This window comes from Mesorhizobium sp. M7A.F.Ca.US.005.03.1.1 (assembly GCF_003997975.1).
Classification (GTDB): Bacteria; Pseudomonadota; Alphaproteobacteria; order Rhizobiales; family Rhizobiaceae; genus Mesorhizobium; species Mesorhizobium ciceri.
Genome location: NZ_RZRO01000007.1, coordinates 55207 through 110363, shown reverse-complemented (window position 1 = coordinate 110363; position 55157 = coordinate 55207). Strand labels below are relative to the sequence as shown.

61 protein-coding genes and 2 tRNA genes (2 of these 63 only partly in view) are annotated in these 55157 nt (G+C 62.1%); 30 read left to right on the top strand and 33 right to left on the bottom strand.

Annotation, left to right across the window (positions count from 1 at the left end; translation table 11 throughout):
* The 4 genes from thrS to EN990_RS05735 all read right to left on the bottom strand — a co-directional run.
* Positions 1–746, bottom strand: partial view of a threonine--tRNA ligase gene (gene thrS, locus EN990_RS05750; protein WP_063172025.1) — the beginning only. Its footprint begins 1231 nt before the window's first position; the window shows 746 of its 1977 coding nt (coding positions 1–746); its start codon is at positions 744–746; its stop codon lies beyond the left edge, outside the window.
* A 176-nt stretch (positions 747–922) separates the two neighbouring features.
* On the bottom strand, positions 923–1750 hold the full coding sequence (blaOXA, locus tag EN990_RS05745) for a class D beta-lactamase (RefSeq protein WP_013531977.1): 828 nt from the start codon (positions 1748–1750) through the stop codon (positions 923–925).
* 134 nt (positions 1751–1884) lie between these two features.
* Positions 1885–2259 carry a membrane protein insertion efficiency factor YidD gene (gene yidD / locus EN990_RS05740; protein WP_127369531.1) on the bottom strand — a complete coding sequence of 125 codons (375 nt, stop codon included), beginning with the start codon at positions 2257–2259 and terminating at the stop codon, positions 1885–1887.
* An 84-nt stretch (positions 2260–2343) separates the two neighbouring features.
* Positions 2344–2502: a hypothetical protein gene (locus EN990_RS05735; RefSeq protein WP_127369532.1), complete on the bottom strand. Its 159-nt coding sequence runs from the start codon at positions 2500–2502 to the stop codon at positions 2344–2346.
* A 92-nt stretch (positions 2503–2594) separates the two neighbouring features.
* Between EN990_RS05735 and EN990_RS05730 the strand changes: the two genes are divergently transcribed.
* Positions 2595–3512, top strand: coding sequence for a LysR substrate-binding domain-containing protein (locus EN990_RS05730; protein ID WP_013531980.1), 918 nt, complete (start codon positions 2595–2597; stop codon positions 3510–3512).
* A gap of 104 nt (positions 3513–3616) precedes the next feature.
* Here the strand turns inward: EN990_RS05730 and EN990_RS05725 are convergent, their stop codons facing one another.
* The gene (locus tag EN990_RS05725; protein WP_013531981.1) at positions 3617–4063 is read right to left on the bottom strand and encodes an iron-sulfur cluster assembly scaffold protein; all 447 of its coding nucleotides are present in this window, start codon (positions 4061–4063) and stop codon (positions 3617–3619) included.
* A 240-nt stretch (positions 4064–4303) separates the two neighbouring features.
* Here EN990_RS05725 and folE point away from each other — a divergent pair, with 240 nt between their 5' ends.
* The 3 genes from folE to EN990_RS05710 all read left to right on the top strand — a co-directional run bounded on the left by folE (position 4304) and on the right by EN990_RS05710 (position 6492).
* The gene (folE, locus tag EN990_RS05720) at positions 4304–4939 is read left to right on the top strand and encodes a GTP cyclohydrolase I FolE (protein WP_013531982.1); all 636 of its coding nucleotides are present in this window, start codon (positions 4304–4306) and stop codon (positions 4937–4939) included.
* Between the two features lie 35 nt (positions 4940–4974).
* On the top strand, positions 4975–5436 hold the full coding sequence (hisI, locus tag EN990_RS05715; RefSeq protein WP_013531983.1) for a phosphoribosyl-AMP cyclohydrolase: 462 nt from the start codon (positions 4975–4977) through the stop codon (positions 5434–5436).
* Between the two features lie 81 nt (positions 5437–5517).
* Positions 5518–6492 (top strand): patatin family protein, encoded by a 975-nt coding sequence (locus EN990_RS05710; RefSeq protein ID WP_206526337.1) that lies wholly within the window; start codon positions 5518–5520, stop codon positions 6490–6492.
* Between the two features lie 7 nt (positions 6493–6499).
* Here the strand turns inward: EN990_RS05710 and recJ are convergent, their stop codons facing one another.
* From recJ to EN990_RS05670, 8 genes are all read right to left on the bottom strand, one after another.
* Positions 6500–8284, bottom strand: coding sequence for a single-stranded-DNA-specific exonuclease RecJ (gene recJ / locus EN990_RS05705; protein ID WP_063167873.1), 1785 nt, complete (start codon positions 8282–8284; stop codon positions 6500–6502).
* A 178-nt stretch (positions 8285–8462) separates the two neighbouring features.
* A complete protein-coding gene (locus tag EN990_RS05700; RefSeq protein WP_063167872.1) occupies positions 8463–8696 on the bottom strand; it encodes a DUF6434 domain-containing protein in 234 nt (77 codons plus the stop codon).
* A gap of 73 nt (positions 8697–8769) precedes the next feature.
* Entirely contained in the window at positions 8770–9753 is a 984-nt protein-coding gene (glpX, locus tag EN990_RS05695) for a class II fructose-bisphosphatase (RefSeq protein ID WP_013531987.1), read from the bottom strand.
* A 204-nt stretch (positions 9754–9957) separates the two neighbouring features.
* Positions 9958–10125 carry a Thivi_2564 family membrane protein gene (locus EN990_RS05690; protein WP_013531988.1) on the bottom strand — a complete coding sequence of 56 codons (168 nt, stop codon included), beginning with the start codon at positions 10123–10125 and terminating at the stop codon, positions 9958–9960.
* Positions 10126–10196: 71 nt separating this feature from the next.
* Positions 10197–10553 (bottom strand): hypothetical protein, encoded by a 357-nt coding sequence (locus EN990_RS05685; RefSeq protein ID WP_024505708.1) that lies wholly within the window; start codon positions 10551–10553, stop codon positions 10197–10199.
* 133 nt (positions 10554–10686) lie between these two features.
* On the bottom strand, positions 10687–12000 hold the full coding sequence (locus tag EN990_RS05680; RefSeq protein WP_013531990.1) for a homoserine dehydrogenase: 1314 nt from the start codon (positions 11998–12000) through the stop codon (positions 10687–10689).
* Between the two features lie 47 nt (positions 12001–12047).
* The gene (locus tag EN990_RS05675) at positions 12048–13265 is read right to left on the bottom strand and encodes an LL-diaminopimelate aminotransferase (RefSeq protein ID WP_013531991.1); all 1218 of its coding nucleotides are present in this window, start codon (positions 13263–13265) and stop codon (positions 12048–12050) included.
* Between the two features lie 44 nt (positions 13266–13309).
* Positions 13310–13702 (bottom strand): hypothetical protein, encoded by a 393-nt coding sequence (locus EN990_RS05670; protein ID WP_063167871.1) that lies wholly within the window; start codon positions 13700–13702, stop codon positions 13310–13312.
* Between the two features lie 97 nt (positions 13703–13799).
* Between EN990_RS05670 and phaC the strand changes: the two genes are divergently transcribed.
* The 4 genes from phaC (at position 13800) to EN990_RS05645 (ending at position 18461) form a co-directional block, all read left to right on the top strand.
* Positions 13800–15635, top strand: a complete 1836-nt coding sequence (phaC, locus tag EN990_RS05665) for a class I poly(R)-hydroxyalkanoic acid synthase (RefSeq protein WP_127366348.1) — start codon at positions 13800–13802, stop codon at positions 15633–15635.
* Positions 15636–15850: 215 nt separating this feature from the next.
* Positions 15851–17101, top strand: a complete 1251-nt coding sequence (locus tag EN990_RS05660) for a YcbK family protein (RefSeq protein ID WP_127385443.1) — start codon at positions 15851–15853, stop codon at positions 17099–17101.
* A gap of 302 nt (positions 17102–17403) precedes the next feature.
* Positions 17404–17478: transfer RNA gene (locus EN990_RS05655), tRNA-Glu, on the top strand.
* An 821-nt stretch (positions 17479–18299) separates the two neighbouring features.
* Positions 18300–18461 carry a hypothetical protein gene (locus EN990_RS05645; RefSeq protein WP_013531996.1) on the top strand — a complete coding sequence of 54 codons (162 nt, stop codon included), beginning with the start codon at positions 18300–18302 and terminating at the stop codon, positions 18459–18461.
* A 36-nt stretch (positions 18462–18497) separates the two neighbouring features.
* On the opposite strand, the gene EN990_RS05640 is transcribed toward EN990_RS05645, so the two are convergent.
* The 5 genes from EN990_RS05640 to EN990_RS05620 all read right to left on the bottom strand — a co-directional run bounded on the left by EN990_RS05640 (position 18498) and on the right by EN990_RS05620 (position 21639).
* Entirely contained in the window at positions 18498–18905 is a 408-nt protein-coding gene (locus EN990_RS05640; RefSeq protein ID WP_013531997.1) for a TadE/TadG family type IV pilus assembly protein, read from the bottom strand.
* Positions 18895–19320, bottom strand: a complete 426-nt coding sequence (locus EN990_RS05635) for a TadE/TadG family type IV pilus assembly protein (RefSeq protein WP_064995340.1) — start codon at positions 19318–19320, stop codon at positions 18895–18897. The genes EN990_RS05640 and EN990_RS05635 overlap by 11 nt, the downstream gene beginning before the upstream one ends.
* 19 nt (positions 19321–19339) lie before the next feature.
* Entirely contained in the window at positions 19340–20566 is a 1227-nt protein-coding gene (locus tag EN990_RS05630; RefSeq protein WP_063167868.1) for a pilus assembly protein TadG-related protein, read from the bottom strand.
* A 321-nt stretch (positions 20567–20887) separates the two neighbouring features.
* The gene (locus EN990_RS05625) at positions 20888–21151 is read right to left on the bottom strand and encodes a DUF6074 family protein (RefSeq protein WP_024505702.1); all 264 of its coding nucleotides are present in this window, start codon (positions 21149–21151) and stop codon (positions 20888–20890) included.
* A 191-nt stretch (positions 21152–21342) separates the two neighbouring features.
* Positions 21343–21639, bottom strand: a complete 297-nt coding sequence (locus tag EN990_RS05620; protein WP_013532001.1) for a DUF982 domain-containing protein — start codon at positions 21637–21639, stop codon at positions 21343–21345.
* A gap of 243 nt (positions 21640–21882) precedes the next feature.
* On the opposite strand from EN990_RS05620, the gene map reads away from it, so the two are divergent.
* Positions 21883–22710, top strand: coding sequence for a type I methionyl aminopeptidase (map, locus tag EN990_RS05615; protein ID WP_013532002.1), 828 nt, complete (start codon positions 21883–21885; stop codon positions 22708–22710).
* Positions 22711–22737: 27 nt separating this feature from the next.
* Here map and EN990_RS05610 read toward each other — a convergent pair whose 3' ends face one another.
* Genes EN990_RS05610 through EN990_RS05600 form a run of 3 tightly spaced genes read right to left on the bottom strand, consistent with a single transcriptional unit; the run spans position 22738 to position 25721 of the window.
* Positions 22738–24063 (bottom strand): HAMP domain-containing sensor histidine kinase, encoded by a 1326-nt coding sequence (locus EN990_RS05610; RefSeq protein WP_127368364.1) that lies wholly within the window; start codon positions 24061–24063, stop codon positions 22738–22740.
* The gene (locus EN990_RS05605; protein WP_063167867.1) at positions 24060–24821 is read right to left on the bottom strand and encodes a response regulator transcription factor; all 762 of its coding nucleotides are present in this window, start codon (positions 24819–24821) and stop codon (positions 24060–24062) included. Before EN990_RS05605 ends, EN990_RS05610 begins: the two co-directional genes overlap by 4 nt.
* Before the next feature lie 42 nt (positions 24822–24863).
* Positions 24864–25721: a MipA/OmpV family protein gene (locus EN990_RS05600; protein WP_013532005.1), complete on the bottom strand. Its 858-nt coding sequence runs from the start codon at positions 25719–25721 to the stop codon at positions 24864–24866.
* Positions 25722–25970: 249 nt separating this feature from the next.
* Here EN990_RS05600 and radC point away from each other — a divergent pair, with 249 nt between their 5' ends.
* Together radC and EN990_RS05590 are read left to right on the top strand one after the other, a co-directional pair.
* The gene (gene radC / locus EN990_RS05595; protein ID WP_013532006.1) at positions 25971–26732 is read left to right on the top strand and encodes a DNA repair protein RadC; all 762 of its coding nucleotides are present in this window, start codon (positions 25971–25973) and stop codon (positions 26730–26732) included.
* A 110-nt stretch (positions 26733–26842) separates the two neighbouring features.
* A complete protein-coding gene (locus EN990_RS05590; protein WP_013532007.1) occupies positions 26843–27619 on the top strand; it encodes a glutamine amidotransferase in 777 nt (258 codons plus the stop codon).
* 119 nt (positions 27620–27738) lie between these two features.
* Here the strand turns inward: EN990_RS05590 and EN990_RS05585 are convergent, their stop codons facing one another.
* Both EN990_RS05585 and tig read right to left on the bottom strand, forming a co-directional pair.
* Complete coding sequence (locus EN990_RS05585; protein ID WP_127385878.1) at positions 27739–28263, bottom strand: hypothetical protein; 525 nt, start codon at positions 28261–28263, stop codon at positions 27739–27741.
* Positions 28264–28423: 160 nt separating this feature from the next.
* Positions 28424–29890 carry a trigger factor gene (gene tig, locus EN990_RS05580; RefSeq protein WP_127368362.1) on the bottom strand — a complete coding sequence of 489 codons (1467 nt, stop codon included), beginning with the start codon at positions 29888–29890 and terminating at the stop codon, positions 28424–28426.
* A gap of 375 nt (positions 29891–30265) precedes the next feature.
* Between tig and EN990_RS05575 the strand changes: the two genes are divergently transcribed.
* A tRNA-Leu gene (locus EN990_RS05575) sits at positions 30266–30350 on the top strand.
* Positions 30351–30410: 60 nt separating this feature from the next.
* Here EN990_RS05575 and EN990_RS05570 read toward each other — a convergent pair.
* Complete coding sequence (locus EN990_RS05570; protein WP_024504405.1) at positions 30411–30989, bottom strand: NUDIX domain-containing protein; 579 nt, start codon at positions 30987–30989, stop codon at positions 30411–30413.
* 225 nt (positions 30990–31214) lie between these two features.
* Here EN990_RS05570 and EN990_RS05565 point away from each other — a divergent pair, with 225 nt between their 5' ends.
* The 3 genes from EN990_RS05565 (at position 31215) to EN990_RS05555 (ending at position 32979) form a co-directional block, all read left to right on the top strand.
* Positions 31215–32318 (top strand): NADH:flavin oxidoreductase/NADH oxidase, encoded by a 1104-nt coding sequence (locus tag EN990_RS05565; protein WP_127368223.1) that lies wholly within the window; start codon positions 31215–31217, stop codon positions 32316–32318.
* Between the two features lie 112 nt (positions 32319–32430).
* Positions 32431–32709 (top strand): DUF982 domain-containing protein, encoded by a 279-nt coding sequence (locus tag EN990_RS05560; RefSeq protein WP_013532012.1) that lies wholly within the window; start codon positions 32431–32433, stop codon positions 32707–32709.
* 30 nt (positions 32710–32739) lie between these two features.
* Positions 32740–32979 carry a DUF2188 domain-containing protein gene (locus tag EN990_RS05555; protein WP_013532013.1) on the top strand — a complete coding sequence of 80 codons (240 nt, stop codon included), beginning with the start codon at positions 32740–32742 and terminating at the stop codon, positions 32977–32979.
* A 158-nt stretch (positions 32980–33137) separates the two neighbouring features.
* On the opposite strand, the gene EN990_RS36015 is transcribed toward EN990_RS05555, so the two are convergent.
* On the bottom strand, positions 33138–33689 hold the full coding sequence (locus EN990_RS36015) for a hypothetical protein (RefSeq protein ID WP_245460894.1): 552 nt from the start codon (positions 33687–33689) through the stop codon (positions 33138–33140).
* A gap of 126 nt (positions 33690–33815) precedes the next feature.
* On the opposite strand from EN990_RS36015, the gene EN990_RS05545 reads away from it, so the two are divergent.
* The 8 genes from EN990_RS05545 (at position 33816) to EN990_RS05510 (ending at position 42082) form a co-directional block, all read left to right on the top strand.
* Complete coding sequence (locus EN990_RS05545; protein WP_127368224.1) at positions 33816–34559, top strand: competence/damage-inducible protein A; 744 nt, start codon at positions 33816–33818, stop codon at positions 34557–34559.
* 81 nt (positions 34560–34640) lie between these two features.
* On the top strand, positions 34641–35474 hold the full coding sequence (locus EN990_RS05540; RefSeq protein WP_024504401.1) for a universal stress protein: 834 nt from the start codon (positions 34641–34643) through the stop codon (positions 35472–35474).
* Positions 35475–35605: 131 nt separating this feature from the next.
* Positions 35606–36106 (top strand): xanthine phosphoribosyltransferase, encoded by a 501-nt coding sequence (gene gpt / locus EN990_RS05535; RefSeq protein ID WP_013532017.1) that lies wholly within the window; start codon positions 35606–35608, stop codon positions 36104–36106.
* Between the two features lie 210 nt (positions 36107–36316).
* Positions 36317–36805, top strand: coding sequence for an NUDIX hydrolase (locus EN990_RS05530; protein ID WP_013532018.1), 489 nt, complete (start codon positions 36317–36319; stop codon positions 36803–36805).
* A 133-nt stretch (positions 36806–36938) separates the two neighbouring features.
* A complete protein-coding gene (locus EN990_RS05525; RefSeq protein WP_013532019.1) occupies positions 36939–37250 on the top strand; it encodes a PilZ domain-containing protein in 312 nt (103 codons plus the stop codon).
* A 631-nt stretch (positions 37251–37881) separates the two neighbouring features.
* Positions 37882–41664 carry a vitamin B12-dependent ribonucleotide reductase gene (locus EN990_RS05520; protein WP_027162598.1) on the top strand — a complete coding sequence of 1261 codons (3783 nt, stop codon included), beginning with the start codon at positions 37882–37884 and terminating at the stop codon, positions 41662–41664.
* A 6-nt stretch (positions 41665–41670) separates the two neighbouring features.
* Positions 41671–41871 (top strand): type II toxin-antitoxin system HicA family toxin, encoded by a 201-nt coding sequence (locus EN990_RS05515; RefSeq protein ID WP_013532021.1) that lies wholly within the window; start codon positions 41671–41673, stop codon positions 41869–41871.
* A 4-nt stretch (positions 41872–41875) separates the two neighbouring features.
* Positions 41876–42082 carry a type II toxin-antitoxin system HicB family antitoxin gene (locus EN990_RS05510; protein ID WP_024504399.1) on the top strand — a complete coding sequence of 69 codons (207 nt, stop codon included), beginning with the start codon at positions 41876–41878 and terminating at the stop codon, positions 42080–42082.
* Positions 42083–42126: 44 nt separating this feature from the next.
* Here the strand turns inward: EN990_RS05510 and EN990_RS05505 are convergent, their stop codons facing one another.
* The 7 genes from EN990_RS05505 to EN990_RS05475 all read right to left on the bottom strand — a co-directional run bounded on the left by EN990_RS05505 (position 42127) and on the right by EN990_RS05475 (position 48269).
* The gene (locus EN990_RS05505) at positions 42127–42354 is read right to left on the bottom strand and encodes a hypothetical protein (RefSeq protein WP_244506949.1); all 228 of its coding nucleotides are present in this window, start codon (positions 42352–42354) and stop codon (positions 42127–42129) included.
* Between the two features lie 70 nt (positions 42355–42424).
* On the bottom strand, positions 42425–43255 hold the full coding sequence (gene fghA, locus EN990_RS05500) for an S-formylglutathione hydrolase (RefSeq protein WP_127368226.1): 831 nt from the start codon (positions 43253–43255) through the stop codon (positions 42425–42427).
* A 100-nt stretch (positions 43256–43355) separates the two neighbouring features.
* Positions 43356–44165: a formylmethanofuran dehydrogenase subunit C gene (locus tag EN990_RS05495; protein WP_027162602.1), complete on the bottom strand. Its 810-nt coding sequence runs from the start codon at positions 44163–44165 to the stop codon at positions 43356–43358.
* Positions 44162–45070, bottom strand: a complete 909-nt coding sequence (fhcD, locus tag EN990_RS05490) for a formylmethanofuran--tetrahydromethanopterin N-formyltransferase (RefSeq protein ID WP_127368227.1) — start codon at positions 45068–45070, stop codon at positions 44162–44164. The genes EN990_RS05495 and fhcD overlap by 4 nt, the downstream gene beginning before the upstream one ends.
* On the bottom strand, positions 45058–46689 hold the full coding sequence (locus tag EN990_RS05485; protein WP_127368228.1) for a formylmethanofuran dehydrogenase subunit A: 1632 nt from the start codon (positions 46687–46689) through the stop codon (positions 45058–45060). Before EN990_RS05485 ends, fhcD begins: the two co-directional genes overlap by 13 nt.
* Positions 46683–47771, bottom strand: coding sequence for a tungsten formylmethanofuran dehydrogenase (locus EN990_RS05480; RefSeq protein ID WP_127385780.1), 1089 nt, complete (start codon positions 47769–47771; stop codon positions 46683–46685). The genes EN990_RS05485 and EN990_RS05480 overlap by 7 nt, the downstream gene beginning before the upstream one ends.
* 117 nt (positions 47772–47888) lie before the next feature.
* Positions 47889–48269, bottom strand: coding sequence for a 4a-hydroxytetrahydrobiopterin dehydratase (locus EN990_RS05475; protein ID WP_013532029.1), 381 nt, complete (start codon positions 48267–48269; stop codon positions 47889–47891).
* A gap of 153 nt (positions 48270–48422) precedes the next feature.
* On the opposite strand from EN990_RS05475, the gene EN990_RS05470 reads away from it, so the two are divergent.
* The 7 genes from EN990_RS05470 (at position 48423) to fae (ending at position 54988) form a co-directional block, all read left to right on the top strand.
* Positions 48423–49394, top strand: coding sequence for a beta-ribofuranosylaminobenzene 5'-phosphate synthase family protein (locus tag EN990_RS05470; protein ID WP_024504393.1), 972 nt, complete (start codon positions 48423–48425; stop codon positions 49392–49394).
* A 29-nt stretch (positions 49395–49423) separates the two neighbouring features.
* Positions 49424–50317: an NAD(P)-dependent methylenetetrahydromethanopterin dehydrogenase gene (locus tag EN990_RS05465; protein WP_013532031.1), complete on the top strand. Its 894-nt coding sequence runs from the start codon at positions 49424–49426 to the stop codon at positions 50315–50317.
* A gap of 13 nt (positions 50318–50330) precedes the next feature.
* A complete protein-coding gene (locus tag EN990_RS05460; RefSeq protein ID WP_127388255.1) occupies positions 50331–51425 on the top strand; it encodes an ATP-grasp domain-containing protein in 1095 nt (364 codons plus the stop codon).
* Complete coding sequence (gene mch, locus EN990_RS05455) at positions 51422–52378, top strand: methenyltetrahydromethanopterin cyclohydrolase (protein ID WP_127388254.1); 957 nt, start codon at positions 51422–51424, stop codon at positions 52376–52378. Before EN990_RS05460 ends, mch begins: the two co-directional genes overlap by 4 nt.
* A 230-nt stretch (positions 52379–52608) precedes the next feature.
* The gene (locus EN990_RS05450; RefSeq protein WP_245469168.1) at positions 52609–53460 is read left to right on the top strand and encodes a RimK family alpha-L-glutamate ligase; all 852 of its coding nucleotides are present in this window, start codon (positions 52609–52611) and stop codon (positions 53458–53460) included.
* Positions 53457–54332, top strand: a complete 876-nt coding sequence (locus EN990_RS05445; RefSeq protein WP_348629876.1) for a triphosphoribosyl-dephospho-CoA synthase — start codon at positions 53457–53459, stop codon at positions 54330–54332. The genes EN990_RS05450 and EN990_RS05445 overlap by 4 nt, the downstream gene beginning before the upstream one ends.
* Before the next feature lie 149 nt (positions 54333–54481).
* Positions 54482–54988 (top strand): formaldehyde-activating enzyme, encoded by a 507-nt coding sequence (gene fae, locus EN990_RS05440; RefSeq protein ID WP_013532036.1) that lies wholly within the window; start codon positions 54482–54484, stop codon positions 54986–54988.
* Between the two features lie 137 nt (positions 54989–55125).
* Here fae and EN990_RS05435 read toward each other — a convergent pair whose 3' ends face one another.
* Positions 55126–55157, bottom strand: the 3' end of a protein-coding gene (locus tag EN990_RS05435; protein ID WP_063173658.1) for a HisA/HisF-related TIM barrel protein. Its footprint extends 667 nt past the window's final position; the window shows 32 of its 699 coding nt (coding positions 668–699); its start codon lies beyond the right edge, outside the window; its stop codon occupies positions 55126–55128.

The following is a 55157-nucleotide window of genomic DNA, read 5'->3' as shown; positions in this document are numbered from 1 at the left end:
TTCCTGTGGTCGCGCTTCTCGGCCTCCTCCAGCATCGTCTGATAGGCTTCGAGCTGCGCCTGATCAGCCCAGGCCGTGCCGTAGATGCGGGTCAGCATCGGATTGTTCGAATCGCCGCGCCAATAGGCGCCGGCCACCTTCATCAGTTTGAAGGCGTTGCCGATCTGCCCCGTCGAGGCCATGTGCGGGCCACGGCAAAGATCGAACCAGTCGCCCTGCGCGTAGATCTTGAGATCCTGATCCTCGGGAATGGCGTCGATCAGCTCCAGCTTGTAGCGTTCGCCCTTGTCGGCAAACACTTTCTTCGCCTTGTCGCGCGACCAGACTTCCTTGGTGAACGGCTTGTTGCGCGAAATGATCTCGCGCATCTTCTTCTCGATCACGGGAAAATCGTCAGGCGTGAACGGCTCGTTGCGGGCGAAGTCGTAGTAAAACCCGTTCTCGATCACCGGCCCGATGGTCACCTGCGTTCCCGGCCACAATTCCTGCACGGCTTCCGCCAACACATGTGCGGCGTCGTGACGGATCAGTTCGAGTGCGCGCGGGTCGTCGCGGGTGACGATCTCGACCTTGCCGGATTTGCCAAGCGGATCGCTGAGATCGCGGACGGTGCCGTCGATCGCATAGGCGACCGCCTTCTTGGCCAGCGACTTCGAGATCGATTCGGCGAGGCCCGCACCGGTCATCGCCGCGTCGTATTCGCGGACGGAGCCATCGGGAAATGTCAGGGAAACGGAATTCAGCATGTATATCTCCTATCCAGTCCCGCAAACGAGCGCGGGTGGTTGAAATGCATGTCGCCCAAAAATGTGTGGGCGGTTTTGGGGTTACGACATGCAAAGAGTAGGCCGGATGCGTCCGCCAGCGGCTGTCTTTTATGGACAGATTCCGCCGCCGTAAAGCCCGGCTCAAATGTCAGACTTCATTTGATGAGCAGCGGCAGGTCCTTCAGGAACGCGGCTCGGGTCTTGAGGCCTTTGGGCATATCGGTCCGATCGGTGTCGACGACAAGGCGCGCAAAGACGATCTGGCGGCCATCCTTGTTCGCCCAGCCGACGAACCACCCAAGCGAGCGCTTATCCTGAACCTTGTCGGCATCGTTGCGCAGCCTAGTGCTTCCGGTCTTGCCCTGCACCGTCCAGCCTCCGGCCTGGAAGGTCGGGATGATGGCTGATGTCATGTCGTAGGCCCTGGCCGAGACAGGCAGCTTGCGGGCCAGCAGCTTGCGCAGGAAATCGACCTGCTCGACCGGCGTGATCTTGAGCGAGGAGTTTATCCAGGATTGGGTCAAACCATCATTCTTGCCGGGATTGCCGGAAACATCGGCATTGCCGTAGCCGAATTTGGAGACATAGCCCGCCAATTTTTCCGGCCCGAGCCGACTGGTGATTTCACGGGAGAACCAGACGATCGAATCCCGTTCCCAGATCACCGGATCGACGGTCTTCTGGTCCCGCTTCACCGCCTTGAACTCCGGCTTGTAGTCCCACGCCGGCGTATGCTCGTCGCTCAGGATCCCGCTGTCATAGCCGATCAGCGACAGCGGCACTTTGAACGTCGAGGCCGGGCTGAACCGCTGGTCGCACACTCCGTCCTGGTAAAGCGTCTTGCCGCTCGCCGCATCGGCGATCACCGTGCACTGCAAATCCCCCAGCGGCGCCGATTGCGCGCGCAACGGAAATCCCAGCAGCCAGGCGAGCAGGAACAGGATCCCGGCAAAGATGAAGGGAAGACGGTCGAAATTGCGCATTTTCTGCTCGCTCCAGAAGGGGGTTCGTGAGCGGCTTAGCGGGGTCTCTTGTCTCGATTTTGTCTCAAATGCGCAGTCTTTGTGCAGGCTGTTGTTAACCCTACCGGATCGTAAACCTGCTCTCCCCCCGGCCATCATTCCTGCGCTTTGCCGTGCTTGCTGCCGATCCGCCAGTACCGCCAGGGCATGAACCAGAGATAGCGATCCGCAAGCGCCTCCGGCACCAGGTCTATGCCATGCGTGCCGAATGGCCCGCAGCGCAGCACGCGGAAGAATCCCATCCAGCCGCCGGCCCACAGGCCATGGCGGGCGATCGCCTCATGCGCATATTCCGAACAGGTCGGCAGATGCCGGCAGGAATTGCCGACAAAGCCCGACAGCGTCAGCTGGTAGAGGCGCACGAGCGACGTGCCGAGGAGACGGCCTGGCGTCTTGCGCCAGGGGCCGGGCCAGTTGCGGCCGCGTTTTTGCGACCCGTCTATATGCGCATGCCCATGCTGGTCGCGCACCACAGTCTCCGTATCGCGTTTCCCAGGCGATAGATGTGGACTTCCGCCGGAGAACGCAATCCCCCCTCCTTGCGCGCCCCGCCATCACGGACGGGAACGGCGAAACGGCTGCCTGTCAGCCGACGGCGCCCAGCGGCCACGACTGGCCGGCCCCTCGCGGCGCTTTGAATGCTGCTTTTCGTCACGCCATTGAAACGTCGCGATCCGCATGACATCGCCAAAAATGTTCAGCAACTGGATCATGGTCGGTCTCCTTTGACATGGATTAGACCGCCGCTGGCCTTCGCCTTCAAACGAGTATAATTTCCACTTCGGATAATCCTGGGTTATGCGAAATGAAGCGTGGGCGCCTGCCGCTGACGGCATTGAGGAGCTTCGAGGCGGCGGGCCGGCATCTGAGCTTCAGCCGGGCGGCCGAGGAGCTTTTCGTCTCGCAGGCGGCGATCAGCCGGCAGATCCGCGAGCTCGAAATCTTCCTGCATCGACCCTTGTTCGAACGTCACCATCGACGAGTCGAACTGACCGACACCGGCCGGCGTCTGCTGGATCAGCTTGTCAGAAGTTTCGACGCCATCGATACCTTGCTTGGCGATCTGGTGGCGACACCGGCGCAGTCCGTGGTCCGTGTCAGTGTCGAGCCGTCGCTTGCCTCCGTGTGGCTGGTGCCCCGGCTCAACCGCTTTCGCCAATTGCGGCCCGACATCGACGTCTCTCTCGAGGTCGATCCAAGGCTGATCGAGTTCCGCAGCGATCAGCCGGAGCTTGCCTTGCGCTTCAGCGCGCATGCCGACTCGTGGCCGCGCAGCCAGGCCGAGCGGCTTGCCTCGACGGTCGATTCGCCGGTCCTGTCGCCGGCGCTGCTTGCTTCTGGCCCTGCCCTCAGGAAGCCAATCGATCTTGGCCGCTACACGCTTTTGCACGAGGAGAATCGCCAGGGCTGGGTGCGCTGGTTCGAAGCGGCCGGCGTGCCCGCCGACGCCGTGCCCGCGCGCGGGCCGATGCTGGCGGATGCGTCGCTTTCAAAGCAGGCCGCCTTGCTCGGACATGGCGTGGCATTGGGCGATCTGTTGCAGATCGGCGGGGAAATCGCATCCGGCGCGCTGGTCAAGCCGTTCGACATCGACGTCGCATCCGGCGCCTATTGGCTGGTGGCCAGAAACCTGCACGACCTCTCGGAGCCGGCCGCCGCGTTCGCCGACTGGCTCAGAAGTGAATTTGCCGAAAGCAGGCGGGCGCTGGAAGCGCAGGCTTAAACCCTTCTGGCCCGGTTCCTGTCCAGCCAAATGCCAAGCCGTGGCAACAAAGATTTTGGGCGCCTGCGCGAAGCCTGCGCACCGTGGACGGCCAAATCCCAAGGTCAGGCCGCTTCTTCGGCGCGCTTCTTCTCGATCTGGCCGATCGCGTCGACCACGGCATCGAAAGTCAGCATGGTCGAAGCGTGCCGCGCCTTGTAGTCGCGCACCGGCTCCAAATATCTGAGATCCGCAAAGCGGCCGTCCGGCGGGGCGCCATTTTCCTTGAGCATCTTCAGCATGGTGTCGCGCACCGCGCGCAATTCCTCGGCACTCGCGCCGACGACATGCTGCGCCATGATCGATGACGACGCCTGGCCGAGCGCGCAGGCCTTCACGTCATGGGCAAAATCCGTGACGACGCCGTCCTGCATCTTGAGGTCGACGGTGACGGTCGAACCGCATAGCTTGGAGTGCGCCTTGGCGGTCGCGTCAGGATGATCGAGACGGCCGATGCGGGCGATGTTTCCGGCAAAACCGAGAATTTTCGCGTTGTAGACGTCGTTTATCATAATTTTCCAATCCGTCGCCGCCAAGCGAACAGCGATTGCCGCTGTCGTGTCTTCCTTTCGCTCGCTATGACCTTATATAATGCTGGCAGTCCGGTATCGACAAGAACGACGAAAGCCAATGTCCTTGCCGGGAAGTTCACGCCGCTTACGGGGCTGGAAACGGGGCGAGTTTCCGACACCGAAAGGTCGTGGTCCGTTCAACTCGTTCCTCCGCCGAGAGGGACTACGGGAGACGCCTTTATGGATGCCGTCATCAAGAAGCTAATGCCACAGTCAGCCTATATGGAAAAGCCGGTCACCGACCGGCCAAGCGAAGCCGAAGTCGAAGCCGCCGTGCGCACGCTTTTGCGCTGGACCGGCGACAATCCGGACCGCGAAGGGTTGGTCGACACGCCGAAGCGGGTGGCAAAGGCCTTTCGCGAAATGTTCGGTGGTTACGACATGTGCCCGGCCGACGAGCTCGGCCGCACCTTCGAGGAGGTCGCCGGCTACGATGACCTGGTCATCGTCAAGGACATCACATTCCATTCGCATTGCGAGCACCATATGGTGCCGATCATCGGCAAGGCGCATGTCGGGTATCTTCCGGACGGCAAGGTCGTCGGCCTGTCCAAGATCGCACGCGTCGTCGATATCTTCGCCCACCGCCTGCAAACCCAGGAGGCGCTGACGGCGCAGATCGCCGGCGTCATCCAGGACGTGCTCAATCCGCGCGGCGTCGCCGTCATGATCGAGGCCGAGCACATGTGCATGGCCATGCGCGGCATCCGCAAGCAGGGATCAACCACGCTGACCTCGACCTTCACCGGCGTTTTCAAGGACACGCCCGAAGAGCAGGTCCGTTTCGTCACCATGGTGCGCGGCGGCGGGGTCTGATCGGCCCTCGCCGGCCATCAAAATAAGGACCGGCGATGTCGGCACTGGAATTTCCAAAAGCTCCGTCGGACAAGAAGGCTCTCGAGGAAGGCGCGGTGTTTTCGCCGCGCTTCGATGCAGCCGGGCTGGTCACGGTCGTCGTGACAGACGCCGCGGACGGCATGCTGTTGATGGTTGCGCATATGAACGCGCAAGCACTGGCGCTGACGCTTGAGACCGGCATCGCCCACTACTGGTCGCGCTCGCGCAGCGCGCTTTGGAAAAAGGGCGAAACATCAGGCAATTTTCAGCATGTCGTCGAGATGCTCACGGATTGTGACCAGGATGCCATATGGTTGCGCGTCAAAGTGTTGGGCCACGACGCAACCTGTCACACTGGCCGGCGTTCATGCTTTTATCGGACGGTGGGGCTGGTCGACGGCAAAGGGACGCTTGCCATCGACGGCAGCAAGCCGCTGTTCGATGCGGAAAACACGTATCGGAAACCAACAGCTTGAACCTTCTGCCTGACACCAACGACACAGATTCATCATTTCGATACGCCCCGCTCGTATAGTAGCCGTGGGACAAGGGAGATCATGATGCTCGAGTGGGCGTCATTGCGTAACAGACCAGATGTCAGGGAGGCCAACGGCCTGTCCTCGTCAGGCGGCGCGTCCGAAACGAACTCCCAAAAGAAAACAGGCATTTCCCTCGCCTTGGGTGGCGGGTGCGCCCGCGGCTGGGCGCATATCGGCGTGCTGCGCGCGCTGGATGAAGCCGGCATCGAAGTATCGATGATCGCCGGCGCCTCGATCGGCGCGCTGGTCGGCGGCTGCTATCTCGCCGGCAAACTGGACGAGCTCGAAGAATTCGCCCGCAGCCTGACCAAGCGCCGCATTTTCGGCCTGCTCGATCTCAATTTACGCGGCAGCGGCCTGTTCGGCGGCATGAAACTCGATGCAAGGCTGCGCGAGCACATGGCCGGCATTCGTTTCGAGGACCTTGCCAAGCCGTTCGTCGCGGTCACTTCCGAAATCCGCACGGGCCACGAAATCTGGCTGTCGAGCGGCTCATTGATCACCGCCATGCGCGCCTCTTATGCGCTTCCCGGCGTGTTCGAGCCGGTGAATTGCAACGGCCGCGTGCTGGTCGACGGCGCTCTGGTCAACCCCGTACCGGTTTCGGTCTGCCGCGCCTACGAGCAGCCGCTCGTCGTGGCGGTCAACCTTCACTATGACCTGTTCGGCCGTGCCGCCGTCATCAAGCACAGCGCTGGCGAACTGGTCGTCGAAAAGGACGCGCCGAGGGCCGGACATGGCGATCCCGAACACCAGTCGCATCAGACCCGGCTCGGCATCACCGGCGTCATGGTCGAGGCCTTCAACATCATCCAGGACCGCATTTCGCGCGCAAGACTTGCCGGCGATCCGCCAGACATGTCGCTACAGCCGAAGCTCAGCCATATCGGCCTGACCGAGTTCCACCGCGCCGACGAGGCGATCAAGCTCGGCTATCAGGCGACGATGGCGCAAATCGGCGAACTGACCCGGCTGCAGACAGTTCTCGCCTGATCAAAACCTACGCACGAGCCGCATCGGTGATACGAAACTGAACGGTGCGGTTGCCGTTCCAGTAATTTCCTGAGAGCGAACCGGCGACGTGGATTGTCTTGCCCCGGTTCTTGAACAGGAATTCGCCAAGCGCGGTATCGACGGCGCGAAAGGCGATCGCCTGGATCCGGCCGCCGCTTTCCGATTGCAGCTCGACGCGGATGTGATTGGTGCCGACCGGCCGCGCATCGGCCAACCGGTGGCGCGGCAACGCGAAAACAGGGGCCACGTGCCCGGCACCGAAAGGTCCGGCTTGTTCCAGCGCGTCGAGCAGGCTGAGTGTCGCGCCTTCAGCGGCAAGCGCACCGTCTATGGCCAGGCTTTCCTCGCCCTGCAGGCGAAACACGTCGGCTGCCGCCCGCTCTTCGAAAAAAGCCCTGAGCTCACCAAGCCTCGCCCGCTCGACGGTGATGCCCGCCGCCATGCCATGCCCGCCACCCTTGACGATCAGACCGGCAATGGCCGCCTCGCGCACCAGCCGGCCGAGGTCGAAACCCGAGACCGAGCGGCCCGAGCCGGTGCCGATGCCGTTGGCGTTGAAGGCGATGGCGAAGGCCGGCCGGCGGGCATGATCCTTCAGCCGTGAGGCGAGCAAACCGACGATGCCCGGATGCCAGCTGTTGCTGGCGGTGACGACGATAGCCGGGCCATTGCCGCCGGCGAGCTCCGCATCGGCCTCGGCGCGCGCCGCCGCGAGCATCTCCTGCTCCATCAGCTGCCGTTCCTGGTTGAGCCGGTCGAGCGTCTCGGCAATGGTGCGCGCCTCGACCGGGTCGTCGGTCGCAAGCAACCGGCTGCCAAGTGCGGCATCGCCGATGCGTCCGCCGGCATTGATGCGCGGGCCGATCAGATAGGCCAGATGGAAGGTGCTGATCGGCTCGCCGATGCGCGACACCCGTGCCAGTGCCGCGAGCCCTTCGTTCTTCTGCTGGCGCGCCATCTGCAGCCCCTTGACCACGAAGGCACGGTTGACGCCGGTCAGCGGCACCACGTCACAAACGGTGGCCAATGCCACGATATCGAGCAGCGAAAGCAGGTCCGGCGGCGTAGCATCGGCCATGCGGCTACGCAGGATCCTGGCCGTCTGCACAAGGGCGAGGAAGACCACGCCGGCGGCACAGAGATGGCCCTGCCCGGAAAGGTCGTCGTCGCGATTGGGATTGACGACAGCGATTGCCGCCGGCAAGGCACCGCCGACCTGGTGGTGGTCGAGCACCACGACATCGGCCCCGGCCTCATTGGCGGCATCGATGGAAGCGGCGCTGTTGGTGCCGCAATCGACGGTGACGATCAGTGTCGCGCCACGCGAAACAAGTTCGCGCATGGCGTCGGGGTTGGGGCCATAGCCCTCGAAAATACGATCCGGGATGTAGATTTCCGACGGCACCGAGAAATGCGTGAGGAACCGCTTCAGCAAGGCCGACGAGGCGGCGCCGTCGACATCATAGTCGCCGAAGATCGCCACCTTTTCCCTGGCCATCACCGCGGCGGCGATCCGGGCCGCCGCCCTGTGCATGTCGGTCAGCGATGCCGGATCCGGCAGAAGATCGCGGATCGTCGGATCGAGAAACCGCTCGGTCTGCTCGGCGGTGACGCCGCGGCCGGCAAGCACCCGTGCTACGATATCGGGTACCCCGTAGCCTTGCGCGATGGCGAGCGCGATCATGTCCTGCCGCTCGGTCAGCCGGTGCTCCCAGGAAACCCCTGATACCGACTGCCTGACATCGAGGAAGAGGCGCTTTTCGCCGGTCATACGCTTTGCCAACTCATCGTTGGCCGCACGATAGTGCATGTCGCCCAAAAGTGCGCAGCGGTTTTGGGGCGACGACCTGCATTGGCAACGATTTAAATCGTGTCACGTTCATGCGACGCTCTATAGGCCAAAGGCAGGCAAAGCCAAGCGATTCACGGTGTGCGCCGTCCGGGAAGTGTCAAGAAAACTGCGCTTTCCGCTTTTCAGCCTGGCGCCGAAGCCATTCGTCGGCCGCATCGCCCATCGTCGTTTCCACACCGTCCTTGAGCCAGGCCATGAAAGGCCGGTCGAAGCTGAATGCGTAGCTGCATTCCCGGATGAGAAAGCGACGCACATTCTGGGTGTTGCGATAAGACTGCGTGATGGCGGTGGCGCGCGAGATCGGATCCGCGTGCCAGTCGAACGGTTTCATCGTCAAATCCTTGCAGCCAATATCGGGTGCGCCCGAATGGCTAACAATTGCAAGGTGGCTTCGCAAGCAAGCGTCAGAACTTATCCAGGTCCTGATGGCGTGCCTTGATCTCGCGCACCGTCCGCGACGACGAGCGCAGCACGATCGTGTGGGTGGTGATGTAATTGTGGCCGAACTTGACGCCAGCCAGCATGTTGCCGTCGGTGACACCGGTGGCCGCAAACAGCACATCGCCGCGCGCCATGTCCTCCGTCCGATAGACCCGTTTCGGATTGGAAATACCCATCTTTGCCGCGCGAGCAACCTTTTCCGGTGTGTCGAGGATCAGCCTGCCCTGCATCTGGCCGCCGGTGCAGCGCAGCGCGGCGGCGGCCAGCACGCCCTCGGGTGCTCCGCCAGTGCCGAGATAGATATCGATGCCGGTTTCTTCCGGATCCGTGGTGTGGATGACGCCGGCGACATCGCCGTCGCCGATCAGCCGGATCGCGGCACCCGTGGCGCGCACGGCATCGATCAGCTTGGCATGACGTGGCCGGTCGAGGATACAGGTGGTGATGTCCGAAATAGCCACGCCCTTGGCGCGGGCGAGGCTGGCGATGTTTTCGGCCGGTGAGGCATCGATATCGATGACGCCGTCCGCATAGCCCGGACCGATGGCGATCTTGTCCATGTAGACATCGGGCGCAAACAGCAGGCTGCCCTTTTCGGCGATGGCGATGACGGCGAGCGCATTGGGCAGGTTCTTGGCGCAGATCGTCGTGCCTTCGAGCGGATCGAGCGCGATATCGACCGCCGGACCTTTGCCGGAGCCGACTTCTTCGCCGATATAGAGCATCGGCGCTTCATCGCGCTCGCCCTCGCCGATCACCACCGTGCCCCTGATGGAAAGCCGGTTGAGTTCCTGGCGCATGGCATCCACGGCGACCTGGTCGGCCGCCTTTTCGTCGCCGCGCCCACGCAGCCTGGCGGCCGCGACGGCGGCCCGTTCGGTGACGCGCACCAGTTCCATGGTGAGTATCCGGTCAAGGCCGGCGACGATGTTCTGGGCCACATTCATCTGGTGATTTCCTCGTTGGCAATGCGGCCTCCCGCCGGAGGCGGGCCTGTTTTGTCAAACGAGCATGACAACGGCAAGACCTGCCACGAATATTATCGAATATCCAACAATATCAATCGATTAAACTACGTCTTGAAACACGACCGGCCCGATCGCCACGCGCCGGGCCAGTCTTAAAACGGTGAGAATGGCGGCCTTCGCGGCCTAAAAAACCGCGAGGTATTTGAGCAGCGAAATGATGCCGATGATGATGACGATGACCTGAACTATTTGTCTCATCCGGCCATCGAGCGGCAGGCGTTGAACCAGATAGAGAACGAGGATGATGACGAGGAATGTGATCAGGATGCCGATCAACGCTGACGAAGCCATGGTGTCCTCCTTAAAAGTGATTTGCTGAAAACAATAGAAAAGGCCGGAAGCCCGGCCCTATTGCGCTGCGGTCAATACCAGCGGCGGGAGGTATCGTTCGTCGATTGAGCAATGGCGAAGCCGGCCAGAAAGCCGAGCAGGCCGATCACGCCGACCAAAGCTGTCGTCGTACCAGGATTCTCGCGCGCGACTTCCGAAACAGCCTGGGCTTGGCTGCGCAGTTGTTGCGCCGTACGCGAAGCGCGGTTCGCCGCGGTGTCGTACAACTCGGACGCCTGTTCGCTGGCGTCATCGAGCATCTCCGCGCCCCGCGCCGAAATGCTCTTGTTGATCTTGGTGATCTCCTTGCGCAGTTCGGCAATCTGCTTTTCCAACGTCTTCTGGATGTCGTCGATATCGGGGGTGTCGGATTTGTTGGTGTCAGCCATGAAGCGGTTCCTCTGGTTGGTGACCAAGAGAACGGCGTCGACGCGAATTCGTTCCGGTCTGTGGCAGCTGCCTGCCTCCAGACCGGACCTCAATGCCTGCGGAATTCTTGTCCCGCGCGACTGTCGGACAAAGCTACCCTGCCCGTTCGATGCGGATGACCTGCGGTTTGTCGGTCAGATGTCCGTCCTTGGTGATGCCGTCTACCGCCTTGCGAACGGCGGCCTCCGTCGTCTCGTGGGTGACAAGGATCACCGTCTTCTGTGCCGCCGCCTCGCCGTTGACTGCGTGCTGGACGATCGATTCCAGCGAGATGTCATTGTCGGCCATGCGCTTGGCGATTGCCGCGAACACGCCGATGCGGTCGTGCACGGTCAGCCGGATGAAATAACCGCCGGCATGGCTGCGCATCTGCGCCTTCTTGTAGGGTTTCAGCTCCTTGGCCGGCCGGCCGAAGACCGGACCATGCTGGAAGCCTGGCCGGCTCTTGGCGATGTCGGCGATGTCGCCGATGACGGCCGATGCGGTGGCGTTGCCGCCCGCACCGGGGCCGGACAGCAGCAGCTCGCCCAGAATGTCGGTTTCGATCGCCACCGCATTGGTGACGCCATGCACCTGCGCGATGACCGATGCGGTCGGCACCATCGTCGGATGCACGCGCTGCTCGATACCGCTCTCGGTGCGCTGGGCGACACCCAGCAGCTTGATCCGGTAGCCGAGATCGGCGGCCGCGCGGATGTCGGCTTGGGTGATGTTGGAAATGCCTTCCATGTAGATGTCGTTGGCGGCGATCCTGGTGCCAAAGGCAAGGCTGGTCAGGATCGACAGCTTGTGCGCCGTGTCGTGGCCCTCGATGTCGAAGGTCGGATCAGCCTCGGCATAGCCCAGCCGCTGCGCGTCCTTCAGGCAAGCATCGAACGAGATGCCCTCGGCCTCCATGCGGGTCAGGATGTAGTTACAGGTGCCGTTGAGGATGCCGAACACGCGGGTGACCGAATTGCCGGCCATCGCCTCACGCATCGTCTTGATGACGGGAATGCCGCCCGCCACCGCCGCCTCGTAGTTGAGAAGCACGCCCTTCTTCTCGGCGATCTCGGCCAGCGCCACGCCATGCTTGGCCAGCAGCGCCTTGTTGGCGGTGACGACGTGACGGCCGGCTTCGAGTGCCGTCTTCACCGATGAGCGCGCCGGGCCCTCGTCGCCGCCGATCAGTTCGACGAACACGTCGATTTCTGCGGTCTGGGCCATCTTGACCGGATCGTCGAACCACTTTGCAGAGCTCAAATCGACGCCCCGATCGCGCTTGTGGTCGCGCGCCGAGACGGCGGTGACGATCACGTCACGGCCGCACTGGCGGGTCAGTTCCACCGCTTTGTCGCGCAGCACGCGCGCCACCGATGCACCGACCGTGCCGAGGCCGGCAATTCCAACACGCAATGCTTCAGCCATGTCCGGCGACGTCCCTCAAAGTCAGATCGAATTTGCGTGCGGCAAGCTTACCGGTGAGCGGAGAGCGGCACGACATTGTTGGGCTGCTTGGCGCTGGTCGACAGGAAGCGCTTGATGTTGCGCGCCGCCTGCCGGATCCTGTGCTCGTTCTCGACCAGAGCAACGCGCACGAATTCGTCGCCATGCTCGCCGAAGCCGACACCGGGCGCCACGGCCACGTCGGCATGTTCGATGAGCAGCTTGGAGAATTCGAGCGAGCCGAGATGCTTGAACGGCTCCGGGATCGGCGCCCAGGCGAACATCGATGCCGCCGGTGCCGGAATGGTCCAGCCGGCGCGGCCGAAGGCGTCGACCATCACGTCGCGGCGCTTGTGGTAGATGTCGCGTACCTCGGCGATGTCGGCGCCGTCGCCGTTGAGCGCGTGTGCCGCCGCCACCTGGATCGGCGTGAAGGCGCCGTAATCGAGGTAGGACTTCACCCGCGTCAGCGCCGAGATCAGCCGCTCGTTGCCGACGGCAAAGCCCATGCGCCAACCGGGCATGGAGAAGGTCTTCGACATGGAGGTGAATTCGACGCAAACGTCGATCGCGCCAGGCACCTGCAGCACCGAAGGCGGCGGATTGCCGTCGAAATAGATCTCCGAATAGGCAAGGTCGGACAGGATGATGATGTCGTTCTTCTTGGCGAAGGCGACCACATCCTTGTAGAAATCGAGCGAGGCGACCAGCGCTGTCGGGTTCGACGGATAGTTGAGGATCAGCGCCAGCGGCTTCGGGATCGAATGCTTGACACCGCGCTCGAGCGCCGGAATGAAACCGTCGTCCGGCTCCACCTGCAGCGAGCGGATGACGCCGCCCGACATGATAAAGCCGAAGGCATGGATCGGATAGGTCGGGTTCGGGCACAGGATCACGTCGCCGGGCGCGGTGATCGCCTGCGCCATGTTGGCGAAGCCTTCCTTCGAACCGAGCGTGGCCACCACTTGCGTGTCGGGGTTGAGCTTCACGCCGAAGCGCCTGCCATAGTAGGCGGCCTGGGCGCGGCGCAGGCCCGGAATGCCGCGCGACGAGGAATAGCGATGCGTGCGCGGGTCGCGCACGACCTCGCACAATTTGTCGACGATAGCCTTGGGCGTCGGCAGGTCCGGATTGCCCATGCCGAGGTCGATGATGTCGGCGCCACGCGATCGGGCGCTGGCCTTGAGCCGGTTGACCTGCTCGAACACGTAAGGCGGAAGCCGGCGAACCTTGTGAAATTCTTCCATGGCAGTTCCAGACAGCGAAGGGGTGTTGGGCGCGCGCTATATACTTATTTGCAGGTAGGGTCGAGGGCGGGGTCGCATTTGGCTTCGATCTGCTTCAGCGTTTCGTCGCCATGCTTCTTGGCCAGATCCGTCAGCGCCGCCTGGTTGACGACCTTGGGGCCGCCGCCCTTTGCCGCCTGCGCATTCTCATCCGCCTTCAATTGCGCGAGCTTGGCGTTCTTCTCGGCTTCGGTGAACTGCGGCGCCGCCACTTGCGGCTTGATGTTCAGGTTCGGGAAGGTGCCGGTATCCTTCGGTCCCGCACCCACAGCGACAGGCGTCGGGCCATTCGTGTTGGTGCTCGAGCACCCGGCAATGCCGATGAGGACGATCGCCGCGCCGATGCGGCAAAAACGTCCGGCACCGAAAAAAACAGTCTCGCCAATATTAATCGTCATATTGTTTCCTTGGCAGCCGAGGTAGAGCGAGATTGGCCCGGTCGGATGTCCCATGTTAATATGTCAAGAAAAGGCCTCGGGAGGAACCCCGCCAACCATGTCCAAAACACCCGATTCGGGCAAAGCGGAAGATGACCAGCCTTCGACCGTCGAGCAATATCTGGTGAAGGACCCGGAACGCTTCGCCCTGAACATGGCGCGCATGATCGAGCAGGCCGGCAAGGCCGCTTCCGCCTGGGCCGAGCCGCGTGAAAAAGGCGACGTGCGCGACCATGTGGCCGAGCCCGTCGTCGATATGGTGAAGACCTTTTCCAAGCTCAGCGAATACTGGCTTGCCGATCCGCAGCGCGCGCTGGAAGCGCAGACGCGGCTGTTCTCCGGCTATATGACGGTCTGGGCCAACGCCATTCAGCGCACCAGCAACGCCGCGCAAGACACCGAAGACGCGGTCAAGCCGGAGCGCGGCGACAAGCGCTTCCTCGACCCGGAATGGGGCCGCAACGCCTTCTTCGATTTCCTCAAGCAGGCCTATCTCGTCACCTCGCGCTGGGCGGCCGATCTGGTCGAGCACGCCGAAGGTCTTGACGAGCACACCCGCCACAAGGCCGGCTTTTACGTCAAGCAGGTGTCCAACGCCATCTCGCCGTCGAATTTCATCCTGACCAATCCGGAACTGTTCCGCGAAACCGTCGCCTCGAACGGCGAAAACCTGGTGCGCGGCATGAAGATGCTGGCCGAGGACATCGCCGCCGGCAAGGGCGACCTGAAGCTGCGGCAGGCCGACTACTCGCCCTTCGAGATCGGCAGGAACATCGCCACCACTCCCGGCAAAGTGGTCGGCCGCAGCGACGTCGCCGAAATCATCCAGTACGAACCGGCGACCGAGACGGTGCTCAAGCGGCCCCTGCTGATCTGCCCGCCATGGATCAATAAATTCTACATCCTCGATCTGAACCCGCAGAAATCCTTCATTCGCTGGGCGGTTGAACAGGGCCACACCGTGTTCGTCATCTCCTGGGTCAATCCGGACGAGCGCCACGGCACCAAGAGCTGGGAAGCCTATATCCGCGAGGGTCTGCAATACGGCCTCGACACGGTCGAGAAGGCCATCGGCGAACGCGACGTCAACGCGATCGGCTATTGCGTCGGCGGCACGCTCCTAGCGGCGGCCCTGGCGCTGATGGCGCAAGAGGGCGACGACCGCATCAAGTCGGCGACCTTCTTCACCACGCAGGTCGACTTCACCTATGCCGGCGACCTGAAGGTGTTCGTCGACGAAGAACAGGTCGCGGCAGTGGAAAAGTCGATGAGCGAAAAGGGCTATCTCGACGGCACCAAGATGGCGACCGCCTTCAACATGCTGCGCTCAGGCGACCTGATCTGGCCCTATGTCGTCAACAACTACATGCGCGGCAAGGATCCCCTGCCCTTCGACCTGCTCTACTGGAATGCCGATTCCACCCGCATGGCCGCAGCCAACCACTCTTTCTACCTGCGCAACTGCTATCTTGAGAACAACCTTTCGCAAGGCACGATGGAACTGGCGGGCCGCACGGTCTCGCTCGGCGACATCACCATCCCGGTCTACAACCTCGCCTCCAAGGAAGATCACATCGCGCCGGCGCTTTCGGTGTTCCTCGGCTCGAAATATTTCGGCGGCACGGTCGAGTATGTGATGGCGGGGTCGGGCCATATCGCCGGTGTCGTCAATCCGCCGGCATCCAACAAATACCAGTATTGGACCGGGGGTACGCCGACGGGCGACTTCAGCCAGTGGATAGCCAATGCCACCGACCATCCAGGATCCTGGTGGCCGCACTGGCAAGGCTGGATAGAGGCCAAGGACAACACCCGCGTGCCTGCCCGCAAACCGGGCAAGCATATGAAAACTTTGGGTGATGCTCCGGGCACCTATGTGAAGGTCCGTGTGTAACGGACTGTAATGTGTGGTGAGTTGACGGGCCGCCAAAAGCGGGCGAAATGGTGTCGTCAACCATCAAGCGGCCGTAATTCGGCAATCACTGCAAAAATACTTCCAGGCTTGCGGATTTGACACAGGTCTCGTTTCCGGATCGGAGACAAAGGTCACCTTGGCAGCGACGCATGCATGCCGCGCCAAGATATGCCGACCGGACATCGAGGGGGAATTTGAGTTTGAAATCAGCAGGATGGAGCCTCGCAAAGGGAGAACGCCGCGCCATTGTGGCAGCGCTCTGCTCCTTGCTTCTGGCCTCCTGCACTTCGGCTGGCGACCCGGCAATGTCGGTCGGAATGCCCGGCTACAATGCCACCGCATCGGATGTAAACGCGGCCTCCAGCGGCAAGGCGATCGCCGCCTCCGATTCGTCTGATGTCACGACGGAGCAGACGACCGTGATGACGGCAAGCGACACGGCGCTGCCTGAAAAGGTCGCCTATGTGCCTGTGTCCAAACCGGGAGCTGTCTTTCCGCTGACCATGCCGGCGGGCGCCGAAACCATCGTTGGAAACACGCCGCAGTCGCTGACGCAGCAGGCACAGACCGCGCAGCAGACCGATGCGGTCGCCCAGCAGATTGCCGCGGCCGACGGCGACGTGGCGGCGCCGAAGCCCGCTGCCGCTCCGGCCATGAACAACCCGGTCTATGTGACGGCTGGCGAGATGCCGCAGGCCGAAGCACCAAAGAAGAAAGGCTTCCTGGCTTCGATGTTTGGCGCAACGCCAGCCTCGGCGACACCAGCCCCCCTCATCAGCAACGCCCGGACGGGCGAGCAGCCTCCGGCGCAGGCAAAAGCGACGCCAGCAGCGGCAAAGCCGATCATCACGCTTGCCTCGGCCGATTCCACGGCCAAGCCGGTACAGCTGGCTTCGCTCGGTGGCGATAGCGGTCACATCACCGGCAGCGATGCCCTGCCCGGCGTGCGCCAGACGGCCCTGTTCGAGATCAAGCGCAAGTCCGGCCTCGATGACGAAAGCGACGTCGACCTCAACGAGGATGAGGGGCCAGTGGGCGGCTCCTATCAGGTTGCGTCCGCCGCCGGCATGGCCCGGCTGGCGCCCAACGGGCTGCTCAAGCAGAACGAGAGCGTCGATGTGGCCTGCCTGAAACCGTCGCTGGTGCGCGTGCTGAAGACGATCGAAGGCCACTACGGCCGCAAGATGACGGTGACGTCAGGCTATCGCGACCCGGCCCGCAATCGGCGCGCCAACGGCGCCAAGAATTCGCTGCACATGTATTGCGCCGCCGCCGACATCCAGGTTCCCGGCGTTTCGAAATGGGAACTGGCGAGCTACATCAGAAGCATGCCCGGTCGCGGCGGTGTCGGCACATACTGCCACACAGAATCGGTTCACGTCGACGTCGGTCCCGAGCGCGACTGGAACTGGCGCTGCCGCCGGCGCAGCGGCGGTGACGGCTAGTAGCGCTATTTGACGGCCTACGCCTGTCAGCCGCCAAGGCCGTTCCGGCAATATCGTTCCAGCCTCCTGAACATTCGAGATAGGCCGAAGCGTCCCCAACTTCGTCATCCTCGGGTCTTCGCGACGGAGCGCTCCTTGCTCCGCCCGTGGATGACGAAACGATGGGTGTCGCCGCTAATCGTCAAAGCCTGCCAACCCTCGGCAAACCGTTGATTTGGCAGGCCTGGAAAAAAGTTGTCCAAGGTGGCACCTGACGGGTTGCCGGTTGCGCACAACGCCAGTATAAGCCGCTTCGTCTGAGCGCGCCCATCGTCTAGCGGTTAGGACACCGCCCTTTCACGGCGGTAACAGGGGTTCGATTCCCCTTGGGCGTACCAGAAAAATTTGCGTTTGGCGCAAACCTCCCTCCCAATGTCGGCAATTTCGCTTGGCTCTCTGCTGCTCTCTTCAACTGACGCGCAGTCTTCCGCGATCACACCATAGGCCAACGCGGCCATACGGGTCATAATCCTGCTACAAAGTGGTCGATTCCTAAGGGATGTAGCCGCTCCAAGAGCCCGCCGCAGGTCGCCCCCGTGGCGGGCTTTTTATTGCACGGTCGAGTTGGGCTTTCACGGCATTGCGACAACGGGGCGAAGCCCCGAGTGGCAAGTCCGTATTTATTTGCCTGGTTTGCGTGCGGGAGCCTACATGAGAACGGGTCGCGCGCCGCTCAAGACGACCCTCTTCAGCGCTTCAACCGGCATCCGACAGTGCAAAGTCAAAAGCCTGTTATGATCCACGGATTGGAGTCGTATCCGAGACGCGGCTCTGCCTTTGCGCCGCTGTCTTCCGATTTGGCGGTTCCGGTGAAACCGCAGTCCAGATTTGCAACGGGCTTCTTGGTCGACGGTTTCGTGGAACACAAGGCGGCAGCGTCACTGACCGCCGCCTTCTTTTCCTTGGCAACAGCGACACCGGTCGCAGCGAAAACAACAGCCGCGCACAATACAGCCACTCTCATTGGAACCCCCACATTGCACCCGACAGATGGTCGAACATGACGTAACGTAATCTTAATATTAGCACTAACGAATATATTAGCTAGCCCCGTGCCATAAAAAGCAGGCCGAGTGCCAAGCTTGCGCCACGACCGCCAAACCGGTGCCATCTGGACACCAGCCGGCATGAGTCGCATTCTGCTCGTGGGGAGAAGGGCATGGATAAACTAAACATAGGAGCTGATCAGGCCAAACGCTGGCGCGACCGCGCCCTGCGCGGCCGACGGAGGCGTCTGTCGCACAACATCGTGTCGTGGGCGCTGATCCTGATAGCTATAGCCATTCTCGGTGGGCTGATCACGCTCAAGGCGTACAAGTAAGCAGAGCCCCAGCGCGCGAGGCTATCAGGCCACAGCCTAGCCGCTGCCAAGCAGCGGCACGGTAACGGTTGTCGCGTAGTTGATCGGGAAGGAACTGAAGTAGGGGAAGTCGATGACGAAGGCATAGGCGGCGGTCAGATGCGCCATGCGGAAGCCACCGCTCACCGGGTCGATGGCGATCGTGACGTTCACGTCCTTGAACCCCAAGGCCTGCAATTTCTGCGTGGCGATCGATTGAATGTCGGCTTGGGTCAGCGTGTTCTTAAGCTGCAGCGAGCGCGCTGACGTCTCCAGCGTATAGCGAACACTGGAGACCGAGTGCATCGACCAGCCAAAGGCGAATATTCCGAACAGCAGCATGACAAGGAAGGGGGCGATCAGCGCGAACTCCAGCCCGGCCCCGCCCGATCGATCCCGCCGCAACGCGCTTACCCTAGCGGACACGGATCATCTCCTGGTGACCTATGACGGTGGGAGCGGCAAAGGCGCCGAAGGCAATTGGCGGCACCCAGGTGCCCGATGCCTGTATCTGGACATAGATCGACGGCACCTTCGGCCCACTGCACATGGTGGAAGCGTCGACCACGGTCGTCCCGCACATACGGATGTGGCTTAGCGTGACCTGGCCGTCTTCCGGCCGATTTTCCCAGCTCGCAATGGCAAGGGCCTGGGTCGCCGCATCATCGGTCGATCCGCTCATGACCAGGTTCGCGGCCGTCTTCACACCGGCGCGCATCGACAGTGAACTCGTTATGTAGGACCAGCCGTCCAGAATACCAAGCAGCACCAGGCACAGAATGGGCAGCACCATCGCGAACTCGACTGCCGCAACGCCCGAATCATCGCCGAGGATCGGCATCGACCGGCGCCCCACGGAGCTACTCGGACAGTGCCACGGACCGCGCGGCTGGAATGTTGGGCACTCCGAGGCTCGAGCAATCCTGATTGATGGTTGAATTACCGGACCATTGAATCGTATTTGCGACGACCCTGGTGCAGCCGCCATTGCCCGAGAAGTTGCCAAGATAGCTCACTTGCTGCTTGGGGAAATAGATGGCCCCGGTCAAAAGCGAGTCCGCTGTGCCGTTGAATGTGCTGGATGCACTCATGCCGGTCCTGTCGCCGTAGAACAGAACGCCTGAGTAGGTGCCCGAAGTCGCCGCGCTGAGCTTCACGGACGCATTGCCATTCATGCTGACGGTCGAGCTGCCGGACATGAAGATGGTCACCCCGGCGCCGGTGATGGCCGCGTTGGCGTTTATCTTGAGATTGCCCTGGACGACATAAACGCCGGGCGAAAGCGTGACGTTGCCCTTCAGGTTCATGCCGCTGCAATAGGTGCCTGGACCGAGCGTCGCCTTGTTGTCGTTCAGGCAGGGGGTCGCGGCCACCGGGGCCGGCAGGTCGACAAAGGGATCGCCGGCGGGCAGTGCCTGGGTGATCGGGGCCGCGCAGACGGTGGTGACGGGATTGCTGAGAGAGACACCGCCCGCCGATATCAGGCAATCGGCCTGCAGACCGGCCGCGCCCTGAAGCTTGATGGCGTCGGAGGCGATGGAATTGGACATGACCGAGCAGCCGGTGAGCTTAACGCTGGTGCTGCCGGAAAACAGCACCGCCTGCGACGCGGACGGATCGAGCGCGAGCATGCAAGCACTCGAGGCATCGGTAATAACGGCCACCGCCCTCGCCTGTTCGGGAACCTTTTCCTGTGTGAAGATCAGGGTGAACATCCGGTCGAGCTTCTGGCCGACGATCACCTCGACCGCTTTTTTCGCCGTATTCGGTCCGGACGCGGGCGGCGTATTGACGACGATCGTGCCCGAGCCCAGCCCGTTCGACGCCGCGGACTGGGTCGCAGCCGCGACGATCGTCGGCTTGTCGGAACCCGAAATCTGTTCGAGCGCTCCGGCATAGGCGGCTGCATCGGCCGTCGCCTGCAATCTCAGGCTGTTGTAGTACCAATAGGAGGTCTCGACGCCGAAGCCCGCAGCGCCGACAACGACCGGCAAGGTGAGGGCAAAAATGGTGGCGACATTTGCGCCCGTGCTCCGGCGCATGGCGTCCATTACAAGCCGAACACGGGTGAAGCTATTCAAGGCCATGGCTTAGATTAGAAAGCACGCATAAATGAACGAATGGCTAAAAAGTTCGGTGCATTTTTGAGCAGTGGTCCATTGGCTTCAAAAAAGAAGTGCTTCGCTGGCTGATCAACGCGCGAGCGCACTTCCTGGCAAGCGAGAAGGGCTAGGGCCAGCGGGAGGCGGCGAGAGAGAGCATCGATGTCCTAGAGCATCCGCCTGCGATAGGCAGCCATGGGTTCGCACCCGATCAGCGAACTTGCCGTCGAAGGCAGCAAACACCGATATATTGCTGCTCGCACTATTGGAGAATGCAGTGGGAAGCCAAAGCTGTGCAGGATTTCTTCAAGCGGAAAGAATCGGCATCGGCTCCGCAACCACCCCGGCCGACATCTCTCTTTGTACGGCCAGGAAGAACCTGCGCACTTCGTCGCCGGCTGCCGTTCTGTCCCTGCCCGATCCGACGACGAGATCGAGCAACTCCGACGCCTTGGCCCTCCAGAACGAGGTGGCGGGCTCGCCATGCAGATTGCCGAGCTTGGCGGCAACCTCTCTGACCAAGAATACCTGACGGTCGATCGGGAATGCACGGATTTTTTCTGGGGACATCTTCCGAACCATGAGACTGACGCAACGAATCAACCATTGCCAACAAGCAATGGCGTAGCCGGGAAGGTGGAAACGGAAGCTTAACGGCGCTGACGTGGGTGCGGGGACGCAACGATACGCTCGCGACATCGCCTGTGCGTCAAACGCGCTTCATTGGTTGCAGTGGGGGGCAGGCGAAACGGCGGCGGCCCTCAGGCCTGGAGCGCCCTCGCCTCACCGCCGCGCTTGCGCGGCGTCATCATGTCCCTGGCCATCAGTCCGCTGGCCCGGCAAAACGCCATGAACGCCCGGCAAGCATCCTCGGTCTTGACCACGTCTACCGTGGCCCCAAAGCAGGCGTTGAAGGCTTTCTGGTAGATCGGGCCCTGACGGCGCGCAGGCCAGTCCTGGAGAAAATCGAGCGCCTGTTCGACCCCGTAGATCTCCTCGACCGGCAGGCCGGGCGCGGGCGCTATGCGCACCGGCACCTCGAATTGCAGTCTGTCCATTTCCTGTCTCCCGAACTGGCGCCACCGCAGCAACGCCGTTCGTCGTCAAAAGTTGCTTTGACCGGCTTTTGGCCCAGAAATGTGTCGTCACTTGGGTCGCTGAACCGCCCATGCAAGGCGAATATCTCGAACTGTGCGGGTGCATCGGGCAGTTCTTCCTTGAACCTTTTGCCCTCAAGTGCCAAATCTGGGGAGATCTTCACGTCGGCTCTCCTGCAGGGCCCTACCCGCTACACGGACAAAATGGTCACCTATCTCGACGCTGCCACGGCCCCGCTCAGAAATACCGGCCAGATCCGCCTCTATGGCGAGGACGGCTTTGCCGGCATGCGCAAGGCATGCGATCTCACCGCGCGCTGCCTCGATGAGCTGGTGCCGATGGTCCAGCCCGGCGTCACCACCGAAGCAATAGACCGCTTCGTCTTCGAATTCGGCATGGACCACGGCGCGCTGCCGGCGACGCTCAACTATCGCGGCTACACGAAATCATCCTGCACCTCGATCAACCATGTCGTCTGCCATGGCATTCCCGACAACAAGCCGCTCAAGGATGGCGACATCGTCAACATCGACGTCACCTACATCCTCGACGGCTGGCACGGCGATTCTTCGCGCATGTATCCGGTCGGCACGATCAAGCGCGCCGCCGAGCGGCTGCTCGAAGTCACGCATGAATGCCTGATGCGCGGCATTGCGGCGGTCAGGCCGGGCGCCCGCACCGGCGCCATCGGCGCCGCCATCCAGACCTTTGCCGAAGGCGAGCGCTGCTCGGTGGTGCGCGACTTCTGCGGCCACGGCGTCGGCCAGTTGTTCCATGACGCGCCGAACATCCTGCATTACGGCAGCGCCAATGAAGGCGTCGAGATGCGGCCAGGCATGATCTTCACCATCGAGCCGATGATCAATCTGGGCCGGCCGCACGTGAAGGTTCTGTCGGACGGCTGGACCGCGGTGACGCGCGACCGCTCGCTGTCGGCGCAGTACGAGCACACGATCGGCGTGACCGACACAGGGTGCGAGATTTTCACGCTGTCGCCCAAAAAGCTCGATCGCCCCGGCCTGCCGGCTTAGAGCGCACCTTACCCGGCGGGAGGCCGTCTATGCCGACTGCACATCCGCGGCATTCGGCAGGTCGATGGTAACGACCAGTCCGCTGGGCTGGTTGTCCTCCAATTCGATCCTACCGCCGTGCCCCTGGACGATGTCGGCAACGATCGAGAGGCCCAGACCGAAGCCATGCTTCGACGCAATGCCGCGCGACGCATCTTCCTTGAAGAATGGTTCGAAAACACGGGCACGTGCCGTCATCGGAATACCCGGCCCGTCGTCCCCTACCGTGATGCGCGCCGCCGTGCCGGTCGCTGTCAAGGCGACAGTGACATTGCCAGCGAATTTGACCCCGTTGTCGCAAAGATTGGCGATCGCACGCGCCAATGCATTGGGCTTGCACCAGCCCAGAAGCCGGTCCGGCCCGGAATATGAGACAGGAAATCCGACATCAGAGAATTCGGCGCAGACGGTTTGCAGAACGCTGGCAATATCGGCGCGCTGCAGCTTCTCCGTCGAAACATCGTTGCGCAGGTAGGTAAGGGTCTCATCGATCAAGATTTCGATGTGCTGGACATCGGACAGGATTGCGGTTCGGATTGGGCCATCATCCATGCGCTCGGCGCGAAGCCGCAGCCGCGTCAAAGGCGTGCGCAGATCATGACTGACGCTGCGCAACATGCGCGTGCGGTTTTCGATCATCGTGCGGATACGCGTCCTCATCCTGTTCAGGGCGCGCGCCAACCCCACCATTTCAATGGAGCCGTGTTCGACGAAGAGCTGGTCGCCATTCTCGATCTCGGCCGAACCGACTGCCGCCGAGATGCGCTTCAACGGATCAGTCACGGCCCAAACCGCAAACAGCCAGATCAGCACGGGCAAGGCAACGAAAGCCATGAACCTATAGAACGAGGCACGGACGAGGCCCGATGTCAGCCAGGAATCGGGCATGCCGAAATGGGCCAGGACGTCCTGCTGGTCGAGGTCGATGACAAACGCGTATCGGCCGCCGACCCTTATCCAGCGTCCCTCAACCGTCCCCCTGTCGATACGCAAAAGCCATTCGACACTTCGCCATTGCAGATAGGATTGGGCAATGCCGGTTATCCGGTCCTTGGGCAATATCTCGAAATCAAAGCCGGCCCGCTTTGCTGTCGCCAGAATTGCGCCACGCGCCTGCGCCGGCGTTTCTTGCAACAAGGCAGCAACAACGGCCGCACGCCTGGCGTTATCTTCCGCGGCGGGAAGATCGGCGTTCTCTATGAAACTCTCGACGACCGAACCGACGAACATGATCACGATCACCGCGATGAAAATGATTGCCACAAACTGCCCACGCACGGACTGTGGCAAGAAACGGCGGATGAAATCCCTCATGCTTCCTCCACCGTCGCGGTGAAGATGTAGCCACCCAACCGAACGGTCCTCAAAAGCACCGGATCGCGCGCATCCTTTTCGATCTTCCTGCGGATTCGACTGATATGGACATCGACGCTACGCTCGATCGGCCCCGCGAGCCCGGCATGGGTTACGCCCAGAAGTTCCTCGCGCGAGAGAACCCGGCCTGCGTTGCGGCAAAACGCAAGCAACAGGTCGAATTCATGCGTCGTGGTCGTCACCCGCGCATTGTTGGGGTCATGCAATTGCCGGCGTATGGGATCAAGGCGCCAGCCGTTGAAACGAAGCACCTTCGACCAGTCCCGCTCGTCGGGATCATAGGCTGTACGGCGCAGCAGCGCCCGTATCCTGGCCGTCAGTTCACGCGCGCTGAACGGTTTCGTCACATAGTCGTCCGCGCCGATTTCCAGCCCGAAGATGCGGTCGATTTCCTCGCCGAGCGCGGTCAGCATCAGGATCGGAATGTTGGTTGCGGCACGAAGGCGGCGGCAGATGTTGAGACCGTTTTCGCCCGGCAACATGACATCGAGCACGATGAGATCGAATTTCTGGGTGCGAAGCGCGGCATTCATCTGGACGCCGCTCTCGGCAATTTCCACGGTCATGCCGTTGTCGGTGAGCGTGTCGCCCAGCATGCGCGCGATCTCCAGATCGTCTTCGACAATGAGGATGCGCGAACCTTGCCTTGCCGACCTGGATTCGGCGCTCAAATCGCTTTGGTGCCGTTGCTGTGCCATTCCGGAGCTTGTCCAGCTTGCATTTGGTGCCCTGGGTAGGCGTCAGAACCGATATCCGACGAGAAGCATCCCTGAAGGCTGGATCTTTTCGACGACGACGGGGCTGTCGGCAGCGTCACCCAAGAGAACGCCGACCCCCGCTTCGCCGCGCACCATCCAGTTCTCGTCGAGCATATATGTGGCGGAAATCGAAAAATCGGCGCGCTTCAAACCGGCGCCGGCATCATAGCGCGCCAGCCCCGAGCGAGCCGATTGCTCGGGCGTGACGCCAAAATAGGCCTGCATGTAGTTTTCGTCGGCGAACACGGCGGACGCGCTGGCGCCGATCATCAACGATTGAGACAGAGGCCGGGTCACCTCGATCCCCACCCTGCCCTCCAGGCCATCGCTGCCGCCGATGGTCTTGTCCAGCTGCGCGAATATTTCGGCCGGACCGAACTTCGCCGCTGCCTTCACGCCGACCGTCGCGCCCATGTCGACATCCCCCAAGCCGCGCAGATGGTCGGAGTCGTCTTCCTTGCGGCCCATCTCATAGCCAAGCCGCGCGCTGAAGGCGAACGGTCCTTGTTCATAAACGGCAATGTTGGCACCAGTCGGATCGATCGTCACCGTGTCGAGGAATGTCGCCGTGACGAAAGGCACCGGCATGATCTTGAATTCATTGCTGCCCTCGTATTTGGGGACGATGATGGCGCCGCCGCCGAGCACGACGTGCCAGTCGGACAGTTTCTGTTCGAAGCGCCCGAAACGGGAAGGCTCGGGCGGCAGGGTAAAATCATCGGAATTCACCGCAATGGCATCTGCCGCCAGCGCGCCGTCCGAATGGGCTGAAAGCAGGATTGCCATGACCGCAAGAGATGCCCGGCCGGCAAATAGTCCAGAGTCAATTTTGGCGAACATGCGTGCTCCAGTATAGCGAGGCAAAGAGCCTCCGGTGGCGTCACCATGTCAGGTGAAAGTGGCCGCATGCGTTAAGTGATGTTAAGTTTTGTTGCGCAATCGTGGTTTCATCTTGCCGTATAGGGAGGCCCTAGGCTGACAGTGGGCTGCCACGATCTGCCGTGGATCGTCTCGCGATCGGAGAACGGAACTGTTTCAATCCAGGCCAGAACAGCTCTAATGTCTGTGCCGGAGCAATGTGGGCGGGGTATGGGGAACACAAGCGACGATGACGAGCGGAGTTTCTTCTCCGAAGCGCCGATGCGGCCTGCTGCGAAAGCCAAGGCGACGCTCGACGAAAAGCCGCATTACCTCGGCCATCGCGACCGCTTGCGCGAGCGCTTTGCCCTGGCGGGTCCGGATGCCCTGCCCGATTACGAACTTCTGGAACTTCTGCTCTTTCGCCTGATCCCTCGTGCCGACACCAAACCGGCGGCCAAGGCGCTGCTGGCACGCTTCGGCACGCTGGCCGAAGTGCTTGGCGCCCCGGTGGGCCTGCTGCAGGAGGTCAAGGGCATCGGCCCTGCGGTGGCACTCGACCTGAAAATCCTCGCCGCAACGGCGCAGCGCATGGCACGCGGCGAGGTCCACGGCCGCGAGATCCTCTCGTCCTGGCAGCAGCTCCTCGACTATTGCCGCTCAGCAATGGCCTTCGAGGCGCGCGAGCAGTTCCGCATCCTGTTCCTCGACAAAAAGAACGCGCTGATCGCCGACGAGGTGCAGCAGACGGGTACTGTCGACCACACGCCTGTCTACCCGCGAGAAGTGATCAAGCGGGCGCTCGAACTCTCGGCGACTGCCATTATCCTGGTCCACAATCACCCGTCAGGCGACCCGACGCCATCGCGCGCCGACATCGAGATGACGAAGGAGATCATCGACGCGGGCAAGCGGCTGGGCATCGCGGTGCACGACCACATCATCATCGGGCGGAAGGGATATGCCAGCATGAAGGGCCTGCTGCTGATCTGAGATGGCAGGGCCGGCGCCAACGCCGGCCGACCCCGACCACGCGATCCCAGAGATCGGGGCGGGCGAAGCCGGCTAGAACAAGCGACTGGCGGAATCAGGAGAGTATGATCATGGCGAAAACAAAAGTCCTTCTTGTCGGCGAAAGCTGGGTGAGTTCGGCGACCCACTACAAGGGGTTCGACCAGTTCGGCAGCGTCACCTTCCATCTCGGGGCAACGCCCCTGGTCGACGCCTTGAAGGACAGCGAATTCGATCTCGACTACATGCCCGCTCATGAGGCCGTCGAGAAGCTGCCTTTCACCATGGAAGGGCTGTCGCAATACAGGACGATCATCCTGTCCGACATTGGCGCAAACTCGCTGCTGCTTCATCCCGATGTCTGGCTGCACGGCAAGACAGTGCCGAACCGGCTCAAGCTCCTGCGCGACTGGACGCTGGCCGGCGGCGGCCTGATCATGATCGGCGGTTACTTCAGCTTCCAAGGCATTGACGGCAAGGCGCGCTGGCATCGCACGGCGGTCGAGGAGGCGCTGCCGGTGACCTGCCTTCCCAATGATGACCGTCTCGAAATTCCGGAGGGCTTTCGTCCCGAGATCACTGGCTCAAGAGACCATCCGCTTTTTGCCGGCATTGAGGGCGAATGGCCGCTGCTGCTCGGTGCCAACGAGGTCGTCGCCCGCGATCGCGACGATGTCGAGGTTCTGGCGCGGCTGCCGCAGGACCAGGGCGGCCATCCCCTGCTGGTCACCGGGCGCCACGGCGAAGGGCGCACGCTGGTCTGGACGTCGGACATCGGACCGCACTGGCTGCCGAACAGTTTTGTCGAATGGCCCGGCTATGCGCGGCTTTGGACCAACGTGCTCCGCTGGGTCAGCAACGCCGTTTGATGATGTCGCCCCAAAGTGCGTTTTTGAGGCAACGACATGTATTAGAACAAAGGTTTGAAGCCGATCAGCATCACCGGGAACGGCGAGCTCGGCCGTTGCCGCCTTCGCCTCACGGTCGTTCACGGCGGATCGGTGTTGCAGTTTCCGGCAACCTGGCTGACCGCTTCGCCGAACCCGGCGAGGTCGAAATCGGCCTCGCCGCGCCCCGCCAGCAGCCCGAACCGCCACGAAAGCTGCAGCCGGTTCGCGGCGACAAGGCGCCTGATGCCATCGGCGCCATCGCGCACCAGCATCCGGCCGCGCGGCCCGACCGACCAGCTTTCGTCGAACTTGCTCTCCTGATCGACCGTAATCGACATGGTGATCTTGCGGCTGGCCGAAACAGCGTCGTTCAGTTGCAGCCATTCAGTCCAATGCGGCTCGCCGTTTGCCCGGCAGGCAATCGTCAGGATCGGGCTGTAGCTCAAGGCACCGCCGCCGGTGATCAGCTTGTTGGTGGCGTAGAGCGAGGCCGTCACGAGGCCGTCTTCATTCGTGCCGAAGCGCCAGTTGTCAGGCACCGTGCCGGCCTGGGCAATGCCGCAGACCGAGATAAGGATCAGCGCGATTGCCGAAGCGTGTCCCAATTCGACGACCAGTCTCAACACGCCCTCCAACAACCAAGCGGCTTGCAATAGAAGCGCAGATAATGATCAAAGCTTGGTCGCCACAGGCCGTCGCTCGCGAAGCATGGCGGCTGTTGCAGTTTGGCAACGAAAAAGGCCGCCTCGAGGGCGGCCTTCCTGTTTCAGCGGAGCGCTGGTGTTATTCGGCGGCCTTCTTCTTCGGCGCGGCCTTCTTCTTGGGCTCTTCCGCGTCGTCGGCCGTCTTGGCGTCGGCCTTCTTGGCGGCGGCTTTCTTCGCCGGCTTCGCCTTGACGGCGGTCTCGTCCTCTTCGTCGTCGGCCATCAGCTCTTCCTTGCTGACCTTGACGTCGGTGACCGAAATCTGACCGAGCAGATGGTCGACCACCTTTTCCTCGAACATCGGCGCCCGCAGCGTGTTCAACGCTTCCGGGTTGTTGCGGTAGAACTCGAAGACTTCCTGCTGCTGGTTTCCTGGATAGCGCCGCACCTGCTCGAACAGGCCGCGCTGCAGCTCTTCGTCCGATACGGTCACGCCGGCCTTCTCGCCGATTTCAGCCAGCACCAGCCCGAGGCGCACGCGGCGCTCGGCAAGCCGCAGATACTCGGCGCGCGCCTCTTCTTCCGTCGTCTCTTCGTCGGCGAAGGTGCGTCCGGCTGCTTCCAGATCACGATTGACCTGCGCCCAGATGTTGTTGAACTCGGCGTCGACGAGCTTCGACGGCGCCTCGAACGAATAAGCCGCATCGAGCTGGTCGAGCAGCTGGCGCTTGACCTTCTGGCGCGTCATGGCGCCGAACTGGTTCTCGATCTGGCCGCGCACGACGTCGCGCAGGCGCTCCAGCGACTCCAGGCCGAGATTCTTGGCGGTCTCGTCGTTGATTTCCAGCGCGCCGGGCTGGGACACTTCCTTGACGGTGACATCGAAGGTCGCTTCCTTGCCGGCCAGATGCGCCGCCTGGTAGTTTTCCGGGAAAGTCACGGTGACCTGCTTTTCCTCACCGGCCTTGGCGCCGACAAGCTGATCCTCGAAGCCGGGGATGAATTCCTTCGAGCCTAGCACCAGCGGCTGATCGGTGCCGGCGCCGCCATTGAAGGCCTCGCCGTCGATCTTGCCGACATAGTCGATGGTGACACGGTCGCCATTGGCGGCCTTGCCGGTCTTCGGCTCGTAGCTGCGCGCCGATTCGGCAACGCGCTGGACCTGCTCGTCGATCTCGGCATCAGGCACGTCGAATACCTGGCGCGTCACCTTGATGTCGGACAAGTCCTTGATCTCGATCGCCGGGATGATCTCGTAGTTGAGGCGGAATTCGAAGTCGGCGCCGCCGGCCAGGATCTTCTCGGCTTCCTTCTCGTCCTCGGTCATGATGACTTCAGGCTGCATGGCAGCCTTTTCACCACGCCCGGTAATGATCGAACGGGTCGAATCGTTGAGGATTTCGTTGACCACTTCGGCCATGAACGACTTGCCGTAGACCTTGCGCAGGTGCTGCACCGGCACCTTGCCTGGACGGAAGCCGTTGATGCGGACCTTGTTGCGGGCATCCGAAAGCCGCGCCATCAGCTTGGCTTCCATGTCACCGGCCGGCACGGTGATCTTGATCTCTCGCTTGAGACCGGAGTTGAGCGTTTCGGTGACCTGCATCGTAAAACCTTTGTTTTCACCAATGAGACTGCCACGGCCTCTGCCGTTCACAGCCTGCCGGTATATTCTTGCCGGGAATGGCTTTTGGTACGGAACCTGGCGATTTGACCGAAAACCCGGCTCAAACTCTCCCAAACTGCGTTCCAAAATGTGAATAAGTTCTTGTTTTTCCTACTTCTTATCACATTCTGCAGAAGCGGATCGTCGCGTCCCGTCACATTTGACACGCCTTTTGTCACAGGCGAGGCCAATTTTCAACAGTCTTCGCATCCCAGCCGATAACCAGCATTCGGGGCCTGCCCCACATCTTGTCGCTGGGCCACATCTTGTCTCTGACATTGACAGAATGATGGCCACATGGGATTGCCGGTCCATGCGGATGTGGCGGAACTGGTAGACGCCCTGGATTTAGGTTCCAGTGCCGAAAGGCGTGGGGGTTCGAGTCCCTTCATCCGCACCACCCTTCGAGCTTCGGGTGGCGGGCCACCCGAAAGCCCTGGCGAAGGAGGACCGGCGCCGTTCAGGCAGGCATCGGATTGAGCTTCAGATGCTGGATCAAGATGATGGTCTTGGCGTCGACGATACGGCCATCGGCGATGCCGGCCAGCGCCTCGTCGAGCGGCATTTCCAGAACCTCGATGTCCTCGCCCTCTTCTTGCGCGCCGCCGCCGGCCGAGATGCGGTCGGCGGGTGAATAGCGGCCGATGAAAAACCAGAGCCGTTCGGTGACGCTGCCGGGGCTCATATAGGGCGAAAACAGCCGCTCGATATCCTTCAAGCGATAACCCAGCTCTTCCTCGGCTTCCTTGCGGATGGCGGTCTCCGGATCGTTTTCGTCCAACAGGCCGGCACAGGCCTCGATCAGCGGCTCGCGGTGGCCGGTGACGTAAGCGGGATAGCGGAACTGGCGCACCAGAAGCACGGTCGAACGCAAGGGGTCGTAAGGCAGGATCACCGCACCATCGCCGCGATCATAGGTCTGGCGGATTTGCGTCTCCCACTGACCGTCGCGCCGGCGGTAGTCGAGGACGGTCTTCTTCAGGATGGCCCAGTCGTCGGAGAGGATTTCCTCCGAACGGACGCGAATACGATCTTCCATCCCGGTCTCCATGCTAAAGCGCGTCGCGCTTCATGCTCCTGTTTATGCCTGTCGTTCTCCCAAAACCGGAGCCACTTTTGGGAGACATGCCTGGCCGAGGCGTAGCCGCGAACCGGCATTTCGGCAATCCCGCCCGTGATTGGTCCAGAAGCCCTTTCACCGCCTCGTGTCTGGCGCAGGCGCCATCGGTCGCCTAAATAGCTGCGAACCCTCCCGGAGTTTCTCATGACAGCGTCGCTTTTCCAGTCGATCACTCTCAACGGCCTCACCTTCCCCAACCGCATCGCCGTCGCGCCGATGTGCCAGTATTCCGCCGAGGACGGCTCGGCCAGCGACTGGCATCTCCATCACTGGATGAACCTCGCAATGTCCGGCGCCGGCATGGTCACGGTCGAGATGACCGATGTCGAGCGGCGCGGGCGTATCACCCATGGCTGCCTCGGCCTTTACTCCGAAGACAATGAAGCGGCCGCCCGCCGCGCGCTGGACGCTGCACGACGCGTCGCCGCACCCGGCACGAAATTCGGCTCCCAACTCGCCCATGCCGGCCGCAAGGCTTCGAACCGCAAGCCGTGGGAGGGCGGCGGACCACTGCAGCCAAACGAGGATCCCTGGCAGACCGTCTCCGCCTCGGCCATCCCCTACGACACCGGCTGGAACGTGCCGCACGCTCTGGAGGACGAGGAGATCCTACAGCTGATCGAGCGCTTCGCCGAGGCGGCAAGGCGAGCCGAACGCGCCGGCTTCGATTTCCTCGAACTGCACGCCGCGCATGGCTATTTGATCTTCCAGTTCCTGTCGCCCTTGTCCAACCAGCGCACGGACCGCTGGGGTGGCGCGCTGGAAAACCGCATGCGTTTTGCCGTCGAAATCACCAAGGCGGTGCGCAAGGCGGTGCCAAAGCTGATGCTCGGCGCAAGGCTGTCCGTGAAGGATTGGGTCGACGGCGGCTTCGACGTGGCGGACGCGATCGAAGTGGCCAAAGCGCTGAAGGACGAGGGCGTTGCCTATCTCTGCTGTTCGAGCGGCGGCAATTCGCCGTTGCAGAAATTGCCCACCGGCCCCGGCTATCAGGTGCATCTGGCGGAGGCGGTGCGCAAGGGCGCTGATATTCCGACCCGCGCCGTCGGCCTGATCGACGACCCCAAGCAGGCCGAAGCGATCGTCACCGAGGGCCGCGCCGACATGGTGGCGCTGGCGCGGGCCTTCCTGGCTGATCCGCGCTGGGGGTGGCGTGCGGCGGCGACATTCAGCGAGACAATCCACCCGGCGCCACAACTTGCCCGTTCGGTGACCACGATGCAGCATTGGATGAAGGCGGCGGGCTGAACGGTTCGCGCTCCCGACACGGCGCTGTAGAGCCTTCAAACAGCCTCTGAGACGTTTGGGCGCAGGCTGACGGCCATGGTTGCAACCAAATTGGCTGCTTTGCGTTGCGGCCATGATGGACAACAAACCTTTTGAAGTGCCGGTCGTCGTCGAACTTGGCCACGTCGGCAAATATCGCCACATCCGCAGCGCCCAGGAGGCCGCGGAGTGCCTGATGACGGTGTGGCCGCTCAATCGCGGCCCGCGCCATCGTGATGCCCTCGACACTTGCCTCAAAGTGCTGGAAGGTTATCGTTCGACAGCAGATGCGCGCCGGGCGCTGATTGAAGCCGCCAAGGAATCGGAAGTGCTGGTGCCCGACGACAGACTGCCCGACGACCGACTGCATTGAGCAGACGGACCTTTCAACCGGAGGTTTTTCATGGCGAAGCTGACTTACAAGATCGTCGAACATGACGGCGGCTGGGCCTACAAGGTCGGAGCGACCTTTTCCGAGACGTTTCCGACGCATCAGGACGCGTTGCGCGCCGCCGAAATCGCCTCGGCCGAGCAGCAGGTCGCCGGAGCGACGGACGGCATCCAGTATGAGGACGCCGAGGGAAAATGGCATGAGGAACTGGCCGACGGCCGCGACCGGCCGCAGACAGAAGTCTCGGATTGATCGGTGTCGCGGTTGATGTGGAGCGGTTCGACGGAGCGCCGACCGCAGCGCCGTCCGGAGAGAGGACGCGCCAGCGGCCAGCGGCTGTCCTTGCGGACTAGCCCTCGAACATGGATTTCCAGAAAATCGGCGTGCGCTTTTCGGAAATCGCGTTCTGGCTATTTGCCGCAATACTGATCGTTGACGTTTTGCCCTGCGTTAGCGTCCGGGCCTGGTGTGTTGTGGGCACATGGGCCTATTGCGCCGGTGTTGCCTTGAGTGTTCAACCCGGAGCCGTCACTGATGCTTCCCGTGGTGTAGGGGTCGACAGTTGTCTGGTCGTTGTTACCGAACAGCCACCAGTCATGATTGTTTGAGTACCTGTCGTCCAGTGACTGCGCCATCGCCGATGTGGCGAGACCAATCGTCAGGACGGATGCTGCGAGAAGTTTTGTAACCATTGAATCACTCCGTATCTTAGCCGCTTTGGTGCGACACTCATAAAACCCGGTAGTCAGCCGAATGGTTCCTTGAAATTGTCGTGAAGCTGAGGTGAGGCCCCGATCAGCCCGGCCGGCGATGCGCTCGATGGATGCGGCGGTTCGCTCCGCGGCCACGAATTGCGGCACGTGCCCCTTGCCGTTGGGCCCCTCGATGCGGCCGAGATCTTGCTCGACCGCCACGTTATCGCAGAACATGGTGTGGAAACGAGTTGGCTTCGACCGAGCCATCCACCTCCGGCGGTCATGTAGTCGGGCAGGGAAGCCGGCGCCGCGGAGATGACATTGCGGCCACCGCCGCGCCGCGCTATCTCAGACCACTCGCCTTCCCGGGCCACTCGCTTGCCGGAGCTTCCCATGCCTGAAATCGTGACCGCTGCCATGCTCGTCATCGGCGATGAGATTCTGTCCGGCCGCACCAAGGACAAGAACATCGGCCATCTCGCCGACGTCATGACGGCGATCGGCATCGACCTGAAGGAAGTGCGCATCGTCCCGGACGAGGAAGACGAGATCATCGCGGCGGTGAACGCCGTGCGCGCGCGCTACACTTATGTGTTCACCACGGGCGGCATCGGGCCGACGCATGACGACATCACGGCCGATTCCATCTCCAAGGCCTTTGGCGTGCCTTGCGAATACGATGCCCGGGCCTATGCCATGCTGGAAGCAAGCTATGCCGCGCGCGGCATCGAATATACCGAGGCCCGCAAGCGCATGGCACGGATGCCGCGCGGCGCCGATCTCATCGACAATCCGGTGTCGGTCGCGCCTGGCTTCCGCATCGGCAACGTCCACGTCATGGCTGGCGTGCCGTCGATTTTCCAGGCCATGCTCGACAATGTCGTGCCGACGCTGAAGGCCGGCACGAAGATGCTGTCGGCGACCGTGCCCTGCCCGTTCGGCGAAGGCCTCATCGGGGGGCCGCTGGGTGATATCCAGAAAGCGCATCCCGATACGATCATCGGCTCCTATCCGAAATATGGCGATGGCAAGTTCTGGACCGAACTGGTCGTGCGTGCCCGCAACCAGGAGGCGCTGGACGCTGCCCGCGCCGATGTCGAGGCGATGGTCGCCGGCTTCGCCAGCAATCCCGGCTGATCTGGTCCAGACCGGAACAAAGCACGACGCTGCAACGTTTCCCCGGCACGAGTTCGCCAGCTCGTGAACTGAGGGATTGTCATGCGATTCAAAACCATCGTCGCCATTCTGCAGAACGAGCAGGACGCCGAGCGCGTGCTCGACTGCGCCATTCCGCTCGCCACCCGGTTCCAGAGCCATCTGGTCGGCATCCACGCCGAAACGCTTCCCGTGCCCTACACCTCTGCCACAGGCTTTCCCGACACCGAATTCCTGCAGGTTTCGGCAGACATGAACCGGGAACGGGCCGAGAAATTAAGGACGCTGTTTCTCAGGCATATCGAGGATTCCGGTCTTTCCTTCGAGTGGCGAAGCCTGGAGAGCTTTTCGGGTGACAGTGCGCTGACCGGGATTTCGAGCGTGCGGGCCGCCGACCTGATCATAGCAGCGCAGCGCGAAACGGGCGGCGATTCCAGCGCGGACGTTGACACGCTGGTCTACGATGCCGGCCGGCCGGTGCTGGTGGTGCCGCACGAGGGTCCGCTGATCACCACCTTCAAACGCGTCTTGCTCGCCTGGAACGGCAGCAAGGAAGCGGCGCGCGCCGCCTTCGACGCGCTGCCCTTCATCATCGAAGCCGAGAAGACCGACATATTGGTTATCGACCCTCCTGAAACGCTCGACGACAGCCCGGAGGCCGCCGGCGCCGAAATCGCGGCAGCGCTGTCGCGCCACGGCGCCACCGTCAGCGTCTCGGTGCAGCAGTCGGGCGGCAGTTCGGTCGATGACATCATCCAGACCAGGATCGCGGAGACCGGCGCCGATCTGCTGGTGCTCGGCGCCTACAGCCATTCATGGCTGCGCCAGCTTCTGTTCGGCGGCGTGACGCGCAGCGTTCTGCGCACCGCGCCGGTGGCAGCCTTCCTGTCGCGGTAAGCCCACGGCGATCGCTGGCCCTTGCCTTGCCAAGGCCCCTGCTCTTGCCAAGATGGGGGCTTTCCAGCTAATTCCGCGCGCATTCCCCTGTTTTCTTGCGCGCGATCCCCGCGTGCTGTGGAGTGCGCGACATGTCCCTTCCCGAAAAAGCCTTTCCGGTCTCCTGGGACCAGTTCCATCGCGACGCTCGCGCACTCGCCTGGCGGCTTGCCGGCGCCAACAAAGGGCAATGGAAAGCGATCGTCTGCATCACGCGAGGCGGGTTGGTGCCGGCGGCGATCATCTCGCGTGAACTTGGCATCCGCGTCATCGAAACCGTCTGCGTCGCCTCCTATCACGATTATACCAGCCAGGGGCAGCTGCAGGTCCTCAAGGAGATCACCCCTGCCCTGCTCGCCGAAGACGGCGCCGGCGTGCTGATCATCGACGACCTGACCGACACCGGCAAGACGGCGGGCATCGTGCGCGCGATGATGCCCAGGGCGCATTTCGCCACCGTCTATGCCAAGCCGAAAGGCAGGCCGCTGGTCGATACTTTCGTCACCGAAGTCAGCCAGGACACCTGGATCTATTTCCCGTGGGATATGGGCTTCACCTACCAGAAGCCGATCGCCGACGACCACGCCGGCTGATTCGCAACTACCCTGTTACAGACCAGCAGCTTGCACCGGGGATGGATTTGCTTTCGCAAACAGGTCCGGCAGAGCCGGATATTTCGCGAAATCGACGTCTATTGGCGGAAATTGGCCAGGCGAATGAAATTTTTTACTTTTATTGCCGACAATTAGCCGTAAGATTCGTGAGACGGCAAACGATTCCGGAGGCTGGGGCTAGCTTCTTCGATGTTGACGAGGCCAACGACACACAATCATCTGGCCGAAAGGGTCCGACGGCTCTTCGGCACCGCGCCGTGCCGCCTGCAGGTTGCCGCCCTGCCCTGGCGCGACACGGGAGACGGCGTCGAAATCATGCTGATCACCAGCCGCGATACCGGCCGTTGGGTTTTGCCCAAGGGTTGGCCAGAGGCCAGGGAGCCGCTCTGCGAGGCCGCGGCGCGCGAAGCCGGCGAGGAGGCCGGGCTACGCGGCCGTGTCTCTCATCTTGAAGCCGGCCGTTACTTCTACGCCAAGGCGCTGGCTTCCGGCGAAGAAGTCCCGTGCGAGGTCCTGGTGTTTCCGCTGCATGTCGACAAAGTCGCGGACCGCTGGAAGGAAAAACGCTCACGCACCCGCAAATGGGTCCGTGCAAGCGAAGCGGTGCGCATGGTCAACGAACCCGACCTTTGCCAGATCATCGCCTATTTCTGCGCCGACCCGCACAGCTTCTCCTGACGGGCGGCCACACCGCGCTCTTTGCAAAATGGGACTGGCTTGCAAAGGCTGGACACGCGTTGCCGCGCATCGACATGAATGCTTTGCTAAGGAATCAAAGGTAGGATTCGGCAGCTCTGGTATTTTTTGATCGATGGCGAATCCCGCAAATCCAATTCCAAACGAGTCCGACGAGCCTGAGCGCGAGCATCGTCCGCGCGTGCTCAAGGGCGGGTCGATCATCACCGGAATTTCGAATTCGGAAGTCGGCTGCACGCTGCGCAATCAACATGAAGGCGGAGCCGAACTGAAGATACCGCTGGAAGCCCGGGTTCCCGATCGCTTCCTTCTCTATGTGCCGCTCGACGGCATTGCCTATCGGTGTGAGGTCCGCTGGCGTCGCAATGACCGTATCGGGGTGCAGTTCACCGGCACCGAGCCAAAACCCAGGCTGCACTACGGCTGATCCATTCAGGCACGACGCTTTGGATCGTTGCCGCGTCCGGATTGCCTGGTGACGGCAAAATTGCGATCGCCGCACCGCATTCTATCCCCGTTATCCACATATGTGACACACAAGATGTTGGGGTCACAAAAGCTACGCAAACGAATCCTTGACGGCGCAAAACGAGTCGCCTTTTATAGGCCATGCGCTCCTGTTGAGAGTGCGACCGGAAAGTTCTGAGCCCGGTCTTTTTCCCGGATTATGTGCGTTTTGCTCGCATTTCCGCCTGGTTACGAGGCCGGCGGAAGCGTTGGAATTGTGGGGCGGTTGGGGTCGATAGGGACAATTGTCGGGCTTGAATAAATTGTCTGTTAATACTATATTTAGTGTTTGCAGGTAGGTTCGACGCTAGATAGTGTGAATTTCCCTCGACCGAGGGAATCGGAAAAAAATCAGTTTTGAGGGACCCGTGGGTTCGTCGGCACGTTGGACAGGCACTTCGCAAGGAGTTTGACCAGCAGGGCCGGCGGAGGCTGCGAAATGGAGAGCCGGCCGTTTTCGAACGCCGGCAGACGGCGGACATGCGCGTTTCGCATCGGGGGCAGAAATCCCTGGGGAAAAGCGCTACATATAGACAAAAGGGACCGGACCAATGCGCATCGAGCGTCGTTTCACCAAGCCAGGACAGTCCGCCTATGCGGAGATCGAATTCCGCAAGGCGCTTTCGGAGATCAAGAATCCGGATGGCTCGGTGGTGTTCCGCTTGGACAATATCGACGTGCCGGCGCAGTTCTCCCAGGTCGCAGCCGATATCCTGGCACAGAAATATTTCCGCAAGGCCGGTGTTCCGGCACGCCTGAAGAAGATCGAAGAGAACGACGTCCCCTCCTTCCTGTGGCGCTCCGTCGCCGATGAGGCGGAACTCGCCAAGCTGCCGGAAGCCGAGCGCTACGGTTCCGAGATCGACGCCCGCCAGGTCTTCGACCGCCTTGCCGGCACCTGGACCTATTGGGGCTGGAAGGGCGGCTACTTCAAGGCGTCGGAAGAAGACGCACGCGCCTTCCGTGACGAGCTTGCCTACATGCTGGCCACCCAGCGCGTGGCGCCGAACTCGCCGCAATGGTTCAACACCGGCCTGCACTGGGCCTATGGCATCGACGGCCCGAGCCAGGGCCACTTCTATGTCGACCCGTTCACCGGCAAGCTGACCAAGTCGAAATCCTCCTACGAGCATCCGCAGCCGCATGCCTGCTTCATCCAGGGCGTACAGGACGACCTCGTCAATGAGGGTGGCATCATGGATCTGTGGGTGCGTGAAGCGCGCCTGTTCAAATACGGCTCCGGTACCGGCTCCAACTTCTCGCTGCTGCGCGGCGAAGGCGAAAAACTGTCCGGTGGCGGCCGCTCGTCGGGCCTGATGAGCTTCCTCAAGATCGGCGACCGCGCGGCGGGCGCCATCAAGTCGGGCGGCACGACGCGCCGTGCCGCGAAAATGGTCATTGTCGACGCCGACCACCCCGATATCGAGGAATTCATCGACTGGAAGGTCAATGAAGAGCAGAAGGTCGCCTCGCTGGTGACCGGCTCCAAGATCGTCAAGAAGCATCTCGAAGCGATCATGAAGGCCTGCGTCAACTGCGAAGGCAATGGCGACGACTGCTTCGATCCGTCGATCAACTCCGCGCTGAAGCGCGAGATCAAGGCGGCCAAGAAGTCCGCCGTGCCGGAGAACTACATCTACCGCGTCATCCAGTTCGCCAAGCAGGGCTACAGCTCGATGTCGTTCAAGACCTACGACACAGACTGGGATTCGGACGCCTACCTCACGGTTTCGGGCCAGAATTCCAACAATTCGGTGTCGCTGAAGGACAATTTCCTGCGTGCCGTCGAGGACGATGCCGACTGGCACCTGACCGCCCGCAAGGACGGCAAGGTGCTGAAGACGCTGAAGGCCAGGGATCTCTGGGAAAAGATCGGTTACGCCGCCTGGGCGTCCGCGGATCCCGGCCTGCATTTCAACACGACGATGAACGACTGGCACACCTGCGCTTCCGCCGGTGCGATCCGGGCGTCCAACCCGTGCTCCGAATACATGTTCCTCGACGACACGGCCTGCAATCTCGCCTCGATCAATCTGCTGCCCTACCGCAACGCCGACGGCACGATCGACATCGCAGCCTACGAGCACACGGTGCGGCTGTGGACCATCGTGCTCGAAATCTCCGTCATGATGGCGCAGTTCCCGTCGAAGGAGATCGCCAAGCAGTCCTACGAATACCGCACGCTCGGCCTCGGCTATGCCAATATCGGCGGCCTGCTGATGACGTCGGGCATTCCCTACGACTCCGATGAAGGCCGCGCGATCTGCGCCGCACTCACCGCGATCATGACCGGCATGGCCTATGCCACCTCGGCCGAGATGGCCGGCGAACTCGGCGCCTTCGCCGACTACGACCGCAATGCCCAGAACATGCTGCGCGTCATGCGCAACCATCGCCGTGCCGCCTATGGCGAGAAGCAGGGCTACGAAAAGCTCGCCGTCAACCCGGTGCCGCTCGTCGCTTCCGACCTGAAGCAGCAGGACCTTGCAACCCACGCCAAGGCCGCCTGGGACCGCGCCATCGAGCTCGGCGAGGAGCATGGCTACCGCAACGCGCAGGCGACCGTCATCGCGCCGACCGGCACGATCGGCCTGGTCATGGATTGCGACACCACCGGCATCGAGCCCGACTTCGCGCTGGTGAAGTTCAAGAAGCTGGCCGGCGGCGGCTATTTCAAGATCATCAACCGCGCCGTGCCGGAAGCGCTGCGCACGCTCGGCTATTCCGAAGCCCAGATCGCCGAAATGGAGGCCTATGCGGTCGGCCACGGCAACCTCAACCAGGCGCCGGCCATCAATCCCGGCGCGCTCAAGGCCAAGGGCTTCACCGACGACAAGATCGCGGCGCTCAACGCAGCCTTGAAGTCGGCCTTCGACATCAAGTTCGTCTTCAACCAGTGGACGCTCGGCGCCGACTGGGTGAAGGAGACGTTCGGCTTCACCGACGAGCAGCTCAACGACTTCTCGTTCGAGATGCTGCCGGCGCTCGGCTTCTCCCGCAAGGACATCGAGGCCGCCAACATCCATGTCTGCGGTGCCATGACACTGGAAGGCGCGCCGTTCCTCAAGGCCGAACACCTCGCCGTGTTCGACTGCGCCAGCCCGTGCGGCAAGATCGGCAAGCGCTCGCTTTCGATCAACAGCCACATCCAGATGATGGCGGCGGCACAGCCCTTCATTTCCGGCGCCATCTCGAAGACCATCAACATGCCCAACGATGCGACGGTGGAAGATGCCAAGGGCGCCTACATGCTGTCGTGGAAGCTGGCGCTGAAGGCCAACGCGCTCTACCGCGACGGCTCGAAACTGTCGCAGCCGCTCAACTCCTCGCTGCTCGCCGATGGCGAGGACGATGAGGATGAAGCCGTCGAGCAGCTGCTCGCCGCACCTGCGGCAGCGCGTGCCGCACAGATCACCGAGCGGATCGTCGAGCGCATCATCGAGCGCGTGTCGCGCGAGCAGGAAAAGCTGCCCGGCCGCCGCAAGGGTTACACGCAGAAAGCCAAGATCGGTGGCAACACCATCTTCCTGCGCACCGGCGAATATGACGATGGCCGTCTCGGCGAGATCTTCATCGACATGAACAAGGAAGGCGCGACTTTGCGTGGCCTTCTCAACAACTTCGCCATCGCCATTTCGTTGGGCCTGCAATATGGCGTGCCGCTCGACGAATATGTGCACGCCTTCACCTTCACCAAGTTCGAGCCGGCCGGCATGGTGCAGGGCAATGACGCCATCAAGAGCGCGACGTCGATCCTCGACTACGTGTTCCGCGAGCTGGCGATCTCCTACCTCGGCCGCAACGATCTCGCTCATGTCGACCAGTCGGACTTTTCCAACACCGCACTTGGCCGTGGCATCAGCGAAGGCAAGACCGATGCGGTCTCCAAGGGCCTGACCCGTGGCGCCTCGCCGGTGAAGCTGGTGTCGCGCGTCAGCGGCAACGATCCGAAAGGCTTTGCGGCCCCATCGGGCGCCCCTGCCCGCTCGGCACCGACCGCCTTCTCCGGCTCCAACGTGCTGGCGCTGAAACCCGCCAGCGACGAAGCGGTCGCCTACAAGCGCGACTATGAGGAGCGGGCGAAGGAACTGGCCGAGGACATCGCCTTCGAGGAAGCGGCGGGTGCTGCCTCCGATGCCACGGCGGGATTGTTCACCGACGCGGCGGCCGTCGAGGCGGCCGAAGCAAAAAAACTCGCCAACGACCGCCGCGCCAAATCGCTGCTCCAGGGCTACACCGGCAATTCCTGCTCCGAGTGCCAGAATTTCACGATGGTGCGGAACGGGACCTGTGAGAAGTGCGATACGTGTGGCTCGACGAGCGGGTGCAGCTGAGATCTAGTGCCACCTCGGCTTACAGTTCGCGAGATCATTCGCCTGCTGGAGGCCGATGGCTGGTATCTGGTTGCAACCAAGGGCAGCCATCGCCAATATAAGCATGAAGTCAAAGCCGGCCGCGTCACCGTGGCTGGCAAGCCGTCTGAAGAGGTTGCGCCAGGAACACTGAACAGCATCCTCAAGCAGTCAGGTTTGAAGGAGTGATGACATGCGTTACGCGGTGGTGATTGAAAAAGCAGGAAATAATTTTTCTGCCTATGTGCCGGACCTACCCGGCTGCATCGCGACAGGTGCCACTGTGCCTGAAGTGGAAACCGAGATTCGCGATGCAATACGCTTTCACATCGAAGGTTTGCGAGCCGATGGGCTGGATGTGCCCAAGGGTGTCAGCCTCGCGGAATACGTAGAGGCATAGAGGCAGGCCTCCACTCGATCCGGATCAGGCTCTGGTCCGGGCGTCTAACTCGCCGGCAACACCCTTAGCGTCTGCTTGTCAAACAGCGGCTCGTCCTGGCCGATGCGGACGAACAGCAGCTTCCGACCCTCGCCCAAGGGCACTTCGAAATACTGGATGCCATCAGGCATTTCGCCCCAGCAGCCGCAGGGTGGGTCGGGAACCTCATCGGGGCTGGCCAGTGCTTTCAGTATTTTCGCGATCCAGGGATGTGTAGCGTTTGACGGCGGCAAGCGCGGCGCTCTCGGTGTAAGGCGTCGCAATAACTTGTTTGCATCTGGCCATGCCTTCGGCCTGCCCAGATCAAAGCCTCTCAGCATGCCATCTCAGATGATCGTCCATGAAGCTGGAGATGAAAAGATACGAGTGATCGTATCCATCCTGCATCCGCAGCTTTAGCGGAATACCTGCTGTGGCGCAGGCCGCCTCAAGCAGCCAAGGCCTCAGCCCGTCGTCAAGAAATCCATCCGACGTTCCCTGATCCACCAAAAATTCGGGGAAACGGTATCCGTCGTCGATGAGCGACGTCGCGTCGCAAGTTCGCCATGAGGCCTCATCCTTGCCGAGATACTTTTCAAAGGCCGGTTTCGACCAGCCGGCGGTGCTTGGCTGGGCGATCGGGGCGAACGCCGAGCAGCTCTTGAACCGCTGCGGATTCTTCAAGGCAATCGTCAGCGCGCCATGCCCGCCCATCGAATGGCCAAAGATTGCCTGGCGTGCCATATCGGCTGGAAATTCAGCCGCGATGAGGGCCGGCAACTCCTCGGCGACATAGGAATACATACGATAGTTCTTCGCATAAGGCTCTTGCGTCGCATCGAGATAGAAGCCGGCGCCGGAGCCGAACTGCCAGTTGTCTTTTTCATCCGGAATGTCGGCCCCGCGCGGGCTGGTGTCGGGACAAACGACGATCAGGCCGAGCTCGGCCGCCATGCGCCTGTACTCGCCCTTGTCCATTACATTGGCGTGGGTACACGTCAGGCCTGAGAGATACCACACAACGGGACAAGGCGCCTCCCGCGCCTGCGGAGGTATGAAAACGGCAAAAGTCATGTCGCAACGGCAACTCGTCGACAAATGGGAATAGACGCCCTGCACGCCGCCATGGGCTTTCGCTTGAGAGATGATTTTCATGTGTTCTCCACGTTGCAGGTCGAATGACGGTCGGCCCCACCACTACCCCAGCGGCAAGCACTTGCGTCCTGCCATCGTATGGTTCCTGTGTCGACGGATCTCAGCGCGGAAAAAGAACCTCGCCCATTCCAAGCACTGCGTTATCCCCGCCATATTTGCGCGGTGCGCTCCCCAGAAGCGGCCGTTTCAAAATGCCCTCGGCAATCAGATAACGATCGATGATGGCGGCGAAGACGCTTTCGGGTGCGCCGCATTCGACGAAGCTCGGCGACATGCGTGCCGGCGCGCGATCGAGAAGGATCGAACCGCGACGCATCAGATAGCCGGGCATCTCACCGGTGCCACCGGCCACCACCAGGGTGCCGGCGATCATACGGCTGCCTGCATGGTCGCCGGAGCCTTTCAGCACCGCGATCAGGCCGCGCCGCATGCGGTCCGCGGCGAAGGCGCCCGCTTTGCCCCTGACAATCAAAACACCGCCGTTCATGCCGGCCAGTTCCCCGACGAGCGGCGCACCGAGGTGGTCGCCGGCATTGCCCGTTATCTCAAGCCTGCCGCCGCGCATGCCGGAGCCGGCGTGTGGACCCGCATTGCCTTCGATCGTGAGCTTGCCACCGCGCATGGCGCGCCCGGCCTGGGCGCCGGCATTGCCAACGAGGCGAACCGACCCACCCCGCATGCCTTGCGCCACAAGGTCGAGGCGCGTGCTTCCGCCCTCGAACACGATGTTTGTCGGATCGCTGCCGGCGACGCGAAAAATGTCGCCCACCTTCGAGCCGTGCTTCGTCATGCCGATCTGGATTCTTTCAACGTCGCGCCTGTCGATCCCGGCCAGCCGCTCCGGCGTCAGCGGCGACAGGTCAAGGCGCTCCGGCGGCTCGGCAACCAGGGTGAAGGTCAGCGCCTTCATGGCAGCATATCCTTCAGCGAGTAGATGAATTTTCCGAGCTTGCCGCCGTAATTGCCGGCGCTGATCCGAACCGCGCCTCTTTTCGGGCCGAGCTCTATGACAGCCTTGATGCCGGCCTTCATCGCGGCGGCAACTGCATCATTGGTCTCACCATCGATGACGATTTCCAGGACAGCGTTGATGTCGGGACCGAGTTCACTCGCGACGACGCCGCGCAGTGTCGGCGCGTAGGCTTCGTTGGCCGAGGCGATCATGCCTTTGTATTTGCCACCAATCTTGGAACCCGAACGGGCAATGCCGCCCGGAAACGGCACGATGGCGCCAGGCACCATGCCGATCGCAGCGACCGCGGCCTCGGCAGCGGCCAAAGCGCTGGCGCTGCTTTGCGCCATGACAAAGAAATTGCCGCCACCGACAGCTTCCTTCGTCAGTCCGGTCGTTGCTTCGCACAGGAACTCGCCATCCATGACGGGAATACGCCAGAAATGCCTGTCGCCGATCTTCTTGGAGATCTGCCAGCCGTCGCCGAAATAACGCAGTGCCGAACCGAGCTTGAGCTCGGCGCTGCCCTGCAGCCCGGCAAAGCAGGCGGAACCCGGCGAGGTCAAAACGCACTGGCCGACACGATTGAGCAGTTGTTTCTGCAATTCGTCCGTTCCCATCGCGAAAATCATGACGCGGCAGCCCGGCCGGCCATCCGGTGTGGCCGATGGCGGCAGGTCGAGATCGATTGCCGCTTCGCAGCCGCAACCGATCACCGAGGTGGCGAAGCCGGTCATTGTGATCGCCGCCTGGCGAGCCCATTTCCGGCTCGGCGCGGTGATGACGATGGCGGTTGCGCGCATGCCGAAGGCTTCCGCGAAGGTATCGTCGATCGTTACGCCATTGATGCTCATGTTCGGCATGGCACCTCGCCGAATGGCTGTTCGCGCGCAATCGCGGAATCCGGGAAATTAAACCAGTCCAGCGATAGGCCGTAGCGCTGCTGGTGATAGTCCTCGAGCCGTCGCACCATTGCCTTGTCGACAGGCGGCTTGAGCCTCAATGCCTTGCCCCAGCGGTAATGGATGATTTCCCCGTCTTGCACGACGAGATCGCCATCCTTGAAAACATACGCCGCCTGTCCGAGCATTTTCGCGATACTGCGGTCCCTGCGATAGACAGCGACGTCGGCTGTTGCGCCGGCGCCGAGATGGCCTCGATCCGTCAAGCCGAGCAGCTTGGCTGGCGCCGCGCGCGTCATGATGGCGATTTCCTCGAACGTGTATTCGCGGTCGATTGCGGCCAGGGTAGAGAGCGCCAGGGCGGATAGGGAAAGTCCGGCGGCCATTTCGGTGCGCGCTTCCCGGCTCATCAGCAGTTCGAACAGCGCCGGATAGGCGGTAAAAGGTGCACCGTTGGGATGATCGGTGGTGAAGAACACACGCCAGGGATCGTCGATCAGGAGAAAAAGCTCGAGCCCGATCGCCCACTGCATCGTGCCGTAGAAGTCCTTGCCATAGCTGTAGGGCACGATGCCGCCGCCATTGCCGTCACCGTCATGAATGACGGTCTTTTTCGGATGCGCGCTGCCGCGCGCCGAAAATTGCCGCATGACGTCGGAGGAGACCGTGACCGTCTGGCCGAACATCACCTGGCCGATATCGATGGTGACTTCCGGCGTCGCGTTGACCAGTTCGGCAAGCCGTGCGGCGGCAGAGGAAAACCCGCGTTTTCCTTCCGTGCCATAGCCATAGAACTGGAGGTGGGCGAGATGCAGCGGCAGTCCATCCGCCGCTGCAATCGTCGCAGCCGCCGTATCCGCCGATCCGGGGCTGCCCAGATTGTTGCAATGGACATGCAAGGGATGCGGCAAGCCAAGATTGTCGACGGCGGCCTGCAGCGTCTTGACGATCTTGCGCGAACTGACGCCATAGGAAGGCACGACATCATCCAGCGAGAAGGTGCGGACGTTCTCCTTGAAGGCGGCCGCCGCACCGGCGTTGATCACCTTGACCCCAAGCGCTCGCGTCGAAGCGACCGTCCAGGCGACATAGTCCTCGATCATCGTCCGGGGGGCGTCGTCGCGGATCATCGACAACAGGAAATCGTCATTGCCGAGAATGGCAAGGGTCGCTTTGTCGATGATCGGGATGTCGGCCAGTTCGAGATGCGTGTGCAGCGCCGCTCCCGGCGACATCGCCGGCTCGACGACCGTCGTAAAGCCCATCTTTGCGTAGAGGCAGCCGGTCTGGAAGGTCGACCAGCCGGCATTGGAGAGCGGCGTCATTGCTGGCCGCAGCTGATGGGCGGCATGCTGTTCGGGCAAGAGCAGCCGCGCGGTGTTCACATTGCCGCCACCGATGTGGGAGTGGATGTCGATGGCGCCAGCCATCACGATGCAGCCGCTGGCTTCGATGGTCCGGTCGGCCGCCCCTCCCGCCGGCGCCGGAACGATCTTGTCGTCCTTGATCCAGAGGTCGCCCTTGTCGAGACGGCCGTTGACGGGATCGATGATGTCGCCGCCGGCGATTTTCGTCAGCATGGCAGTGCCTCGGCGAAAGCGTGGGTAGCGATCAGGCGGATGATCGTCGCGGCGGAGGGCAATTGCGAGGCCGCTTGCGCATCGATCGACCTGAGCGAGCCCGTGCGGCTGGAGTAGACAACCGCATCGTGATCGACTCCAGCCTCGCCGATGGCCATGGTGACTGCGGCGCCGGCAACCGGCTTTTCCGTTTTCGTCAGCACAATCAGCGCCATGCGTGCCCTTTTTTTCTGTAGTTGAGCCGTTGCGGCGGAGATCCGCAGGTGCAGGTCAGCTTCGCCGGCAGCGATCATGCGCTCCACATCGCAGCGCCAGGGATCGAATTCAGGGAGGCCGCGCGCAAAGCCGGTGCGCAGCGGAAAACCTGTCATCCAGGCCGAGGCGAGCGCGCTTCCCCACCCGTTTTCGCTCGCCGGCAGATAAAGGCCGGATGCGCGCGATTTGCGATTGAGATCGGCGATCAGTCCTTGCAGCATCTCCAATGCCAAGCCTTCGGCGGCGTGGCCTGAAAACAGGAACACGGGAAAATGCGCGGCCGCCAGAGTTTTGGCAAAATCATTGAAATTCGACACCGGTTGCGATGTACGCCGCCCTTTGTACTGTGCCCTCAGTGCCGCCAGCGTGGCGGCGAGGCTAGCTTGGCCACAGGAAAGTTGCGTTGCCTTGCGTCCGCCGTTCAGCGGCGGCACAGACATCCCGTTTGGGCCTACCACGAAAAACGCGCGCTGGTTGCCGGTCGAGAGGTCGGGAACCGTCCCGGCAAGTTCGCCGACAAGACCATGATGGATCCGCGGGAGCTCGCCCACGATCACCACGACATCGGCACGCCGGCGCGTCTCTCCGGGGGCGACGGTCATTGCCCCCTTGTCGGTAAAAAGCGCGGTCTCTCGGGCAAGTGCCGCACCATCGGCATGGTCGTATGCCGCGCCAGCCCGCTCAGCCAGCGCGATCGCCGCCCTCGTGCCATCTATATCCGTATCAAAGCTGAAAACCGGGCACCGACTTGACGACAATAGCGACGCGGCATGCGCAGCCGCGTGCTCAATCAGCGCTTCCCGGTTGCCGATCCAAGCAACCGCCATTCGCTAAACTACTTTCTGGTGCCGGCTCGATCCTAGACGAAACTGGATTGGCCGTGAACCCCACCCTGCAGCGGATCAGCGAATGTTTTCATACGCGTCAACAAATTCCGACCCTGCTTAGTCATATTTGACGTAAGCGAAGCGTTGGTCGGTCAGTGGAGTGCCCTCCAGTGCCCCGCCTTCCTTGGCCGGCTGCCACTGGACAACATCCTCGATCTTTTTCGCCAACTCGAAATCCTTGTCGGTAATGCCTTTCGCCGCGTGATTCGTCAGGCGCACCTCGACCCAGGCATAGGAGGCGGTGATATCAGGATGGTGCCACGCCGCCTCGGCGAGATGACCAACCGTGTTGATGACCATGAGCGTCGATTTCCAGCTGTGGGTCTTGTATTTGCGCCGGATCCAGCCGTTTTCATAACGCCATTTCGGCAGCTCCTTCTCAAGCCGGTCGGCGATCTCGGCTTCCGAATAGACCTTTTCCTTGACTGTCTCGTTCATCTCGACCTCCGCGAATTGCTCGGTCTGTCACACGCCGGAGCCGGCAAACACGTATGCGTTCTCTTTGGCTTGCCCCATCGACGAAAACAGTTATCATGGTACCGGGCACCTAAACTTCCATGATGCATCCATGATGCACCCATCGGGGGGCAGATGTCGAATTCTGTTACCATACGAGTGCCCGCTCGCCTGCACCTTGGCTTCCTTGATCTCAATGGCGATGCTGGACGGCGGTTCGGCAGCGTCGGGCTTCCATTGAGCGAACCCGAAACCGTCGTCACCCTGTCGCGGTCCAGCGAGACCATCGTCGAAGGCTCCGAGAGCACCCGCGCCAGCGAGCATCTGTCGACGCTCTGCAAGCATCTCGGCATTCGCGGCCAGCACCATCTGGTGGTCGAGCAGTCGATCCCCAGTCATGCGGGTCTGGGCTCCGGCACGCAGATCGCCCTTGCCGTCGCCTCGGCGTTGCGCACGCTCCACAATCTGCCTCTGGACATCGCCGGCGACGCTAACCTGCTCGAGCGGGGCGGCCGATCCGGCATCGGCATCGCAAGTTTCGAAGACGGCGGCGTCATAGTCGACGCCGGCAAGAACGACCGCGGCGGAACGCCTCCGGTCGTCGCGCGGCTGCCGTTTCCGGAAGAGTGGCGCGTCCTCCTCATCCTCGACCATTCCGGGCATGGACTGCATGGAGCAGCCGAGGTTGCGGCGTTTCGCTCGCTGCCGCCATTCCCAACGGCAGGCAGTGGGGAGATCTGCCGGAGGGTGCTGATGGGCATAATGCCGGCTTTGGTCGAGCGGGACCTTCCGGCATTCGGCGCCGCCGTCACCGCGATACAGATGCTGATCGGCAGCCATTTCGCCCCGGCCCAGGGCGGCGTGTTCACCTCGAAGCGGGTCGAGATGGTGGCCCACTGTCTCAATGAAGCAGGCGCCGTCGGCATCGGCCAGAGTTCCTGGGGGCCGACAGGCTTTGCCTTCGCGCCATCGCAGGACGCCGCACTCAAGTTCGTCGACGCGGTTCGGAAGACGACAGTTGAGGGCGGCCTTGAGGTCAAGATCGTCAAGGGCAGGAACTCCGGCGCGAAGATCAGTTCAACCAGGCTGGATCTCGTCGGCAGCTGACGCTTCAGTTTCAGGCAGAAAGGCAAGAAATGGCCCGCAAACACATCCTGCACATGCTGACACCGTTGAAGCAGATGAGCCCCTTCGACGTGAACATGGCGCTCGACGCAGGTTTCGACGCCGTCGTCCCCTATGTCGATGTGGGCCTGGCCGAAGTGACAGGACTGGTCCAGGACGCGATCTTTTCACGCCCGCCGGATGCGGGTGTCGACACCGGCATCTTCATCGCCGGGAAGGATGCCTCGTTGGCGCTCGACATGTTCGACGCCGCGAAGAAGGCGATGGTGCCGCCTTTCCAGGTTTCGGTATTTGCCGATCCAGCCGGCTCGTTCACCACAGCCGCGGCGATGGTGGCCAAGGTCGAAAAGGCGCTGGAGAAGAAATTCCAGCGTGCGCTCAGGGATACGAGGGTGGCTGTTTTCGGCGCCACCGGAGTCGTCGGCTTCTGCACCGCCGTCATCGCGGCAGGGGAAGGTGCCCGGGTCACACTTGTCGGCCATGACGGCATCGAACGGGTCAAGCAGATCGCGGCCGAGATCGAAAGCAGGTTCCACCTCACCGTCGATGCGGCTGACGGATCGAGCGACGCCCGCAAGACAAAGCTGGTCGAAGCCAACGAAATTATCCTGGCTTGCGCCAAAGCTGGCGTCCAGGTGGTCTCCAAAGCCCAATTGAAAGGCAATGACCTGCTTATTGCGGCCGACGTCAATGCCGTTCCCCCGGCCGGCATCGAAGGATTGGCCGTCAATGCCAATGGTGATCCACTCGATGCGGCAAAAGCTGTCGGCATTGGTCCGCTTGCCATCGGCAATGTCAAATATAAGGTCGAATTCGGTCTCTTCAAAAGAATGATCGAATCCGAAAAGACGATCACGCTCGGTTTTCAGGAAGCGTTTTCCCTTGCACGCGAGATTGCCAAGTAACGCCGGATCTCTTTTGATCGCGGCAATTTCAGGCCGGGCGCTGGCCGCCGCCGCGCGTCGCGCCGGCTATCGTCCGCTGGTCGCCGATTTCTTTTGCGATACGGACACCGTCGCGCTCGCAGAACGCGCGACAATGCTGCCAGGCGACCTGCAAGGAGGCATCGACGGCGAGCGCATCATCGACACGCTTCGGCGATTGGCTGGCGACGACCTGCCGGCCGCCATTGTCCTGGGCTCAGGGTTTGAGCGGATGCCTGAGACCGTGGACAAAATCGCGCGACACTTTCGGCTCGCCGGCAATGGCGGCGCCGCGATCCGCAGGATCAAGGATCCGCAGTTGCTGGCCGATGATTGTGCCGAACTCGGCATCCCGCATCCGCAACTGCGATGGGACCAGCCGCCTGACCCGGAGAACTGGGTGGTCAAGACCGCGGGCGGCGCCGGCGGCGGACACGTCAGACGAGCAGCCGGAGAAAGCCCGACCGCCGGCCGCTACTTCCAGCGCTTCGTTGCCGGTCGCAGCATCTCGGCCCTGTTCGTCGGCAATGGTCAAACCGCGCACCTCGTGGGTTTCAGCCACCAATGGACGTCTCCCGCCCCCACAGCGCCCTATCGCTACGGCGGCGCCGTACGGTTGAGACGCTTCGATCGCAGACAGGCGGCGGTCATCGGCGGCTGGCTCTCAAGTCTGACGCGGCGCGCCGGCCTGCTTGGATTGTGCAGCGCCGATCTGATCCGCGGACCGGATGGCTACACGTTCATCGAGATCAATCCGAGGCCGGGCGCCACCCTCGACATTTTCGACGATGTTGACGCGCCATTGATCGAAGCGCATCTGCGCGCCGCGACGGGTCAGGTCTTCCGCTTGCCGCGCTTCGTCGATTCGATGGCGTCGATGGTGACCTACGCCGCGACGCCAATCACTCACTTTCCGTCGATTGCCTGGCCTGAATGGACAGCGGACCAACAGTCGGCTGGCACCCGTCTGATTGCCGGCGACCCTGTCTGCACGGTCTTCGCGCGCGGTCCGAGCGCCCAATCGACCAAGCGGCTCATCAAGGGACAAGCCAGCCAATTGCAACTCCAATGGGAAGGAGACCGGACATGAAAGACGGTTCGGCATTCCTGAACGACAATGCACAGCGCATCGTTGACGGCATGATCGGCGACGCCGAACGCCTGCGTATCGTCGTTTCCAAGGGAGCATTGGGCGAGCGCCTGATCGATGCCGGCGCCAAGACCGTCGGCAGCGTCGAGGCCGGGATGCGCATGGCTGAGGCTGCGATGGGCGGTCTCGGCAGCGTTTCGGTATTCATGGATCGCGCGTCACAGCAATGGCCGTTCACCGTCGAAGCGCGATCTTCGCAGCCGGTGCTGGCCTGCCTGGGCAGCCAGTATGCGGGCTGGAACCTGTCTGGCCAGGACTATTTCGCGATGGGATCTGGGCCTGCGCGGGCCCTCGCCCGGGTCGAACCGCTGTTCGAAACACTTTCCTATCATGACATCGCATCGTCCGCGGTGCTTATCCTTGAGACGGCCGAACCGCCTCCCCGCGCGACCGTTGAGAAAGTGAGCAAGGCAACTGGACTGGCGACGGAAAAGCTCACCTTCCTCTACGCGCCGACACAAAGCCTTGCCGGCGGCGTGCAGATCGTGGCGCGCGCGCTCGAGGTTGCCCTGCACAAGATCAACGATCTCAAATTCCCGCTGGAAAACGTTGTCGACGGCATCGGAACGGCGCCGATCCCCGCCCCCCATCCGGATTTCCTGACCGCTATGGGCCGAACCAACGATGCCATCATCTATGGCGGCAGCGTCCAGCTCTTCGTCAAAGGATCGGCGAAGGAGGCTGGCAAACTCGCGGAAAAACTTCCCAGCAGCGCCTCACGGGACTACGGCCAACCCTTCGCCGAGATCTTCACGCGGTTCAAGGGCGATTTCTATGCCATCGACCCGTTGCTGTTCAGCCCGGCTGAAGTGATCGTGACAGCGATCGAAACCGGCGATACTTTTCGCGCCGGTCGGCGTGATCTGAAGATGCTCGAACGGAGTCTCGGCTAGGGCATGGCGGTGCAAAGGGATTCGTCTGTCATTCGCCCGCCCGGCGACTGCCTTCCGTGCAGCCCTGCCGCGGACGCTGCCATGAGGGCCTGGAATCGCTCGCGCCGCCGACATTCCCGCACCCGAGAGGCCACATGATCCCTCGCATCCTGATCGTCAGCGACAAAGTGGACACCGGCTCCAACGGCCTGGCGGCAGGACTTGGTCGGGGGGGCGCCGCCGTTACAGCCGTGCCGCTGGCGGCGATCGCATTCGATACCAGCAGCCCGAGCGGACTTACGATCCCCGGCTTCGGCGGCACGCTGCCCGACGCCGTGCTCGTCCGTTCGATCGCCGCCGGATCGTTTGAAGCGGTTACCCGGCGCCTCGGGGTGCTGCACGCGTTAAGCAGACTGTCGGTTCCCGTATGGAATTCCGCGCAGGCGATCGAGCGCTGCGTCGACAAGTCGATGACGACATTCCTCCTGAAAAATGCCGGCCTGCCTACGCCACGCACCTTTGCCGCAGAAGGACTTGCCGTCGCCGAGGAGGTCGCGGCGCAAGAGCTTCCGCGGGGACCGCTGGTGCTGAAACCATTGTTCGGGGCGCAAGGCCGCGGCATAAAGCTGATCCGCACGCTCTCGGACCTGCCGGCCGCAGAAGAGGTGAACAGCGTCTACTACCTTCAGCAATATGTGTCGCGTGCCGGTCCGCCTTTCCGGGATTTCCGCGTGTTTGTCTGCGCCGGAGAGACCGTGGCGATGATGAGCCGCATCAGCGACGACTGGATCACGAACGTCAACCGGGGTGGCGTGCCGGAACAGGTTTCCGAACATGGCAAGGCGGAACTGGCATCGCTGGCCGTCGCTGCGTCAGCCGCGGTCGGCGCGGATTTTGCCGGCGTGGACATCGTGCGGGCTGACGACGGCAATCTGTTCATACTCGAAGTGAACAGCATGCCCGCATGGTCGGGATTGCAGTCGGTGGTCGCCGTGAACATCGCCGAAGCAATCGCCGATGCCTTGCTGAAACTTCTGGCCGACCGCGCCGAGGCGGCCGCCGCACCGCGGCCCTACCGTTTTGCCGCGCCTGCGAATTCGTGAGGGCGGGCAAGTTGGCGCTTTCGCGTGAACGCCTCCGGGCCAGCTATAAGAATGCCTGCAGGATGGAGATCGAAGCCCTAAAGCCGGGCAACGTCCATCTGTTCGCCGACGGACACGGCATGTCCGCCGCCCAGTTCATGACAAGTGCGGAGGTTTCCTCCGGGCCGCTGACCGATCCTCGTCTGCCGGTCGGGCAGCGGATGCTGGAGGCGGTGCGCGCGACACGACTGGCGGTCGCAACCAACACCAATCTCGGAATCATCCTTCTGGCAGGGCCTCTGATATGCGCTGCCGAAATGGGCGGTGACAGACTGCAGGACAATCTCGATTCGCTGCTTCGGGCTTTGAGCGTGCAGGATACCAAGGCGGTATTCGAGGCGATCGTCACGGCCGCGCCAGGCGGCCTCGGAGAAGCCGCCAACGATGTGCGGCAGGAGCCGAAGGTCCATTTGCTGGACGCGATGAGGGAGGCTGCCGACCGCGACATGATCGCTCGCCAGTACAGCAACTGTTTCGGCGACGTGTTCGGGGTCGGGCTCGCCGCGCTGGATGGAGCGTTGGCACGTGAAGAAGACGGCATGTGGCCGACGGTGTTCGTCTACATGGCGTTTCTCGCCGACTTCCCCGACAGCCATGTGATGCGCAAGCACGGCGTTCACGTCGCAAATCAGGCGCGGCAGGAAGCCGTTGCCGTTCAGGCGGCGCTCCATGCCGAGGGCGACGAACCGTCGCGCATTCGTCTGCTCATGGAGTTCGACCGCCGGCTGAAGGCCGACAACATCAACCCCGGCACCTCGGCCGACCTCACCGTGGCTACTCTTTTAGTCCACACCCTCGCCCTCACCTTGCATAATCGCGGCGTTGGTGCTTGACTTCCAAAAGCGGAAGCTGTGCTTCCGCGGCTATCTAGCCAACCGGTCCGGGCAAATCCGGACGCTGCCAACAAGGATAGCTGTCCATCGAGCGCCTGCTCGGTTGCAGCGTCCGTGGACATCATAATTGTGTCTTGGAGGAAATTGGCATGGCAAAAATATCAAAGGTTATGGTCGGTGAATCGCTGGTGGGAGACGGCAACGAAGTCGCGCATGTCGACCTGCTCATCGGCCCGCGGGGGAGCGCGGTCGAAACGGCATTTTGCAACGCGCTTACCAACAACAAGGACGGCTTTACTTCGCTTTTGGCGGTGATCGCGCCCAATCTTCAATGCAAACCCAACACCGTGATGTTCAACAAGGTCACGATCAAGGGTGCCAAACAGGCGGTCCAGATGTTCGGCCCGGCGCAGCACGCCGTGGCAAAGGCCGTGCAGGACAGCGTTGCGGACGGGACCATTCCGGCCAACGAAGCAGACGACGTGTTCATCTGCGTCGGGGTATTCATCCATTGGGACGCGGCGGACGACGCCAAGATCCAGAAATACAATTACGAGGCGACAAAGGAAGCCATCCAGCGCGCCGTTGCAGGAACCCCGACCGCCGCCGAAGCAACGGCCCAGCGCGACAAGGTCAAGCATCCGTTCGCAGCCTAGACAAGAGACAGCCCCGCACAGGAAAAACCCTCTTCTGAGACGGATGGTCTGTTGCGCCGGCTGAAAAAGGTTCTGGGCTTTTGAAACGTCAGCTCCCGAAGGGCGCACGCCCTTCGGGAGCTGACGAGCAACGATGATCAGGCGCCGAGTGACGCGAGGCGGCCGGGCG

Excerpts from the sequence above, each read along its gene's own strand:
- blaOXA (WP_013531977.1), bottom strand. The coding sequence starts at position 1,750 with ATGCGCAATTTCGACCGTCTTCCCTTCATCTTTGCCGGGATCCTGTTC.
- EN990_RS05735 (WP_127369532.1), bottom strand. The coding sequence starts at position 2,502 with ATGATCCAGTTGCTGAACATTTTTGGCGATGTCATGCGGATCGCGACG.
- EN990_RS05730 (WP_013531980.1), top strand. The coding sequence starts at position 2,595 with ATGAAGCGTGGGCGCCTGCCGCTGACGGCATTGAGGAGCTTCGAGGCG.
- EN990_RS05725 (WP_013531981.1), bottom strand. The coding sequence starts at position 4,063 with ATGATAAACGACGTCTACAACGCGAAAATTCTCGGTTTTGCCGGAAAC.
- folE (WP_013531982.1), top strand. The coding sequence starts at position 4,304 with ATGGATGCCGTCATCAAGAAGCTAATGCCACAGTCAGCCTATATGGAA.
- hisI (WP_013531983.1), top strand. The coding sequence starts at position 4,975 with ATGTCGGCACTGGAATTTCCAAAAGCTCCGTCGGACAAGAAGGCTCTC.
- EN990_RS05710 (WP_206526337.1), top strand. The coding sequence starts at position 5,518 with ATGATGCTCGAGTGGGCGTCATTGCGTAACAGACCAGATGTCAGGGAG.
- recJ (WP_063167873.1), bottom strand. The coding sequence starts at position 8,284 with ATGACCGGCGAAAAGCGCCTCTTCCTCGATGTCAGGCAGTCGGTATCA.
- EN990_RS05700 (WP_063167872.1), bottom strand. The coding sequence starts at position 8,696 with ATGAAACCGTTCGACTGGCACGCGGATCCGATCTCGCGCGCCACCGCC.
- glpX (WP_013531987.1), bottom strand. The coding sequence starts at position 9,753 with ATGAATGTGGCCCAGAACATCGTCGCCGGCCTTGACCGGATACTCACC.
- EN990_RS05690 (WP_013531988.1), bottom strand. The coding sequence starts at position 10,125 with ATGGCTTCGTCAGCGTTGATCGGCATCCTGATCACATTCCTCGTCATC.
- EN990_RS05685 (WP_024505708.1), bottom strand. The coding sequence starts at position 10,553 with ATGGCTGACACCAACAAATCCGACACCCCCGATATCGACGACATCCAG.
- EN990_RS05680 (WP_013531990.1), bottom strand. The coding sequence starts at position 12,000 with ATGGCTGAAGCATTGCGTGTTGGAATTGCCGGCCTCGGCACGGTCGGT.
- EN990_RS05675 (WP_013531991.1), bottom strand. The coding sequence starts at position 13,265 with ATGGAAGAATTTCACAAGGTTCGCCGGCTTCCGCCTTACGTGTTCGAG.
- EN990_RS05670 (WP_063167871.1), bottom strand. The coding sequence starts at position 13,702 with ATGACGATTAATATTGGCGAGACTGTTTTTTTCGGTGCCGGACGTTTT.
- phaC (WP_127366348.1), top strand. The coding sequence starts at position 13,800 with ATGTCCAAAACACCCGATTCGGGCAAAGCGGAAGATGACCAGCCTTCG.
- EN990_RS05645 (WP_013531996.1), top strand. The coding sequence starts at position 18,300 with ATGGATAAACTAAACATAGGAGCTGATCAGGCCAAACGCTGGCGCGAC.
- EN990_RS05635 (WP_064995340.1), bottom strand. The coding sequence starts at position 19,320 with ATGCCGATCCTCGGCGATGATTCGGGCGTTGCGGCAGTCGAGTTCGCG.
- EN990_RS05630 (WP_063167868.1), bottom strand. The coding sequence starts at position 20,566 with ATGGCCTTGAATAGCTTCACCCGTGTTCGGCTTGTAATGGACGCCATG.
- EN990_RS05625 (WP_024505702.1), bottom strand. The coding sequence starts at position 21,151 with ATGTCCCCAGAAAAAATCCGTGCATTCCCGATCGACCGTCAGGTATTC.
- EN990_RS05620 (WP_013532001.1), bottom strand. The coding sequence starts at position 21,639 with ATGGACAGACTGCAATTCGAGGTGCCGGTGCGCATAGCGCCCGCGCCC.
- map (WP_013532002.1), top strand. The coding sequence starts at position 21,883 with ATGGTCACCTATCTCGACGCTGCCACGGCCCCGCTCAGAAATACCGGC.
- EN990_RS05610 (WP_127368364.1), bottom strand. The coding sequence starts at position 24,063 with ATGAGGGATTTCATCCGCCGTTTCTTGCCACAGTCCGTGCGTGGGCAG.
- EN990_RS05605 (WP_063167867.1), bottom strand. The coding sequence starts at position 24,821 with ATGGCACAGCAACGGCACCAAAGCGATTTGAGCGCCGAATCCAGGTCG.
- EN990_RS05600 (WP_013532005.1), bottom strand. The coding sequence starts at position 25,721 with ATGTTCGCCAAAATTGACTCTGGACTATTTGCCGGCCGGGCATCTCTT.
- radC (WP_013532006.1), top strand. The coding sequence starts at position 25,971 with ATGGGGAACACAAGCGACGATGACGAGCGGAGTTTCTTCTCCGAAGCG.
- EN990_RS05590 (WP_013532007.1), top strand. The coding sequence starts at position 26,843 with ATGGCGAAAACAAAAGTCCTTCTTGTCGGCGAAAGCTGGGTGAGTTCG.
- tig (WP_127368362.1), bottom strand. The coding sequence starts at position 29,890 with ATGCAGGTCACCGAAACGCTCAACTCCGGTCTCAAGCGAGAGATCAAG.
- EN990_RS05570 (WP_024504405.1), bottom strand. The coding sequence starts at position 30,989 with ATGGAAGATCGTATTCGCGTCCGTTCGGAGGAAATCCTCTCCGACGAC.
- EN990_RS05565 (WP_127368223.1), top strand. The coding sequence starts at position 31,215 with ATGACAGCGTCGCTTTTCCAGTCGATCACTCTCAACGGCCTCACCTTC.
- EN990_RS05560 (WP_013532012.1), top strand. The coding sequence starts at position 32,431 with ATGATGGACAACAAACCTTTTGAAGTGCCGGTCGTCGTCGAACTTGGC.
- EN990_RS05555 (WP_013532013.1), top strand. The coding sequence starts at position 32,740 with ATGGCGAAGCTGACTTACAAGATCGTCGAACATGACGGCGGCTGGGCC.
- EN990_RS36015 (WP_245460894.1), bottom strand. The coding sequence starts at position 33,689 with ATGGCTCGGTCGAAGCCAACTCGTTTCCACACCATGTTCTGCGATAAC.
- EN990_RS05545 (WP_127368224.1), top strand. The coding sequence starts at position 33,816 with ATGCCTGAAATCGTGACCGCTGCCATGCTCGTCATCGGCGATGAGATT.
- EN990_RS05540 (WP_024504401.1), top strand. The coding sequence starts at position 34,641 with ATGCGATTCAAAACCATCGTCGCCATTCTGCAGAACGAGCAGGACGCC.
- gpt (WP_013532017.1), top strand. The coding sequence starts at position 35,606 with ATGTCCCTTCCCGAAAAAGCCTTTCCGGTCTCCTGGGACCAGTTCCAT.
- EN990_RS05530 (WP_013532018.1), top strand. The coding sequence starts at position 36,317 with ATGTTGACGAGGCCAACGACACACAATCATCTGGCCGAAAGGGTCCGA.
- EN990_RS05525 (WP_013532019.1), top strand. The coding sequence starts at position 36,939 with ATGGCGAATCCCGCAAATCCAATTCCAAACGAGTCCGACGAGCCTGAG.
- EN990_RS05520 (WP_027162598.1), top strand. The coding sequence starts at position 37,882 with ATGCGCATCGAGCGTCGTTTCACCAAGCCAGGACAGTCCGCCTATGCG.
- EN990_RS05510 (WP_024504399.1), top strand. The coding sequence starts at position 41,876 with ATGCGTTACGCGGTGGTGATTGAAAAAGCAGGAAATAATTTTTCTGCC.
- fghA (WP_127368226.1), bottom strand. The coding sequence starts at position 43,255 with ATGAAAATCATCTCTCAAGCGAAAGCCCATGGCGGCGTGCAGGGCGTC.
- EN990_RS05495 (WP_027162602.1), bottom strand. The coding sequence starts at position 44,165 with ATGAAGGCGCTGACCTTCACCCTGGTTGCCGAGCCGCCGGAGCGCCTT.
- fhcD (WP_127368227.1), bottom strand. The coding sequence starts at position 45,070 with ATGCCGAACATGAGCATCAATGGCGTAACGATCGACGATACCTTCGCG.
- EN990_RS05485 (WP_127368228.1), bottom strand. The coding sequence starts at position 46,689 with ATGCTGACGAAAATCGCCGGCGGCGACATCATCGATCCCGTCAACGGC.
- EN990_RS05480 (WP_127385780.1), bottom strand. The coding sequence starts at position 47,771 with ATGGCGGTTGCTTGGATCGGCAACCGGGAAGCGCTGATTGAGCACGCG.
- EN990_RS05475 (WP_013532029.1), bottom strand. The coding sequence starts at position 48,269 with ATGAACGAGACAGTCAAGGAAAAGGTCTATTCGGAAGCCGAGATCGCC.
- EN990_RS05470 (WP_024504393.1), top strand. The coding sequence starts at position 48,423 with ATGTCGAATTCTGTTACCATACGAGTGCCCGCTCGCCTGCACCTTGGC.
- EN990_RS05465 (WP_013532031.1), top strand. The coding sequence starts at position 49,424 with ATGGCCCGCAAACACATCCTGCACATGCTGACACCGTTGAAGCAGATG.
- mch (WP_127388254.1), top strand. The coding sequence starts at position 51,422 with ATGAAAGACGGTTCGGCATTCCTGAACGACAATGCACAGCGCATCGTT.
- fae (WP_013532036.1), top strand. The coding sequence starts at position 54,482 with ATGGCAAAAATATCAAAGGTTATGGTCGGTGAATCGCTGGTGGGAGAC.